The sequence below is a fragment of the Tenacibaculum soleae genome, from assembly GCF_001693415.1.
In the GTDB taxonomy this organism is placed as follows: Bacteria; Bacteroidota; Bacteroidia; order Flavobacteriales; family Flavobacteriaceae; genus Polaribacter; species Polaribacter soleae.
In genome coordinates, this window is sequence record NZ_MAKX01000001.1 from 1 (window position 1) to 57,671 (window position 57,671).

Annotated in this window: 50 protein-coding genes and 1 rRNA gene (1 of these 51 running past the window's edge); 22 read left to right on the forward strand and 29 right to left on the reverse strand. The window is 30.1% G+C overall.

Translation table 11 applies throughout. The annotated features are described in order from the left end of the window. Positions 1 to 171, reverse strand: a 16S ribosomal RNA gene (locus BA195_RS00005); the annotation flags it as partial. 813 nt (positions 172 to 984) lie between these two features. Between BA195_RS00005 and thrS the strand changes: the two genes are divergently transcribed. The 5 genes from thrS to BA195_RS00030 all read left to right on the forward strand — a co-directional run bounded on the left by thrS (position 985) and on the right by BA195_RS00030 (position 4,911). Continuing rightward, a complete protein-coding gene (gene thrS, locus BA195_RS00010; protein WP_068703840.1) occupies positions 985 to 2,931 on the forward strand; it encodes a threonine--tRNA ligase in 1,947 nt (648 codons plus the stop codon). A 72-nt stretch (positions 2,932 to 3,003) separates the two neighbouring features. Beyond that, positions 3,004 to 3,522: a translation initiation factor IF-3 gene (gene infC, locus BA195_RS00015; protein ID WP_084442970.1), complete on the forward strand. Its 519-nt coding sequence runs from the start codon at positions 3,004 to 3,006 to the stop codon at positions 3,520 to 3,522. A 45-nt stretch (positions 3,523 to 3,567) separates the two neighbouring features. Continuing rightward, on the forward strand, positions 3,568 to 3,765 hold the full coding sequence (rpmI, locus tag BA195_RS00020; protein ID WP_028891165.1) for a 50S ribosomal protein L35: 198 nt from the start codon (positions 3,568 to 3,570) through the stop codon (positions 3,763 to 3,765). Positions 3,766 to 3,872: 107 nt separating this feature from the next. After that, a complete protein-coding gene (rplT, locus tag BA195_RS00025) occupies positions 3,873 to 4,217 on the forward strand; it encodes a 50S ribosomal protein L20 (RefSeq protein ID WP_068701169.1) in 345 nt (114 codons plus the stop codon). A gap of 94 nt (positions 4,218 to 4,311) precedes the next feature. Further along, a complete protein-coding gene (locus tag BA195_RS00030) occupies positions 4,312 to 4,911 on the forward strand; it encodes a hypothetical protein (RefSeq protein WP_068701171.1) in 600 nt (199 codons plus the stop codon). A 74-nt stretch (positions 4,912 to 4,985) separates the two neighbouring features. Here the strand turns inward: BA195_RS00030 and BA195_RS00035 are convergent, their stop codons facing one another. Next, positions 4,986 to 6,662, reverse strand: coding sequence for a formate--tetrahydrofolate ligase (locus BA195_RS00035; RefSeq protein WP_068701173.1), 1,677 nt, complete (start codon positions 6,660 to 6,662; stop codon positions 4,986 to 4,988). 206 nt (positions 6,663 to 6,868) lie between these two features. On the opposite strand from BA195_RS00035, the gene secDF reads away from it, so the two are divergent. The 4 genes from secDF to BA195_RS00055 all read left to right on the forward strand — a co-directional run bounded on the left by secDF (position 6,869) and on the right by BA195_RS00055 (position 12,863). Next, a complete protein-coding gene (gene secDF, locus BA195_RS00040) occupies positions 6,869 to 9,847 on the forward strand; it encodes a protein translocase subunit SecDF (RefSeq protein ID WP_068701175.1) in 2,979 nt (992 codons plus the stop codon). 87 nt (positions 9,848 to 9,934) lie between these two features. After that, positions 9,935 to 11,053, forward strand: a complete 1,119-nt coding sequence (locus tag BA195_RS14125) for an adenylate kinase (protein ID WP_084442972.1) — start codon at positions 9,935 to 9,937, stop codon at positions 11,051 to 11,053. 44 nt (positions 11,054 to 11,097) lie between these two features. After that, positions 11,098 to 12,087: a GTPase ObgE gene (obgE, locus tag BA195_RS00050; RefSeq protein WP_068701177.1), complete on the forward strand. Its 990-nt coding sequence runs from the start codon at positions 11,098 to 11,100 to the stop codon at positions 12,085 to 12,087. A gap of 146 nt (positions 12,088 to 12,233) precedes the next feature. Continuing rightward, positions 12,234 to 12,863, forward strand: coding sequence for a hypothetical protein (locus tag BA195_RS00055; RefSeq protein ID WP_068701179.1), 630 nt, complete (start codon positions 12,234 to 12,236; stop codon positions 12,861 to 12,863). A 45-nt stretch (positions 12,864 to 12,908) separates the two neighbouring features. Here the strand turns inward: BA195_RS00055 and BA195_RS00060 are convergent, their stop codons facing one another. From BA195_RS00060 to surE, 12 genes are all read right to left on the reverse strand, one after another. Next, complete coding sequence (locus tag BA195_RS00060) at positions 12,909 to 13,538, reverse strand: M48 family metalloprotease (protein ID WP_068701182.1); 630 nt, start codon at positions 13,536 to 13,538, stop codon at positions 12,909 to 12,911. Between the two features lie 71 nt (positions 13,539 to 13,609). Then, positions 13,610 to 14,623, reverse strand: coding sequence for a hypothetical protein (locus BA195_RS00065; protein ID WP_068701184.1), 1,014 nt, complete (start codon positions 14,621 to 14,623; stop codon positions 13,610 to 13,612). Positions 14,624 to 14,697: 74 nt separating this feature from the next. Then, a complete protein-coding gene (locus BA195_RS00070) occupies positions 14,698 to 16,014 on the reverse strand; it encodes a RagB/SusD family nutrient uptake outer membrane protein (protein WP_068701186.1) in 1,317 nt (438 codons plus the stop codon). Positions 16,015 to 16,029: 15 nt separating this feature from the next. Continuing rightward, positions 16,030 to 19,326 (reverse strand): SusC/RagA family TonB-linked outer membrane protein, encoded by a 3,297-nt coding sequence (locus tag BA195_RS00075; RefSeq protein ID WP_068701188.1) that lies wholly within the window; start codon positions 19,324 to 19,326, stop codon positions 16,030 to 16,032. 5 nt (positions 19,327 to 19,331) lie between these two features. After that, entirely contained in the window at positions 19,332 to 21,839 is a 2,508-nt protein-coding gene (locus BA195_RS00080) for a zinc-dependent metalloprotease (protein WP_245662300.1), read from the reverse strand. Between the two features lie 114 nt (positions 21,840 to 21,953). Then, entirely contained in the window at positions 21,954 to 23,564 is a 1,611-nt protein-coding gene (locus BA195_RS00085) for a sensor histidine kinase (protein ID WP_068701192.1), read from the reverse strand. A 5-nt stretch (positions 23,565 to 23,569) separates the two neighbouring features. Beyond that, positions 23,570 to 24,346, reverse strand: coding sequence for a LytR/AlgR family response regulator transcription factor (locus BA195_RS00090; protein ID WP_245662301.1), 777 nt, complete (start codon positions 24,344 to 24,346; stop codon positions 23,570 to 23,572). A gap of 84 nt (positions 24,347 to 24,430) precedes the next feature. Then, entirely contained in the window at positions 24,431 to 24,928 is a 498-nt protein-coding gene (locus BA195_RS00095; RefSeq protein WP_068701194.1) for a C40 family peptidase, read from the reverse strand. Between the two features lie 3 nt (positions 24,929 to 24,931). Then, positions 24,932 to 25,444 carry a C40 family peptidase gene (locus BA195_RS00100; protein ID WP_068701196.1) on the reverse strand — a complete coding sequence of 171 codons (513 nt, stop codon included), beginning with the start codon at positions 25,442 to 25,444 and terminating at the stop codon, positions 24,932 to 24,934. Positions 25,445 to 25,527: 83 nt separating this feature from the next. Beyond that, the gene (gene lpxB, locus BA195_RS00105; RefSeq protein ID WP_068701198.1) at positions 25,528 to 26,637 is read right to left on the reverse strand and encodes a lipid-A-disaccharide synthase; all 1,110 of its coding nucleotides are present in this window, start codon (positions 26,635 to 26,637) and stop codon (positions 25,528 to 25,530) included. Between the two features lie 5 nt (positions 26,638 to 26,642). Further along, positions 26,643 to 26,930 (reverse strand): hypothetical protein, encoded by a 288-nt coding sequence (locus tag BA195_RS00110; RefSeq protein WP_068701200.1) that lies wholly within the window; start codon positions 26,928 to 26,930, stop codon positions 26,643 to 26,645. After that, positions 26,918 to 27,688, reverse strand: coding sequence for a 5'/3'-nucleotidase SurE (gene surE, locus BA195_RS00115; RefSeq protein ID WP_068701202.1), 771 nt, complete (start codon positions 27,686 to 27,688; stop codon positions 26,918 to 26,920). Before surE ends, BA195_RS00110 begins: the two co-directional genes overlap by 13 nt. Before the next feature lie 364 nt (positions 27,689 to 28,052). Here surE and BA195_RS00120 point away from each other — a divergent pair, with 364 nt between their 5' ends. Further along, a complete protein-coding gene (locus tag BA195_RS00120) occupies positions 28,053 to 30,173 on the forward strand; it encodes a carboxy terminal-processing peptidase (protein WP_068701204.1) in 2,121 nt (706 codons plus the stop codon). A 102-nt stretch (positions 30,174 to 30,275) separates the two neighbouring features. Here BA195_RS00120 and BA195_RS00125 read toward each other — a convergent pair whose 3' ends face one another. Next, positions 30,276 to 31,070 carry a DUF2797 domain-containing protein gene (locus BA195_RS00125; protein ID WP_068701206.1) on the reverse strand — a complete coding sequence of 265 codons (795 nt, stop codon included), beginning with the start codon at positions 31,068 to 31,070 and terminating at the stop codon, positions 30,276 to 30,278. A 66-nt stretch (positions 31,071 to 31,136) separates the two neighbouring features. Between BA195_RS00125 and BA195_RS00130 the strand changes: the two genes are divergently transcribed. The 3 genes from BA195_RS00130 to BA195_RS00140 all read left to right on the forward strand — a co-directional run bounded on the left by BA195_RS00130 (position 31,137) and on the right by BA195_RS00140 (position 33,815). Next, complete coding sequence (locus tag BA195_RS00130; RefSeq protein WP_068701208.1) at positions 31,137 to 32,645, forward strand: GH3 auxin-responsive promoter family protein; 1,509 nt, start codon at positions 31,137 to 31,139, stop codon at positions 32,643 to 32,645. Between the two features lie 3 nt (positions 32,646 to 32,648). Then, positions 32,649 to 33,209: a Crp/Fnr family transcriptional regulator gene (locus BA195_RS00135; RefSeq protein WP_084442974.1), complete on the forward strand. Its 561-nt coding sequence runs from the start codon at positions 32,649 to 32,651 to the stop codon at positions 33,207 to 33,209. Positions 33,210 to 33,275: 66 nt separating this feature from the next. Then, on the forward strand, positions 33,276 to 33,815 hold the full coding sequence (locus tag BA195_RS00140) for a hypothetical protein (protein ID WP_068701210.1): 540 nt from the start codon (positions 33,276 to 33,278) through the stop codon (positions 33,813 to 33,815). Here the strand turns inward: BA195_RS00140 and BA195_RS00145 are convergent. The 4 genes from BA195_RS00145 to BA195_RS00160 form a co-directional block, all read right to left on the reverse strand. Then, entirely contained in the window at positions 33,784 to 34,260 is a 477-nt protein-coding gene (locus BA195_RS00145; protein ID WP_068701212.1) for a hypothetical protein, read from the reverse strand. The genes BA195_RS00140 and BA195_RS00145 overlap by 32 nt on opposite strands. 35 nt (positions 34,261 to 34,295) lie before the next feature. Further along, the gene (locus BA195_RS14130; RefSeq protein ID WP_084442976.1) at positions 34,296 to 35,549 is read right to left on the reverse strand and encodes a tetratricopeptide repeat protein; all 1,254 of its coding nucleotides are present in this window, start codon (positions 35,547 to 35,549) and stop codon (positions 34,296 to 34,298) included. Positions 35,550 to 35,555: 6 nt separating this feature from the next. After that, positions 35,556 to 37,070 carry a M56 family metallopeptidase gene (locus BA195_RS00155; protein WP_068701214.1) on the reverse strand — a complete coding sequence of 505 codons (1,515 nt, stop codon included), beginning with the start codon at positions 37,068 to 37,070 and terminating at the stop codon, positions 35,556 to 35,558. Positions 37,071 to 37,176: 106 nt separating this feature from the next. Further along, the gene (locus tag BA195_RS00160; protein ID WP_068701216.1) at positions 37,177 to 37,542 is read right to left on the reverse strand and encodes a BlaI/MecI/CopY family transcriptional regulator; all 366 of its coding nucleotides are present in this window, start codon (positions 37,540 to 37,542) and stop codon (positions 37,177 to 37,179) included. Positions 37,543 to 37,669: 127 nt separating this feature from the next. Between BA195_RS00160 and BA195_RS00165 the strand changes: the two genes are divergently transcribed. Further along, positions 37,670 to 38,170 carry a DUF456 domain-containing protein gene (locus BA195_RS00165; protein ID WP_068701218.1) on the forward strand — a complete coding sequence of 167 codons (501 nt, stop codon included), beginning with the start codon at positions 37,670 to 37,672 and terminating at the stop codon, positions 38,168 to 38,170. 367 nt (positions 38,171 to 38,537) lie between these two features. Beyond that, positions 38,538 to 40,235 carry a lysine--tRNA ligase gene (gene lysS, locus BA195_RS00170; protein WP_068701220.1) on the forward strand — a complete coding sequence of 566 codons (1,698 nt, stop codon included), beginning with the start codon at positions 38,538 to 38,540 and terminating at the stop codon, positions 40,233 to 40,235. A gap of 81 nt (positions 40,236 to 40,316) precedes the next feature. Here lysS and BA195_RS00175 read toward each other — a convergent pair whose 3' ends face one another. After that, entirely contained in the window at positions 40,317 to 41,114 is a 798-nt protein-coding gene (locus BA195_RS00175) for an energy transducer TonB (protein ID WP_068701222.1), read from the reverse strand. A 153-nt stretch (positions 41,115 to 41,267) separates the two neighbouring features. Here BA195_RS00175 and BA195_RS00180 point away from each other — a divergent pair, with 153 nt between their 5' ends. Beyond that, positions 41,268 to 43,295, forward strand: coding sequence for a ComEC/Rec2 family competence protein (locus tag BA195_RS00180; protein ID WP_068701224.1), 2,028 nt, complete (start codon positions 41,268 to 41,270; stop codon positions 43,293 to 43,295). Here BA195_RS00180 and BA195_RS00185 read toward each other — a convergent pair whose 3' ends face one another. The 4 genes from BA195_RS00185 to BA195_RS00200 form a co-directional block, all read right to left on the reverse strand. Beyond that, positions 43,296 to 43,814 carry a thioredoxin family protein gene (locus tag BA195_RS00185; RefSeq protein ID WP_068701226.1) on the reverse strand — a complete coding sequence of 173 codons (519 nt, stop codon included), beginning with the start codon at positions 43,812 to 43,814 and terminating at the stop codon, positions 43,296 to 43,298. Positions 43,815 to 43,912: 98 nt separating this feature from the next. Further along, positions 43,913 to 45,493, reverse strand: coding sequence for a peptide MFS transporter (locus BA195_RS00190; protein WP_068701228.1), 1,581 nt, complete (start codon positions 45,491 to 45,493; stop codon positions 43,913 to 43,915). A 72-nt stretch (positions 45,494 to 45,565) separates the two neighbouring features. Beyond that, positions 45,566 to 46,975: a peptide MFS transporter gene (locus BA195_RS00195; protein ID WP_068701230.1), complete on the reverse strand. Its 1,410-nt coding sequence runs from the start codon at positions 46,973 to 46,975 to the stop codon at positions 45,566 to 45,568. A gap of 3 nt (positions 46,976 to 46,978) precedes the next feature. Beyond that, the gene (locus BA195_RS00200; RefSeq protein ID WP_068701232.1) at positions 46,979 to 49,123 is read right to left on the reverse strand and encodes a S9 family peptidase; all 2,145 of its coding nucleotides are present in this window, start codon (positions 49,121 to 49,123) and stop codon (positions 46,979 to 46,981) included. A gap of 142 nt (positions 49,124 to 49,265) precedes the next feature. Here BA195_RS00200 and BA195_RS00205 point away from each other — a divergent pair, with 142 nt between their 5' ends. The 3 genes from BA195_RS00205 to BA195_RS00215 are packed head-to-tail and all read left to right on the forward strand — an operon-like array spanning position 49,266 to position 52,758. Beyond that, positions 49,266 to 50,537, forward strand: a complete 1,272-nt coding sequence (locus BA195_RS00205) for a hydroxymethylglutaryl-CoA reductase, degradative (protein WP_068701234.1) — start codon at positions 49,266 to 49,268, stop codon at positions 50,535 to 50,537. 2 nt (positions 50,538 to 50,539) lie between these two features. After that, positions 50,540 to 51,490 (forward strand): GYDIA family GHMP kinase, encoded by a 951-nt coding sequence (locus BA195_RS00210; RefSeq protein WP_068701236.1) that lies wholly within the window; start codon positions 50,540 to 50,542, stop codon positions 51,488 to 51,490. A gap of 59 nt (positions 51,491 to 51,549) precedes the next feature. Further along, the gene (locus BA195_RS00215; protein ID WP_068701239.1) at positions 51,550 to 52,758 is read left to right on the forward strand and encodes a BaiN/RdsA family NAD(P)/FAD-dependent oxidoreductase; all 1,209 of its coding nucleotides are present in this window, start codon (positions 51,550 to 51,552) and stop codon (positions 52,756 to 52,758) included. 70 nt (positions 52,759 to 52,828) lie between these two features. Here the strand turns inward: BA195_RS00215 and BA195_RS00220 are convergent, their stop codons facing one another. The 5 genes from BA195_RS00220 to BA195_RS00240 form a co-directional block, all read right to left on the reverse strand. After that, a complete protein-coding gene (locus BA195_RS00220) occupies positions 52,829 to 53,275 on the reverse strand; it encodes a KTSC domain-containing protein (RefSeq protein WP_068701241.1) in 447 nt (148 codons plus the stop codon). Positions 53,276 to 53,359: 84 nt separating this feature from the next. Then, the gene (locus tag BA195_RS00225) at positions 53,360 to 53,980 is read right to left on the reverse strand and encodes a hypothetical protein (protein ID WP_141677630.1); all 621 of its coding nucleotides are present in this window, start codon (positions 53,978 to 53,980) and stop codon (positions 53,360 to 53,362) included. Positions 53,981 to 54,028: 48 nt separating this feature from the next. Then, on the reverse strand, positions 54,029 to 54,313 hold the full coding sequence (locus tag BA195_RS00230; protein ID WP_068701245.1) for a hypothetical protein: 285 nt from the start codon (positions 54,311 to 54,313) through the stop codon (positions 54,029 to 54,031). A gap of 22 nt (positions 54,314 to 54,335) precedes the next feature. Continuing rightward, a complete protein-coding gene (locus tag BA195_RS00235) occupies positions 54,336 to 54,569 on the reverse strand; it encodes a hypothetical protein (protein ID WP_068701247.1) in 234 nt (77 codons plus the stop codon). A 90-nt stretch (positions 54,570 to 54,659) separates the two neighbouring features. After that, positions 54,660 to 54,995: a hypothetical protein gene (locus tag BA195_RS00240; RefSeq protein ID WP_068701250.1), complete on the reverse strand. Its 336-nt coding sequence runs from the start codon at positions 54,993 to 54,995 to the stop codon at positions 54,660 to 54,662. Positions 54,996 to 55,517: 522 nt separating this feature from the next. Between BA195_RS00240 and BA195_RS00245 the strand changes: the two genes are divergently transcribed. The 3 genes in view from BA195_RS00245 to BA195_RS00255 are tightly spaced (at most 34 nt apart) and all read left to right on the forward strand, a layout consistent with a single transcriptional unit that may run on beyond the window. After that, positions 55,518 to 56,246, forward strand: coding sequence for a sensor histidine kinase (locus BA195_RS00245; protein WP_245662302.1), 729 nt, complete (start codon positions 55,518 to 55,520; stop codon positions 56,244 to 56,246). Further along, positions 56,239 to 56,946: a LytR/AlgR family response regulator transcription factor gene (locus tag BA195_RS00250; protein ID WP_068701255.1), complete on the forward strand. Its 708-nt coding sequence runs from the start codon at positions 56,239 to 56,241 to the stop codon at positions 56,944 to 56,946. The genes BA195_RS00245 and BA195_RS00250 overlap by 8 nt, the downstream gene beginning before the upstream one ends. Before the next feature lie 34 nt (positions 56,947 to 56,980). Next, on the forward strand, positions 56,981 to 57,671 hold the 5' portion of the coding sequence (locus tag BA195_RS00255) for a diphosphomevalonate decarboxylase (protein ID WP_068701257.1). 389 nt of this gene lie beyond the right edge of the window; only the first 691 of its 1,080 coding nucleotides appear in the window; its start codon is at positions 56,981 to 56,983; its stop codon lies beyond the right edge, outside the window.

Consider the following 57,671-nt stretch of genomic DNA (forward strand, 5'->3'; position numbering starts at 1 on the left):
TATTAATCTTCATTTCTAAAGGCTATCCTCATGTACAAGGCAGATTCTATACGCGTTACGCACCCGTTCGCCGGTCGTCATCTGTAGCAAGCTACAATGTTACCCCTCGACTTGCATGTGTTAAGCCTGCCGCTAGCGTTCATCCTGAGCCAGGATCAAACTCTTCATTGTATATTTTAAATAATATTAATGAATAAGTTTCAAAAGAATTTGTTTAACGAAGTTAAACATGGTTATTCTACTCTTTGTTTACGCTGTCAATTTCAATATTTTCAATGAACGTGTCGAGTCGACACTCRCAAGTATTTTCAACTTGATTATCTTCTCAGACTTCTTGTAGAAATGTTAGATTCGAACTAACTGATTTTGTTACCAAATCATTCCAAAATTTCTCTGATCGTTTTCGCTTTCTTAAAGCGGTTGCAAATCTATAAACTTTTTAAAAACTGACAAAACTTTTTTTGAAGTTTTTTTTAGTTTATTTTCGCGATGTTTTTAATGAACTTCCGAGTTTTAAACGGACTGCAAAGATACTTTCTTTCTTTTGATTTAAACAAGTTATTTGCAACTTATTTTTAATCTTTTCTTGATGATATCTTAACAATGTTTTTAATGAACTTTTACTAATCTTAAACTTGCGTTTTTCCCTTAGCGGGTGCAAATATAGATCCCTTTTTTAACATGACAATGCTTTATTTTATGTTTTTTTTGACGCTTTTTACTTCGTGTTGTTTTTTAGATAGTTAGCTGTTTTTTATTTTATATAATCATCTTTAAATAGTTTTGCGCGAGGGATTGAACGACCTGTTTGAGCTCTTTTTGCTTGGTAAAACTAAAAAGCGAGAAGTGAAAGCCCGACAATTTTTGCGAAAAATTGTCGCGCCATAAAAATAACAAACTTATATTGTATTAAAAACGCTTTTGCAATACCTTTGCTTTTTGAAAATTTCCACTTGTAAGGAAATTAAACGTAACATATATACAATGATTAAAATTACATTACCAGACGGAAGCGTCAGAGAGTTTGAAGTAAACAGCACACCAATGGATGTTGCTAAAGGTATAAGTGAAGGTTTTGCTAGAAATGTTATTTCAGCAAACTTTAATGGTACAACTATCGAAACTACCACCCCGCTTACCAGCGATGGCTCTTTAATACTATATACTTTTAACGATGAAGGCGGGAAAAAAGCTTTCTGGCATTCATCGGCACACGTATTAGCGCAAGCTATCTTAACATTTCATCCGAATGCTAAATTAACTATTGGTCCTGCTATTGATAATGGGTTTTATTATGACATTGATTTAGGAGAAAAGACAATTTCTGAAAAAGACTTTTCAGAAATTGAAAAGAAATTTTTAGAATTAGCCCGCGGTAAACATGAATTTAAACTTCGATCAATTTCTAAAGCTGATGCTTTAGCTTATTATAAAGAAGAAGGAAATGAATATAAAGTTGAATTAATTGAAAATTTGACTGACGGAGAAATTACTTTTTGTGATCATAGCGATTTCACTGATTTATGTAGAGGTGGTCATGTACCACATACTGGCATTATAAAAGCTATAAAAGTGATGAATGTTGCTGGGGCTTACTGGAGAGGTGATGAAAAAAACAATCAGTTAACTCGTATATATGGTATTTCTTTTCCTAAGCAAAAAATGCTTACTGAGTATTTAGAGTTATTGGAAGAGGCTAAAAAACGCGATCACAGAAAACTTGGTAAAGAGCTAGAACTTTTTACTTTTTCTCAAAGAGTTGGACAAGGGCTACCATTATGGTTGCCGAAAGGAGCTGCTTTACGTAGCCGTTTAGAAGACTTTTTAAAAGCTGCTCAAAAAAAAGCAGGATATGAAATGGTGATGACGCCACATATTGGACAGAAAGAACTATATGTTACCTCTGGACATTATGCTAAATATGGTGAAGATAGTTTTCAACCGATAAGAACTCCGAAAATGGATGAAGAGTTTTTATTAAAACCTATGAACTGTCCGCACCACTGTGAAGTTTACAACTTTAAACCACACTCTTATAAAGATTTACCAAAGCGTTTTGCTGAATTTGGTACTGTTTACAGATATGAACAAAGTGGAGAACTACATGGACTAACTCGTGTAAGAGGTTTTACACAAGATGATGCACATATTTTTTGTACTCCTGAACAATTAGATGAAGAGTTCAAAAACGTTATTGATTTAGTACTATATGTTTTTGGATCTTTAGGATTTAAGGATTTTACTGCACAAGTATCTGTAAGGGATCCTGAAAATCCTGACAAATATATTGGAGCTGTTGAAAACTGGGAAAAAGCTGAGCAAGCAATTATAAATGCATCAAAAGACAAAGGTTTAGATTTTGTTATTGAAGAAGGTGAAGCTGCTTTTTACGGACCAAAGTTAGACTTTATGGTAAAAGATGCCTTAGGAAGAAGTTGGCAACTTGGAACCATTCAAGTAGATTACAATTTACCAGAGCGTTTTGACTTAAATTATAAAGGAAGTGACAACGAATTACACCGACCAGTAATGATTCACCGCGCACCTTTTGGATCAATGGAACGATTTATCGCTGTTTTATTAGAGCATACAGGAGGTAATTTTCCGCTTTGGTTAACTCCGGAGCAGGTTATTATACTGCCAATCAGTGAGAAATATCAAAAATATACTAAAAAAGTTTTAACTTTGTTAGAAAATTCCGAAATTCGCGCCCTCGTGGACAACCGAAGTGAAAAAACAGGAAGGAAGATTCGTGATGCCGAAGTTAACAAAATACCATTCATGGTTATTGTTGGTGAAAAGGAAGAACAAGACGGCACGGTATCTGTAAGAAAACACGGAGAAGGAGACATAGGAACTTTTTCAATTGAAGAATTTGTATCTTTGATTCAAAAAGAAGTAAGTAAAGTACTGGTTCCTTTTGGAAACTAAAAATAGATAATAATTTTAAATTCATAAGTTATAGCAATTAGAAGAAGAGGCGGACGTAGACCGCTCAGAGTAATCAAAGAAGATCAACATAGAATTAATGAAAAAATTAGATATGTTGATGAAGTTCGTCTTGTAGGCGAAAACATTGAGATAGGTGTTTATCCTTTGGAAAAAGCCAAAGAAATAGCACGCGAACAAGAACTAGATTTAGTTGAAATTTCACCTAAAGCTGTTCCTCCTGTTTGTAAAGTTATTGATTATAAAAAGTTTTTATACGAACAAAAGAAACGTGATAAAGCTTTAAAATCAAAAGCTACTAAAGTTACCGTAAAAGAAATTCGTTTTGGACCACAAACTGATGAGCATGATTATGAATTTAAAAAGAAACATGCTATTAAGTTTTTACAGGACGGTGCTAAATTAAAAGCATTTGTTTTCTTTAAAGGACGTTCGATTGTCTTTAAAGAGCAAGGGCAGATTTTACTATTAAAATTAGCACAAGAATTAGAAGACTATGGTAAAGTAGAACAAATGCCTAAGTTAGAAGGAAAACGTATGATTATGTTTATTGCTCCTAAAAAGAGTAAATAATAAAATCATTCACAATATATAAGCAAGATAAACTAAAGAACAAAGATGCCTAAAATCAAAACAAAGTCTAGTGCCAAAAAACGTTTCAAGTTAACAGGTTCTGGAAAGATCAAAAGAAAGCATGCGTTTAAGAGTCACATCTTAACAAAGAAGTCTAAAAAACGTAAGCTAGCTTTAACACACGCAACATTAGTACACAAGTCTGATGAAGCAAACATTAAGCAACAACTAGTTTTAAAATAATCGTTAAAACTAATTTGTTAGCCAGGGAATTTAATTATTAACCATGGAGTTAGGCTCAATAAAGTATTGATTAATTTCAATCGCCTACTACAAAAAACATTTGAATTATGCCAAGATCAGTAAATTCAGTAGCCTCAAGAAGAAGAAGAAAAAAAATCTTGAAGGCAGCAAAAGGTTACTTTGGAAGACGTAAAAACGTTTACACAGTAGCAAAAAATGCGGTAGAAAAAGCGATGACATATGCGTATCGTGACCGTAAAAACAATAAGAGAAACTTCCGTTCATTATGGATTCAGCGTATTAACGCAGGAGCTCGTCAGTTTGGAATGTCTTACTCTCAGTTTATGGGGAAAGTAAAAGCTAATAATATCGAATTAAACCGTAAGGTTTTAGCCGATTTAGCTATGAACAACCCAGAAGCTTTTAAGGCCATTGTAGAAAAAGTAAAATAAGTTTCATAACCTTGCTTATACTAAAAACCCAAACTTAAACGTTTGGGTTTTTTTAAACCAATTAGTTATCAATACATATATAATATTCTTACCTATGAAAATTTTAAGAATCCTATTACTAGCATTTTTAGTGCAAAATATCTCTGCTCAAAACCGTTTATCGAAAACAGAAGTAGAAGCGTTACCAAATACAATAGAAAACCAGTTTACTAAAATTTATAGATTATCTAATAACTGGCAAGAATACAAAATGATTAAGCGTACGCATTTTACGAGTTTTCAAAAAAATATACTTGATAGCATTTCTACTATAAAAAAAGATATTGTAACAAAGCAGCTTAAAATAGACGAACAGTTAAAAAACGCAACTCTTTTAAAAAATGAAATTATTACTTTAAAAGACAGCCTTGCTACTTCAATAAAAAAAGAAGATGCGTTTTCTTTTTTAGGAACATTCTTAGATAAAAACACCTATAACACAATTCTTTGGAGTATTATTTGCGCGTTATTAGCTGGACTTGCTTTTTTTATTTTTAAGTTTAAAAGTAGCTATTTTGTAATTAAGGAAACAAAAAATGCCTTGACAGATGTTGAAGATGAACTTGAACAATACAAAAGAAATGCTATTGATAAAGAACAAAAATTAAGACGACAATTACAAGATGAAATTAATAAACAACGTGGTGTTAATTAATTTTTACAACAAAATAAAAACAACAAATCCTGAGTTTTAGCTCAGGATTTGTTGTTTTTATAGATAAGCTAATTTTATGACAACCCTGAAATTACTCCATGACTATCAATACTCATATTCTCTGAAGCTGGAGTTGCTGGTAAGCCAGGCATGCGCATCATTTTTCCTAAAATAGGAATTACAAATTGTGCTCCCGCTGCAATTTCAATTTCACGAACATTAATTGTAAATCCTTCTGGTCTCCCTATCAATTTATCATCATCAGAAAAAGATTTTTGAGTTTTTGCCATACAAACTGCAAAATCATTAAACCCTAATCTATCAATTCTACGTAAATTTAATGCTGCTTTTTTATCATAAGTAACAGCATCGGCTCCATAAATTTCTTTTGCAATCTTTTCTATTTTATCTTTCACTGGGCTTTTCCAATCGTACAAAGGTTTAAATTGTGTTGCTTTATTTTCAACCACATTAACTACAGCTTTTGCAAGATTTTTAGTTCCTTCGCCACCTTTTGCCCATCCTTCAGAAACGACAGCTTCGACACCTAGCTTTTTACACGCATCAATTACAAAACTTACTTCTTCGTCTGAATCAGAAATAAATGAGTTAATTGCAACTACTGGCTCAATATTAAACTTACGAATATTCTCAATATGTTTTTCTATATTTTTGAATCCGTCTTGAACTTTCACCAAACTAGGTGTATTGTACTCCTCTTTCTTTGCTCCACCATGGTGACGTAATGCTCTTATTGTTGCCACTAATACAACACACTTTGGATTTAATCCTGCGTATGCAGATTTAATATTTAAAAACTTTTCAGCACCTAAATCTGCACCGAAACCTGCTTCAGTAACCACATAATTAGATAATGATAATCCCATTTTGGTTGCAATAATCGTATTTGTTCCTTGTGCTATATTAGCAAATGGACCTCCATGAATAATAGCAGGGTTTCCCTCTAGGGTTTGTACTAAATTTGGTTTAATTGCATCTTTTAATAAAATAGCCATGGCATCTTGAGCCTTTAAATCGGCAGCAAAAACTGGTTTTTTATCAAAAGTAAATCCTATAAAAATATTTCCTAATCGTTTTTTTAAATCATCAAAATTTATCGCCATACAAAGTATTGCCATTACTTCGGATGCTGGTGTGATGTTAAATCCATCCTCACGAGGAATACCATTTGCTGTTCCTCCTAGCCCAATAGTTATTTGGCGTAACGCACGATCATTCATATCAATAACGCGTTTCCATAAAATAGTACGTGGGTCAATATTTAAATTACCTACCTTACTTTGTAAATTATTATCTATTAATGCAGATAAAAGATTGTTTGCTTTTTCGATGGCGTTAAAATCTCCTGTAAAATGCAAGTTAATATCTTCCATTGGTACTACTTGAGAATAACCTCCACCAGCTGCTCCTCCTTTAATACCAAACACTGGTCCTAAAGATGGTTCACGCAAAACAACTGTAGCTTGCTTATTAATTTTATTTAATCCTTCGGTTAAACCAATAGAAACTGTTGTTTTTCCTTCGCCAGCTGGGGTTGGTGTTAAGGCAGTTACTAAAACTAAATTATTATTATTAATTTTTTTATCATCAATTAAATTTAGTGGCAATTTAGCTTTGTATTTACCATACATTTCTAAATCATCTTCTTGTACTTGCAACTTATTTGCTATGTACTTAATATGTTGTAAATCTTTTGCTTGAGCTATCTCAATATCGGTTAAATGCGCCATAGCGAATTGTATAATTTTATGTGATTATTTATGCTTTAAAAAACAAGTAAATATACATAATACAATCCTTATAAAAACTGATAATTGTTAGCATTTTTTAACTAAACATAGCGTAAACAGATAAATATGATAAAAGAATTGGCAAATCTTTTTTGAAATACTATATTTGCACGTTTTAAAAAAGAACTCGAATTAAATTATTATAGATGCAAAACAAAGGTCTTATTAAATTATTTGCTGTCCTTTTCGGATTAGTAAGTTTATACCAATTGTCGTTTACATTTTTTGCTAACAAAGTAGAAGACAACGCAAAAGTATATGCGAAAGAAAACGTTAAAGATAACAACGGTAGAGCGTTAGCTAAATTCGAGAGAAAATATCTTGATAGTGTAGCTAATAATGAAGTAGTAAATTTAGGTGTTTCTAAGTACACTTATAACGACATTAAGGAGCGTGAAATGAACCTTGGTTTAGACTTAAAAGGTGGTATCAACGCAATTTTACAAGTGTCTGTTAAGGATATTTTAGTTGCTTTAGCAAACGATTCAAACAACACAGTTTTTAGAAAAGCTTTAGCAAATGCGAATGAAGCTCAAAAGGCTAGTCAAGATAATTACTTAGATTTATTTTTTAATGAATTTGAAACGTTAAGTAACGGAAGCGTTAAATTAAGTGACCCTGCAATATTCGGAACAAAATCTTTACGTGAAAAAATCGATTTTAATAAAACGAATGCTGAAGTAAAAGAAGTTCTTCAAGAAGAAATTAATACCTCTATCAATACCTCTTTTGAAGTATTACGTAGTCGTATTGATAAATTTGGGGTAACACAACCAAGTATACAACGTATAGGTACTTCTGGTAGAATTCAAATTGAATTAGCAGGAGCCAAAGATATTGAGCGTGTTACTAAATTAATTACAAGTACTGCTGAATTACAATTTTGGGAAGTATATACAAATGCTGAAATTCAAAACTTTTTCTTTGCTGCAAATGCAAAGGTTGCTGAGTTATTAAAAGATGATTCAACTACTAAGGTTGCCAAAGATTCAACGAAAGCTGATGATATTGATGATTTATTAGGAGAAACTGCTGATTCGACAAAAGTTGAAAACCAAAAAAACTTATTTACCTACTTATTTCCAAACGTAGCTCAAAACCAACAGCAAATGAGCTCTTTAGTTGCACAAGCTAAAGTGCAAGATACAGCTAAGGTAAATAGCTTATTAGCTAATAAGAGTGTAAGAGCTTTATTACCTGCAAATTTAAAATATGTTAAGTTTTTATGGGATTATAAAGCACAAACTGGAGCTGATGGATCTGCTGAAATTATTGGTTTATATGCAATAAAATCTAACAGAAATGACAAAGCTGCCATTGATGGTGATGTAATTGCAGATGCAAAACAAGATTTCAATGAAGTAAGCAAGCCTGTTGTTTCTATGTCAATGAATGGTGTAGGATCTAAAAAATGGGCTAAATTAACTGGTGATAACACTGGTCGTTTTGTGGCTGTTGTATTAGATGACTATGTATATACCGCACCATCTGTTCCTGGAGCAATTACAGGAGGTCAAACTCAAATTTCTGGAGGATCAATGACTGTTGAAGAAGCACAAGATATTGCTACAGTATTAAAAGCCGGTAAATTACCTGCTCCTGCAAGAATTATTCAAATGGAAGTTGTTGGACCATCATTAGGTCAAGAATCTATTGACGCAAGTATTTGGTCATTCGGGTTGGCAATTTTCTTAATATTAATTTGGATGGTTTTATACTACGGTAAAGCAGGTTTATTCTCAAACATTGCACTTTTAGTAAACATCTTATTCATATTCGGATGGTTAGTATCGTTTAATGCAGTATTAACATTACCTGGTATTGCTGGTATTATCTTAACAATAGGTATGTCGGTAGATGCGAACGTAATTATTTTTGAAAGAATTAAAGAAGCCTTAAGAGGTGGTAAAGATTTAAATACCGCTGTTAGTGAAGGATTTAGTTTTAAAGGAGCTTTATCAGCAATTATCGATGCAAACATTACTACTTTCTTAACAGGACTTATCTTATTTGTTTTTGGTACAGGACCAATTAAAGGTTTTGCTTATACCTTAATGCTAGGTATTGCAACTTCTTTATTTACAGCTATTTTTATTACTCGTTTATTTATAGATAGTACAGTTAACAAAGGAACAAACTTAACATTTAATACAAAAATTTCTAAAAACTGGTTTAACAACATTAATATCGAGTTTTTAAAGAAGCGTAAATTAGCTTACATTATTTCAGGATTCTTTATCCTAGTTGGATTAATATCTATCTTTACTTTAGGATTAAAACAAGGAGTTGATTTTAAAGGAGGACGTTCATACGTTGTTCGTTTTGATCAGGCAATGAATGCAACTGAAGTTGCCTCTTCTTTACAAGGTGCTTTTGAAGCTGCTCCTGAAGTTAAAACCTATGGTTCTGATCATCAATTAAAAATTACTACTACTTTTAAAATTGATGAAGAAGGTACTGAGGTTGACGAACAAGTTCAGAATGCTTTATATACTGGATTAAAATCATATTTAGGTACTACTTCTTACGAAGATTTTAAACCAGGGTTTGAAAAAGTTGGTAGCGGAATTATGAGCTACATGAAAGTAGAACCTACTATTGCTGATGATATTAAAAAATCTGCATTATGGGCAGTAATCGGATCATTACTTGTAGTATTCTTATACATTTTATTGCGTTTTAGAAAAATGTCATACTCTATTGGTGCAGTATCAGCAGTATTTCACGATGTATTGGTAGTATTAGGAGTGTTTTCTATCTGTTACAAATTCATGCCTTTTGATATGGAAATCGGGCAATCATTTATCGCAGCCATCTTAACAGTTGTTGGATACTCACTAAATGATACCGTGGTAATTTTTGATAGAATTAGAGAATATGCTGATAACAGCAACTCTTTAACTGCTGGTTTAGTAGACAAAGCTTTAAGTAGTACTTTAGGAAGAACAATTAATACCTCTTTAACTACTTTATTAGTAATGTTAGCAATCTTCTTCTTTGGAGGAGACAGTATTAAAGGATTTATGTTCGCGCTAATCGTAGGGGTAGTTGTAGGTACCTACTCTTCATTATTCGTAGCAACACCAATTATGTTTGATTCTTCTAAAAAAGAAGAGAAAAAATAAAACTATAATATATTTTACAAAAACCGTTTTGAATAATATTCAAAACGGTTTTTTCATTTACAATCAAGCAACTATCTTTGCAGTCTGATGAAAATTACAAAACTACACGATTTATATTTTAAGGAATTCATTTCAACAAATGAACTTTCTGATATTATTAAAAGATTAGCGCAACAAGTAAAAAAAGATTTACCGAAAGATGAAGTTCCATTATTTGTAGGAATTTTAAACGGATGCTTTGTTTTTACTGCCGATTTTTTACGAGAATATAAAGGTGATTGCGAAATTAGTTTTGTAAAATTAGCATCTTACGAAGGAACAACATCAACCGAAAAAGTAAAAAAACTCATCGGTATTAATGAAGATTTAACAAACCGAACAGTTGTTATTTTAGAAGACATTATTGACACAGGTGCTACTTTACAAGATATTTACGAAATATTCAAAACAAAAAATATAAAAGAACTAAAAATAGTTACTCTTTTTTACAAACCAGATGTATATCGTAAAGAACTACACATAAATTATATCGGAAAAAGTATTGAAGATAAATTTATCGTCGGTTACGGATTGGATTACAACGGTTATGGTAGAAATTTACCCGCTATTTACCAACTAACAACACAACCCAAAATGACAAATATTGTATTATTTGGCCCTCCTGGTGCCGGAAAAGGAACACAAGCCGATTTATTAAAAGAAAAATATAATTTAGTACACATTTCTACAGGAGATGTTTTCCGTTTTAATATTAAAAACGAAACTGAATTAGGTTTATTAGCAAAAACATATATGGATGACGGTAATTTAGTACCTGATGAAGTAACTATTAATATGTTAAAGGCTGAAGTAGAACGAAATGCAGGTGCAAACGGATTTATTTTTGATGGTTTTCCAAGAACTGAATCACAAGCCAAAGCTTTAGATGCTTTTTTAGCTGAAAAAAATGAACGTATTAACGGAATGGTTGCTTTAGAAGTTTCTGAAGACTTATTAGTTGAACGCTTACTGGAAAGAGGAAAAACAAGTGGAAGAACTGATGATACTGATGAAGGTAAAATTAGAAACCGTTTTAACGAGTACAATACTAAAACAGCTGTTTTAAAAGATTTTTACCAAGAACAAGGTAATTATTACGGAGTAAACGGAGTAGGCTCTATAGAGGAGATTACACAACGTTTATCAGCCGTGTTTGATACATTATAATTTACATAAAGAGAAAACACTAGCTCTTTAAATATTTAAAAAAAATGACTGAAGGAAATTTTGTTGACTATATAAAAATCTACGCATCATCTGGTAAAGGTGGTCGAGGATCTGTACACTTACATCGTGAAAAATTTATTACCAAAGGTGGTCCTGATGGAGGTGATGGTGGTCGTGGAGGTCACATTATTTTACGAGGTGATAAAAGTATGTGGACACTTTTTCACTTAAAATTTAAACGTCATTTTAGAGCAGAATCTGGTGGCGATGGAAGTGCAAGCCGTAGTACTGGGCACGATGCGAAAGATATTATCGTACCAGTACCGTTAGGAACTATTATTCGTGATGCTGACACTGATGAAATTTTATATGAAGTTACACATCATGACCAAGACATTATTTTGTTAGAAGGAGGTAAAGGTGGTCGTGGTAACTGGCATTTTAAATCATCAACAAACCAAGCACCTCGATATGCACAACCTGGTGTTGATGGTGTAGATGGATGGTTTCGTATTGAACTAAAAATTTTAGCAGATGTTGGTTTAGTTGGCTTTCCAAATGCAGGAAAATCTACTTTATTATCTGTAATTACCGCAGCTAAACCTAAAATTGCAGATTATGCTTTTACAACACTTAAACCAAACTTAGGTATTGTGGAACACCGTAATCATCAAAGTTTTGTGGTTGCTGATATTCCTGGAATTATAGAAGGTGCTGCCGAAGGTAAAGGTTTAGGTCATTACTTTTTACGACATATTGAGCGTAACTCTACCTTATTATTTTTAATTCCTGCTGATAGTGATGATATTCAAAAAGAATATGAAATTCTGTTAAATGAACTTCGCAAACACAATCCTGAATTGTTAGACAAAGATCGTTTGTTAGCCATCTCTAAAGCTGATATGCTAGATGATGAGTTAAAAGAAGAAATTAAAAAAGAATTACCTGAAGGTATCGAAACTTTATTTATATCATCTGTAGCTCAATTAGGATTACAAGAATTAAAAGATAAATTATGGAGCATGTTAAACTAACATATTACATGAAATAAACAAAAAAGCAACCTCAAATGAGGTTGCTTTTTTGTTTATTTTTATTTTTTTGTTATTAAATAATAAACGTATATGTTTAAGTACTTTAAACTAAAAAAGTTGTTTTCATTAATTAGACACGCTACTAAATGATCAAAAAGGTTAGAAAAAATTTGGATTATATTTTTCTTTATCTATCTCTAATAATTATTACATCAGTAATATTTTATTTATTTTTTAATTGTAAAATTATTGACGGAACAGATAAAATACTTGCTGCTCTAATTCCATTACTTGCCTTAATAGTAGGTGTTTTTCAAATCTTATTAAATCAAATTAATCAAAAAAAGAATAAGCTTTTTGAGCTTAGATACCAAGAGCTTCAAAACCAAATAACATTATTACAAAAAATCACTAATTTGATTAGTGAGAATATGACAAATTATTCAATTACCAATATTCATGGGTTAGTAAGTCAACTAATCAATCTTCTTAATGAGTTTATAAATTTCAATCGATTTCAAAAGGAATTCTTATTCAAAGGTATTACTCATAAAGAATCTGCAAAAAAATTAAAAGACATTTTACGGAAAATTCTAGAAAGAACTGATGAATTCAGAAAACAAATTGACGATAATAACAAAAATGAGTCTCCAAATATTAAATTACATAAAATTAAATGGCACAATGATATTAAAAGCTATTTAAAAGAACTAGATGAAAAGAACATCACTTATGACTACCTCAATGAATTAAAAAGTTTTCTAGAAGTACCATAATAATCTCTTATAAAAAACAAAAGCGCCCTCTGGGACGCTTTTGTTTTAATCCATATTCCATATCTTTTCAAAAATTTCTTCAAAAGCTATGTTTGGATCTTCATTAAAGCTTTTTTCAATATACAAATTCATTAGCTCTACTCTATCTACAGCACTTGGATGTGTAAATATTTCTGGCCCTAATAAAGATTGAACTACTTCTAAATTTTGTTTTAATTCTTCTCCTAAAGTTTTCTCTTTGGTTAGCATTAAATGTATGGCAATTAAATCTGCCAAATACTCAGCTTTCTTATAATCATTTGTTTTAATTCCAGAAGGTATTTGCGAACCTAATTCAAACTTTTGTGCTTGATTAAGTGTTACAATATGACCTATTTCATGAGATAACACATAAACTTTTATATACTCTTTATCATAATCTACTAATCCTTGACTTACTTCTATATAACCGTCTGCTGCTCCAGCATTAATAGAACTATCTTCTTTATCTATTCTAAAATCATTAGGTATCCCTATATCTTTATATGCACTAAATAGAGGTTTTATTCTTTCTTGATACAATTTATTTAGTTGCTCTTCATTTGTCAACTCTATAGTTATATCTTCGTTTTTTGTAGCACTTGTTTTACAGCCAATTAGTAAAATAGTTATTAATAATATGGTTAATCTTTTCATAATAATAAATTTGCATAAAAAAAACACCCCTAAAATAAATTTTAAGAGTGCTTAACTAGGGGAAACATCAATTAATTCAAATATGTATATGTTACATTAGTATTAATGAACCCAAATACTACATATGAAGCAGTTAAAGGATACCCGTCTGTATTATATGTATAAACTACAGGTGTATCAGTTGAAAAACTACCTTGTACAGGGTTATTTACATTAACCTCTGATAGGCCAACTCCTACATTAATTTTAGCATAAGATGAAGGATATAAACCTTTAAATGGGTTATTTTTGTTGTCGTAGTTATTCTCTAATGTTTCTGCCCCAATTGTTGTTGTTTTAACATTTCCTGAAGCATCATAAGTATAACTTGTATTTGTTACTCTATCATTCTCTTTGTTTATTCTTTCTTTTTTTTCTAATCTTTTATCATCATTATAAGTGTAAGAAAATGTGTAAGACTCAGTACCTTCATCGGTCTGTTTAGCACTTATTATTAAACCTTCATCATTATATGTATATATAACACTTTGTGTATCTGATTCTCTTTTTATTATTTGATTTTTATCATTGTAAACATAGGTATATGTTGTGGTAGATCCTCCTGCTTCTTCTGAATAAGATTTCATAAAATTAGAAACATCATCATAAGTATAAGTCGTTTTACTTTCGCTAAAATCGTCTTTAAAATGATAAGTTGCTATCTGTGAACCACTACCCACTTCTCCACGAATATTTATGGTTACGTTATATACTTTATCTGTACCATTTTCGGCAGTAACAACAAAAGGCATTTCTTGTCCATCTACAAAACTTACAGCTTGCCCTGACGCAGGAACAATTGTAGCATTTTCAGATATCGTTATATTCGTAACCAAATCTGAAATGTTCGTTTTATAAGGAACACTAATAGTAATATTATTTCCTAAGTTATAAATAACATCATCTTCATTTAAGCCTTCAAAATTAATTTTGAAACTTGTAATACTATTTAACGATGATTGAGATACGTTATCTTTATCATCACTAGAACAACCTATTATTATAAGTGCTATAATTAAAGATAAAAAAGGGAAAACTTTTTTCATAATGTATATATTTAATTTGTTAATTTTTGAGTGTCAATTATTTTAATCCGTTTGACACTTACCGGAGTTATATTTTAAAAATTGGGATTATTTATTTTAGCATCATTAGGAAATTGTATTACGTACCGATCATCATTTTGTTGTAATGTATAATTTGTACCTTCATACCATTTAATTATTTTTGGCTGCAAGGTTCTTTTTAAATCATTCCAACGATGTCCTTCAATTGCCAACTCACGCGCTCTTTCTTCTAATAATTCTTTGTAAAAATCTTCTTTATTTAAAGAGTTTATGAATGTTATATATGTAGCCATCTTAGACGGGGTATATCTATTTTCAGCTACTTTTAACAACTCTAATTTTGCTAAAGCTAATTCATTGTTTTGTAGATAAGCTTCTGATAAATTAAAATATAATTCAGCAACTCTAAAAGTTGACTTATACTTTAAATTTGCTGTTTTGGCTGGTCTATAAACGCTTCCGTCTTTCTTAAAGTACAAATTAAACCTTAAGTCATTTGTTCGATCATATTTATTTAATAGTTGATCTGAAACTGCAGCATTACTTGCTATATCAAACGATGATACTTGATCTAATGCTAAAATAGATTCTACAGAACTAAACTCTGATGGCATAATTGAATCATCTATATTTAAATCTTGTATTGTATTTTTTATAGCAAGTGCCTCTTTACTTGCGATGATAGCTTTTTGCCATTCTTTTTTATATAAATACACTTTCGATTCTAAGCTTTTTAATGCAATCTTTGAAAATCTATAGTTTAAACCAGTAGCTTGTTGTTCAATATTTAAACGTGCTTCAGCATTAGAAAGATCATTTAAAATCTGTACATAAACTTCCTCAATTGATTGAATATCATATTTTTGATCTAAGTTATATTCAGTCACTATAGGAATACCATTATCACTGTTAGCAGAAGTAGTACTATATGCTTTTGCATATAAATTAACTAACTGAAAATATTGTAGTGCTCGTAATGCATAAGCCTCTCCTACCAACTGGTTAACAGCTGTTACGTCACCAGTAATTTCAGTTTCTTTTTCAATTACATGATTTGCATGAAAAATTATTTTATAGAAACTAGCGTATGAAAAAGGAGTTGTTAATGGTGAGGTGTTTGTATCATTCCATAAGTAAATATCTTCATATTGCGATGATCCTGGAGAGCTTTTACTCAACTGTAATTCATCAGCTCTATATGTTGTTAAAATATGATTATTTTTTTTGGTTCCGTAAGCTGTAGTTAAAAAACTTCTATAATCTTCTACTGATTTAGGTATTACTTGACCAACTGGCTCAATATCTAAATAATCATCGCATGAAACTAGCGTAATTATTGTTACAAATAATATGTATATGTATTTTTTCATCTTTATATGTATTTTTTAAAAAGAAAGATTAAATCCGAAAGAAATAATTTTTGGTATTGGTTGTGAATATGAACTACCAAAAGTTTCTGGGTCAAAATATCCGTCATAATCTGTTCCGAAAACAAATAGATTTCTCCCTTCAAGGTTAAAACTTAACCTTGAAACATTCATACTTTCTAGATATTTACTTGGCACACTATATCCAAACTTTATACTATTAACTCTTATGTATGATATTTTATCTATCCATATATCTAAGTCTCTGAATGTATTACCTGTATCATATGTGTGATACCAATTATACACTAAGTCTGTTTCAAACCCAGGAGTTGTACTACCAATCAATGCAGGGTAATTTCCTGTACCTGCTTTTAAAATTTCTTTATTATAATTATAAGTAGGACTTACTTGTGTAGGATGGTATGTTGGTGTTCTTTTTACAGTTTGATTTATATTAAAATTAGTTGCTATGCTTAGACTAAAATCTTTGTATTGAAACTTATTAATAAAACCTCCACTAAATTCAGGATCTGCATTACCTACATAAGTATATAAATTTCTATGCTCTTCTCTTGTTAATTGATTTCCATCAACCCCTTCTGATAAGTTATAAAAATCTACCGCTGTTACTTTATTACCATCTTTCCAAAATAATGGCAACCCATTGCTATCTAAACCTGCTGTTTTTATAGCGAAAACTCCGTTAACTCCATATCCTAATAAAGAAGGTTTAAAATCGTTCTCTTTTATTTGAATTTTCTCTACTCTATTCTTATTGTGTGATATATTAAAACTTGTACTCCACTTAAAATCATCATTTACTATATTTTTAGTATTAATAGCCAACTCAACACCTTTATTACTTAATGTTGCCCAATTTGTGTTAATAAAATTGAAACCAGATTCTAGAGGTATTGCTTGTAATCCAATTAAATCAGAACTTTTACGATAATAATAATCTGCTGATACATATACTCTATTATTAAACAAACCTAAGTCAAACCCTACATTTGATGAGATTGTTTTTTCCCAACGTAAATCTTTATTAGGAGCAGATATTACATTAATTCCTTGTTCAGAATTTCCTGGTAAAATAGTAACATCTTTATACTCTCCAACCACAAAAGGAGATGTTGATTTATCTATGTTTCCTTGTACACCATATGAACCTCTTATTTTAAAGTCTTTTATTGCCTCTATATCAAAAAAGCTTTCTTTAGCGACATTCCAAGAACCTGCAACTGACCATAAAGGTAAGTATCTAAACTCTGGGTTTACTCCAAATAAGTTTGAACCATCATATCGTAAGCTTCCAAATATTGTATATTTTCTATCGTAAGTATACGAAGCTGTTCCAAAGAAAGATGCATATGCATTTTCGTTAATTGTTTTTTTGTAAGGATTAAACAATTCATTTTCTAAAGCTCTTTCATCTGTTATTGGTATGGTTCTTAAAGTATTGCTGTTAAAACCAAACCCTTTTGTATGAATTTCTGTACGCTTGTCTTCTCTAAACTCGGTACCTAGCATCACATCAACTTCATGAATATTATTTATAGAAGTGTTGTAATTTAAAGTAGTTTTCCAATTGTATTGAAAAGCATCACTATTCCAATTTTGATTTATACCTCCTTGTGGCATAAAAAAAGCGTCGTTCCCATCTTCATCTTGATATCTAGACCCAAATCTGTATTTTCTAGTATAGTAACTGTTTTTACCTCCAAACTTTTCAGTTTGATCAAAATCGAACTGCATACCTAACTGCGTGTACAATCTTAAAGTCTTATCAAATTTATATGTAAGGTCAATTATTGGTTTAATAGAATACGCTGTAAGCTCTTGATTTGTATTCTGTCTTTCTTCTAAAGGATTATAATTTAAATTTAAATCTGACCTTTCAATTAAATCTGGATCATAATTATAACTACCATCAGTATTATATGGTGTAAAATAAGGGTTTACTCTTCTTGAATAATTTGCTGGGTTTGTGTATGCATCAATCCCTGTAATATATGATGTGCTTTTATTTCTACTTGCAAAAACTGATACTCCAATATTTAGCTTATCATTTACATCATAGTCATTTTTAAAAGTAAGGTTATACCTATTTAATCCAGTTCCTTTTGTTGTTCCTTCTTCATCAAAATACCCTAAAGAAAAATAATACCTTGATTTTTCACTTCCTCCTGAAAGTGTTAACCCATATTGTTGATTTATTGCTGCTTGATACAATTCATTACCCCAATTAGTATTTTTATTTCTTAAATTATTAATAGCATTTTGGGCTAATGGGTTTATACTTGAAAAACCATTGTTTTGAAAGTTATCATATTCTCCGAAAGCTTGTAAAATACGAGACACTCCACCTCTTTCGCTTTGATATACTAAATCTGACCTACTTGCTAAACCTAATTCAAAGTCTACTTTTTCAGAAGCATTCATTAGGTTTAATTTATCAAAATTAGGTCTTAAAGTTAAAAAAGAACTTGCGTTAAAATTAATTCTCATTTCGCCTTTTTTACCTTTTTTTGTAGTAATTACAATTACTCCATTAGCTGCTCTAGCTCCATAAATAGATGTTGCTGAAGCATCTTTTAAAACTGTAATTTCTTCTATATCATCAGGATTTATACCTGCTATAGGGTACGATCTTAAGTTATCAATATTATCTTTATCTGTAAAATCTTTAGGTATATCATTTCCTTGTAAAGGAATTCCATCTAAAACCCACAAAGGATCTGAAGAACCATTTAAGGTTGAAGTACCTCTAATTTGAATTTTTGCTGGAGCTCCAGGTGCGCCACTAGTTGGTTGAACAAGTACTCCTGAAATTTCTCCAGAAAGCATTTGATCAATATTAGCCGTACCAGCACGTTTAACATCATCTGTTTTTATTTTAACATAAGAGGAAGTCACTTTTCTTTCTTCAATCTTTTGATATCCTGTTACAATTACTTCTCCTAAAATTTCTTCCTTTTCTTCTAAAGAAATTATGAGGTTTTTACTCTTATTCTCAACATTAATTTTTTGAGTTTCAAAACCCATATATGATATTATAATGTATTTTATATCTTTTGATCCCTTAAAAGAAAAGTTTCCATCAAAATCAGTTGTCGAACCTATCATTGAAGCTCGAATAATACCATCTATATTGGTTTTACTACCAATCATTTTTGTTGATGCATAAACCGAAACACCCGGTAAAGGATCCATTCTTGACGCATCTATAATTGTACCACTAATTGTTTTCGTTTTTTGTGCAAAAACAGAAAGTGAGATAAAAAATAGTATGTAAAATATTTTTTTGTTCATAATTATTAGTTATTCAGGTTATATTCAATTCTAGCTATCATATCATTATAATGGTTTTTTGTAGCTACATTTCCTTTCTTTCTTTTCTTTTTCAATAATTTTAAGATTCTTTCTAACTCTGCTCTTTTATTTGAACCCGCATCTGACACTCTGGGTATGTAAGTAAAGTGTACATTTTTAAAGTTCTTATGTTCGTTTGTTAATGTTGTTTGTTTTGTTTTCTTTAATAATATGTTTCTATCAACAGTTAATACGTCTACATAATTTTTTTGAGTCATACGATCAAACATGTCTAGAATTTCATTCTTAATTGTTTTTTTAAAAACAGCTTTAAAAAGTTTATTAAATAAATATTCTTCTGTAAAAACTTTTTTATTGTCAGGCGTTAACACTTTGTTTTCAGCAATTCTCATTAATCTATCTGTTTCAATAAGACGATAAATCATGTTTGTTTGATAGGCTCGATGCATTGAGACCGGAGAGTAAAATCGTTCACCATCTGGTGCATCTCTAACAGGGTATACTTTATGAATTAAATCTGGGGTAAACAGCCATTTTTGTGGTAAAATCGCTTTATTTATTATATACTCTAATGATTTTTTTTGAACCTGTACAGGAACTGGCACAAAGGTGTTTTTATTATCACCATAAATAGTATTGTTGATATAAATTCCTCCGATATTTGCCATAACGTGATTATTGTATAATACCCACTGATCTATTACTGCTTTATATAACTTAGATGCTCTATAATAATCTTCTCCTTCCTCCTTTGTCCATGTTAAAATATTAGGAACAATTCTTTGTAAGTTTTTTAATCCGTACTCACTTGCTTTTACTGCATCATCACCTAAATCTTCACTTTGCGACCTTGGGTCTATAACCTTTCTTTGTTGTGGGCCATAAAAATATAATGGATCATTTTCATGTTTTCTTATCCACTGGTTTAGTATTGGTAATTCTTCATGAGCTGTTTTTCCTTCTAACCAACGGTACCCCCAATTAATAGCATACTTATCATACACTCCAATTTTCGGACTAATTTCGGTTACATTATCACCTGGTTGAGCTACATAATTATAACGAGCATAATCCATTATAGATGGTGCAGTCCCTCCCATTTTCTTAGTAAAATTAGCTGATCTTAATGAATCTACGGGGTAGCTAAATGATGCTCCCATGTTATGTTTTAATCCAAAAGTGTGCCCTACTTCATGAGACGATACAAATTTAATAGACTCCCCCATTATTTCATCTGAAAAAACATTAGCTCTTGCTTTAGGGTTTATAGGCCCTGTTTGAACACGAATCCATTGGTGTAGACCTTTCATTAAATTATGCCACCAAATGATATCTGACTCTAAAATTTCTCCACTTCTAGGATCTACTATTGAAGGTCCCATTGCATTTTGTCTTTCTGATGCCACGTAAGTAATTACAGAATAACGAACATCGTCAATGTCAAAATCTTTATCCTGTTTCGTAACTTGTTTAACAACTACTGCGTTTTTAAAACCAGCCTGTTCGAAAGCTTTATTCCAATCATAAACTCCATTTTCAATATATGATATCCATTTTTTTGGCGTTGCAGGATCTATATAATATACTATTTGTTTTTTAGGAATTACTAATTCTCCTTTTTTATATCTTTCGATATCTTCTTTTTTGGGTTCAAGCCTCCAGCGTGTAATTAATTCACGATGCTCTACTTCGTGTTGACTATCAGAATAATAGTCCATCGGTTTACTAAAGTAACCTATTCGTTTATCACCAAAACGCGGCTTCATTATATTAGTTGGCAACAAAACTATATTGGTAGTCACACCTACTGATAAAGATAACGCTGCACTTTTCCCTTCAGATACAGAAGTTGTTAAAAGAGATTTTACTACTATATTTTTAGAAAAAGTTTTTACGCTCTCAATCTTTGATAGTTTTGTTTTAACACTACCACCTAAACCTATATTTGACAATAAATCATTAAAACTTTTGTCGTTCCCGTCAAAAACTCTATTTACTTTAATTAAAGCCGATGTTTTCTTTTCGTTTTCTGACTCAATTTTAAATCCCTCTATAATAGATTCTCCAAAATTATCATGTACTGAAAGTGTAATTGTATTATTTTTTGGAGAAGTTACTCTTGGGTTAATTGTTTTTACCCAAACCTTATTTAATACTGTATCTTTATAAAACCTAATTAATTTAGTTTCATAAGCCATACCTTTATTTAATCCGTGTCCGTTTAGTGCATAAGGAACTTGAGAAACTTTATTGACAATTAAAAAGTCTTTTGATAATAACGAATCTGGAATCTCAAAATAGATATCTTCTTTTAATCTATAAACGTTAAACAATCCTTCTTTCTTACTTCCTTCTTTTTGTAATTTCTTGTACGAAACCTTGCTAGTACTTTTAATAGTATCTTTTTTCTCTTCTTTATTTTGTGCTATTACTACTGTAGTAGTAAAAAACACCAAGAATAAACCAAGTACTTTTAAATTAATGTTCTTCATTTGAGAATACCTCTTCATAAATTATTTTGATTAACAAGAAACCAAATGTAGAACTGAAGATGCTTTTTAAAAACTAAATGAGAGTGAAATAACTTTTTAAAGGAGTGAGTTTTATTATTTTGACAATAAAGGAAGATAACATTTAAATTTACCCCAAACAATCTCTGTTTTAAATGAATTTACATTATAAAATGCATAAAAATTATTCAAATAACTTAAACCGACACTGTAGCTTGCTTCTTTCTCGCCTTTTCTTGGATTATAATTGTTACTCACTATAATTATATCGTTTTCTATTAAAACCTCAACAAAAAGAGGGTTCTTTTTTGTTATCTCATTATGTTTAATAGCATTTTCTACTAATGTTTCTAATGCTAGAAATGGAATTCTCTTCAATAATGCTTTACCCTCTTCACTATTATCTACAATACTTAAGTTTATACTATTATTAAATCTGATTTTTTGCAAAAAGAAATATTGCTTTAAAAAATCTAGCTCTTCTTTAACAGTAGTAAAATTAGCCTCTCTTTCTTTTAATAAGTACCTATAAACTTCAGATAATTTTAGTACAAACTGCTGAGAGGTTGTTTTATCTAAACCTATTAGAGCATGTAAAGAATTTAACGTGTTGAATAAAAAATGGGGGTTTAACTTTTTTCGTAACTGACTTAACTGTAATCGAGCATTTTTTTGTTGATACTGTTCATTACTTATAGCCAATCGTTTTCTTTCTTGCTCGTACTGAAGCGTTTTTAAATACTGACTTCTTAGTTGACTTCGGGAAAAAGCGAGTATTAACAAAAAGGTTAGTAATGCTAATAAACTCATCCATAGTAAATATTGCTTTATATTGTTCACAGACTCTTTGATAAAAATATTTAAAGGAAAACTTGTTATTAAAATCAATTCCGAGTTACCTACCTGTATAACATCATAATAACGCATTACTTCTAAATTCAAATATTCAGAAGTTACAGCTACTTTAACTTGATTTTTCTTTTCATAATCTTGCTGTTCAAAGTTCTTGACAATCTGGCTCAACGAAACTTTATCAAAAAAAGAAGTCTCATATTTTCCTATATATCCTATTTCAGGATGTAGCATACAAACACCCTCTTTATTCGTTAAAGTAACATACCCTCCTTTACCACTATATTTTTGTGAAAAATAATCCCAATACTTCAATAGGTTAATATCATAACCAAAAACAACGAAAGTGCCATCTTGCAATTTATGTTTGATAACCTTTCGGTAGTATATTTTACCTCTTAAATTTAAAATTGTATCAAAAACTTGGTTTTTATCTTCAAGAGATTTCGCCTTTTCTAATACACTTTTATTAGCATCCATACTACCAAAAAAGTAAGAATCTAAAACTTTATTATCGTCTAGAAAGTAAACAAAACTAATATCTATATTTTCTTCAGAGAAAGCTAATTCACTATTAAAAAGTAATCTATTTTTTAGCTCACTTCTACCTAAGTCATCACTACTTTCTATAATTTTTTGAGTATCGATAATGAATTTATTAAATTCATTAAAATCAAATTGCAAAATACTTTCCTTTTCTTTTGCATATTGTTTTATAACAACCTCTATCAAGCTCTCAGCTTCTAAAGCTATTTTATTAGTTATTAATCTATATCCAATAAAAAACAATACGATTAACGATACACTTACTAAGAGATAATATTGATGCTTTCTTTTTTTTAACGGAAACTTCATAAAAACTAGTTATCCAACCACTTTTTAAATTCTTTTATTCTTTGAGCGCTCACTAAAAGCATTTCCTCTACATTTAAGTTTGGTTGTAATTCTATTTTTATACGATTGTTACTGTATTTTGATATGTTATTAATCGCTGAATGCTGTAAAATATATTTCCTATTAATTTTAAAAAAGTATTTTTCAGATAGTTCTTCTTCTAAGCTAGAAATTGTCCCGTCATAAAGGTAACTTTCGTTATCAAAAGTAAATAAGAACAAATACTTTCCTTGCGCCATAAAATAAGCTACATCTTCTCTTTTTATAGAAATAGACAAACTTCCTTTTGATACCAAAAAACGTTCTTTTTCTTTTTGATGCTGTATTTTGCTATTCATTTGTAATAATAATTGCTCTAGCTTATCAGTATACCCTTTATTTTCATTAAGGTTTATGTATTTTTCTATCGCTTTGTTAAGTAATTCTTCACTATATGGTTTTAATAAATAATCTATAGCAAAAAACTGAAAAGACTTGATTGCATACTCGTCAAAAGCTGTTGTAAAAATAATAGGTGTTGAGATTTTTAAATTCTCAAAAATTTCAAAACTATAACCATCACCAAGGTGAATGTCGCTTAAAATTAAATCACAAGTGTTTTCTTTAAGCCAAAGAATTGAATCTTCAACACTTTCCAATCGCTTTTTTACAGAAATTGAATGTGAACTTTTAAGCAATAAACTTTCTAAAGAAGAGGCAGCTAAATCTTCATCTTCAATAATAACTACATTCAATGTGTTCATTTTTAAATAAGGTTTTAAGGGATATGTTCAAAAGTATTAAATTATTTTAATACTATTAACGTCACTAATTATTTTATGAATAGATTAAAATATTCGCTTCGCTAGTACAAACTCCTTTTCCCAATACGATTCATTCATTGAAGATATAATAACCCCTTTTAAAGTTGTTGAATGGATAAAAAATATTTCACCACTCTCTATTGAAGTTATTAATCCAACATGATTTATTCGGCCTTTTAAACGAGCAATATCAAAAAAAAGCAAATCTCCTAATCTCACATCAACTAGCGGAATTTCTTTTCCTTTAGTACTTATTGCTTTTGATGAACGCGGTAATTTAATACCTATTTGTCTAAACGATGTGTTTACAAGCCCAGAACAATCCATTCCGTTTTTTGTTGTTCCTCCAGCCTTATAAGAAACATCTTTATATGAATTTGCTATCGCTAACAACTTCTTAATCTTTGTTTTTTCTGTAGCTACCTGCCCCTCTTTTTCACCTAATTCTTGATCATCTTGACTGATAAATTGAAAAGCGATAAACCCAATAATAATTAACAGTAAAATTTTGTTTTTATACATCTATCACAAAACTCTTTTCGCTTTTATAAACGCCCTACTCCAATAATTTTCATGTAGTGACGTAACAATAACTCCACGAGAACTTGTAGAGTGAATAAAACGAATATCTCCATTTTTAATAGAAGTAACCAAACCTACATGATTAACGCCTCGGCCTTTTCTAGATGTTTTAAAAAATAATAAATCACCACGTTGTACCTGTCGTAAAGAAATTACATAGCCTTTAGTGTACATATCACTTGATGTTCTAGGCAATTGAACTTTACGCTGCTTAAAAGAAGTATGAATTAAGCCAGAACAATCCATTCCTCTGTTTGTTATCCCTCCATATTTATAAGGCACACCTTTATATGTTACCGCCGTCCAAACAATTTTATCTGCTATGGTTGGTTTTCCTTTTGAAGGGGTTCTTTTTACTATAACTTTTTTTGGTTTTTTATATACTGTTACATTTTTTGATGCTCCACACGAAACCATCAAAAAAGAAAGCATTAAAATAAATAGTATCTTTTTCATCTTACTTTTATCAAATCGAGCGCAGTCGAAATTTAATTCTACGTATTCTATATATATCTCAACTGCGCTCGAGAAAATATACACTAACTTAGTCCACTCACAATTAACTTGGCTGTTTTTTCTGAAGCACCTTTACCTCCTAACTTTTGCTCTAAATCAAAATACTCCAAAAACAAATGTTCTCTTTGTTTTTCATCAAGAATCTTAGTTAATTCAGTTTTTAAATTTTCTTTTGTAAAGTCATCTTGGATCAATTCGGTTACAACTTCCTTATCCATAATTAAATTTACCAACGAAATATACTTAAGTGTAATAATTCGTTTTGCTATTTGATATGAAATATTGCTTCCTTTGTAACAAACAACTTGAGGCACTTTAAACAAGGCTGTTTCTAAAGTTGCGGTTCCTGATGCTACCAAAGCTGAATGTGAAATGCTTAATAAATCGTATGTTTTATTATTGATAAATTTCACATTTTTATCGCCGATAAATCCTTTATAAAATTCGTTAGTTTGACTTGGTGCTCCTGCTACTACAAACTGATAATTAGAAAAATCATTTACTAAAGATAACATTACCGACAACATTTTAGTAATTTCTTGTTTTCTGCTACCCGGTAATAAAGCTATAATTTCTTTATTTCCTAAACCATGTTTTTCTCTAAAAGTAGTTTCGTCTATTTGTTTTCTACCAGCTACTCCGTCAATTAACGGATGTCCAACAAAATTTACGTCGTAATCATATTTTTTATAAAACGCTTTTTCAAAAGGAAGAATTACAAACATTTGATCTACGTCGCGTTTAATATCCTTTACCCTACCGGCTCTACTAGCCCAAACTTGGGGCGAAATATAATAATTGGTTTTAAAATTATGTTTTTTTGCCCATTTAGCTATCCGAAGATTAAACCCAGAGTTATCAATAAAAACAAGTACATCAGGATTAAATTGAGCAATATCTTTTTTACAAAAAGATAGCATTCCTAGTACTTTGGGTAAATTCATTAATACCTCAACAAATCCCATAAAAGCCCTTTCCTTGTAGTGCTTTACAAGTGTTCCGCCAACTTGTTGCATTAAATCGCCTCCCCAAAAACGAATTTCTGCTTTTGAATCTTCTCTTAACAAAGCTTTCATCAAGTTAGCACCATGCAAATCACCAGAAGCTTCTCCTACAAGAATATAATATTTCATGAAAACTATCTAAATTTTAAAATCAACGTTATCAATGCTATCACAACAGTAGTAATTAATACACCTCTTGCTCTATAATCTTGATTCTTTTTTAAAAACACCCAAAAAACAAATAAATTAGGAATGGCTGCCAAAGCTAAAACAGGCCCTAATACTCCTCCTTCTATCACTTTTTTAAAAGTTTCGGCAAAGGAATGAATAGATATAAATTCTAAATAAATAAACAACCCGCATGCAGTAGCGAATATTGATGTTAAAGCGCCAATTATTACTTCTTTACTTATATGTCCCATGAATTAAGTTTTTGGATTGCGTGATGTGCAGTCATATCAAATTGAACAGGAACAATAGAAATAAATCCGTTTTCTAAAGCCCAAATATCAGTATCCTGCCCTTTATCTTTATTTACAAATTCACCCGATAGCCAATAATACTCTTTACCATAGGGACTTTTGCGCTTGTCGAAATTTTCTTTCCAATATCCATTTGCTTGACGACAAACACGTACTCCTTTTATCTCTTCTTCTTTTAACTTTGGAATGTTTACATTTAAAACTACTCCGTCTGGCAATCCATTTAATAAAACGTTTAATACTATTTTTTCGATAAATTTTTTAGCGGCTCTAAAATCTGCATGCCAATCAAAATCTAATAATGAAAAACCAATGGCAGGAATCCCTTCAATACCCGCTTCAACAGCCGCACTCATAGTACCAGAATAAAGTACATTTATTGATGAATTTGCACCATGATTAATACCTGAAACACATAAATCTGGTGTTTTATTTAAAATTTCATTTTTTGCCATTTTAACACAATCTGCTGGGGTACCAGAACAACTATATTCAATTTGCGGTCCTTCATCAATGGTAATAGGATTACAGCGTAATACATTATCAACTGTAATAGCATGCCCCATTCCACTTTGTGGACTATCAGGAGCTACAACAACAACATCACCAATTTTATTCATTATTTCAATAAGCATACGAATACCAGGTGCTGTAATTCCATCATCGTTTGTTACTAAAATTAAGGGTCTTTCTTGCATAGTATGTAAGTTTTACAACAAATGTAACATAAAAAAAGCATTCTTATTTTAACATTTTATAAAGAAACAATCCTACATATTATTCGTAAAATTGTAGTAATCAAACACTAATAACATGGTTCGAATTATTATCTATTTATCTGTTTTTATTATTTCTACTTTTTCTGCAATAATAAAAGCTTCATAAAAAGATCTTGCTTTTCATTTTTAATTTATAAAACTACAAACTAAAAAGCACGACCAATATAACATATAGATTATAAAAACAACTCAATATTTAGTTATATACAAGCATCACTATTAAATATGGCATTATTTTAGTAGCTTAGCAACATTAGTACTTAATTATAAAGACAGTAGATATATGAAGACGAAATTTATCATTCCTTTTTTAGCGATAACGCTATTATTTTCAAACATTATTTTTTCAAATACCGTTTCAAAATCAGACCCAGAAAAGGATAGAGTAATTATTTATGTCTTAAAAAACATTTTAAGCAGATATCATTATGTTCAAAAAGATTTAAACGATGATTTTTCAGCACATGTTTACACTAATTTTATTGATGGATTAGACCCTAACAAAAGATACTTTACACAAGAGGATTTAAAAGAGTTTTCGCAATTTAAATACCAAATAGACGATCAATTAAAAAGTAGTAACATTGACTTTTATAAATTGGTATACAATCGATTTTTATCTAAGTTAAAAACTGCAAAAAAAAATTACCGTGCTTTGCTAACCGAATCTTTTAATTACAAAAAGAAGGAAGTTATTGATATGGATTTTGAAAAAATTCCTTTTGCTAAAAATGAAAGTGAATTGGTAGATTATTGGAGAAAACAATTGAAACTTTCTATTTTAAGTAGAATTGAAGATGCAGAAGACTTACAAAACGATAAAGCAAAAAAGGATAAAACGTTTAAAAAGAAAACATTTTCTGTATTAGAAAAAGAAGCTCGGAAAGAAGTTTTAAAAAATATGAACGAATTGTACCAACGTATTGATGAACTTGAAAATTCTGATTGGTATTCAACTTTTTTAAACAGTGTAGTCAGTGGGTTTGATCCACATACAACCTACATGTCTCCTCGTTTAAAATCTCGTTTCGATCAAGAAATGTCAGGTAAATTAGAAGGTATTGGTGCTCGTTTACAAAAAAAAGGAATTTATACCCATATTGTTGAGTTAATTTCTGGAGGACCTGCTTGGAAACAAGGTGACTTAGAACCAGATGACATTATCTTAAAAGTAGCTCAAGGAGATGCAGAACCTTTAGACATTGTTGGAATGCGTTTAGATGATGCAATTAAATTTATAAAAGGAAAAAAAGGCACTGAAGTTCGTTTAACCGTTAAGAAAAAATTTGATGGTTCTACAAAAGTAATCTCAATTATTAGAGATGTTGTGGAACTAGACGAAACGTTTGTAAAATCGAGTATTGTTGAAAAAAATGGTCAAAAATACGGAGTTATCGACCTACCAAGGTTTTATATTGATTTTAATGACTTAAGCCGTAGAGATGCTGCTAAGGATATGGAAAAAGAAATTGAGCGTTTAAAAAAAGAAAACGTAAAAGGATTGATTGTTGATTTACGTGATAATGGTGGTGGCTCTTTAAAAACAGCTATTGAGATTGGTGGATTATTTATTGAAAAAGGCCCTATTGTACAAGTAAAATACAGAGATGAAGACCCGTTGGTTAAAAACGATACTGACGCTAAAGTTCAATGGAATGGTCCTTTAGTTGTAATGGTTAACGAGTTTTCTGCTTCTGCTTCTGAAATCTTTGCAGCTGCAATGCAAGATTATAAACGTGGAGTAATTATTGGTGGTAAACAAACCTACGGAAAAGGAACCGTGCAAAATGTATTACCTATTAATCGTTTTTACGAAAAATACCCGAGTGATTTAGGTGCGTTGAAAATGACGATTCAAAAATTTTACAGAATAAATGGAGGTTCTACACAAATAGAAGGAGTTTATTCTGATATTTCATTACCTAGCAGATACAGTTATATGAAATTCGGTGAACGTGATTTAGAAGGTGCATTACCTTGGGACAAGGTACAACAAGCCAAATACCAAACAACAAACTCATACAGTAATTTTGGTGATGCTGTTTATAACAGCCAACAGCGTGTTTTAAATGATAAAAAGTTTAAAAAAATTAACGAATACGCAAAATGGCTTAAGAAAAACCAGGAAGAAAGAGTGTATTCTTTAAACTACAATACTTTTAAAAAAGAAAGTCATGATAAGATAGAGGAAACTAAACAATTTAAAGATATTTTTAAATTCAACTCTAATTTAACTTTTAACTCCCCTAAATACGAATTGAACCTATTTGCTAAAGACACCGTTTTAAAAGAAAAACGCGTGGTATGGCACAAAAATTTGAAAAAAGATATTTATTTAAATGAAGCTCTTAATGTACTGAGTGAGTTAAAAATGAATAAAAATTACACAATAGTAAAACAATAAAAAAGCAGCCTTTGGGCTGCTTTTTTATTATATCTCTTTCTAATTATGATCTAAAGTCATTCTGAACTTGATTCAGAATCTCATCCTAATAGTAATTGCCTACTAAACCAACTCTAATTTTACTACCAAGCCTTCGTTAGCTCGAACATTAAAAACAGTTTCGTCTTCAAAAATTAAATACTGCCCTTTTACACCAACTAAAACCCCCGTATAAGTTTGTTCTTTTACAATATTTAAACTTTTAGGCTTTAAAGGATATTTTTCAACAGGAAAATTAATCGTAGTCTCTTCATTATTTTCAATAATATACTGTTGAGCTTCTACAGGAATAAAGCCTTTTAATTTTTCTTTCCAAGATATTAAACTTTCATCTTCAACATCATTCTTAAGCATTTTACGCCAATTAGTTTTATCAGCTACATATTCTTTTAAAGCAACTTCTGTAATTCCTGCTAAATAACGATTAGGCACCTCAACAATTTCAATTGCCTCATGCGCCCCTTGGTCTATCCAACGTGTTGGTACTTGTTGCTTTCTAGTAACTCCAACTTTTACATTACTAGAATTGGCTAAATACACAATATGTGGTTTTAATTGCACGCTTTTTTCGTATTCTAAATCACGATCTTCAATACCTAAATGTGCTTTACTTAATTCTGGTCGCATAATCCAATCACCAGCATTGGGTGTTTCAAAAAAACATTTTTTACAAAACCCTTGACGGTATATCGTTTTTTCTAAATGACAGTTTAAACATTCGTACGTAACAAAACTTAGTGTTATTTCTTTATTTAACAACTGATTTACATTTATAAAATCAGATTTCATATCTAAATAATACGCAACCGTCTCTAAATTTTCGGTTCTCATTTTTTTTAAAACTCCTTGGTATTGCATGTCTTAAATTTTATTACTTTTAGCTTCACAAACTTACAGTAAAAAAATTAAATTAAGAGCTAATCTATGTCGTTTCCATTTATAAATTCTATCATTTCTTGGTTTTTAAAAAAGCGCAAACATCAAGTAGAATTGTTTTTAAAATATCCAATTGATGTACAAAACGAGTTATTACAAAAATTATTAAATACTGCAAAAAAAACTGAATTTGGTAAACTGTATAGCTTTTCGTCAATAAAAAACTATACTGATTTTGCCGCCAATGTTCCTATTCAAAAATATGAAAGCATAGAGCCTCTAATTGAACGCTGCAGAAAAGGTGAACAAAATTTATTTTGGCCCACCCCTATTCATTGGTTTGCAAAAAGTAGCGGAACAACAAATGCTAAAAGTAAGTTTATACCTGTTAGTGATGAAGCGCTAGAAGACTGCCACTTAAAAGCAGGAAAAGACATGCTGTGTTTATACATCAACAACAACGAAGAAACACAAATGTTTACAGGTAAAGGATTAAAACTAGGCGGTAGTACGGCTATTTACGAAGATAATAATTCTTATTTCGGGGATTTATCGGCAATTATTACCGAAAACTTACCTTTTTGGGCAGATTTTAGCTCTGCTCCTAGCTCTGAAGTTTCTTTAATGGCTGAATGGGAAACTAAAATGGAAGCTATCATTGATGAGACTATTAACGAAAACATTACGAGTTTAGTTGGTGTTCCTAGCTGGATGTTAGTTTTATTAAATCGTGTTTTAGAAAAAACAGGGAAAAATAATATTTTAGAAGTATGGCCTAATTTAGAAGTCTATTTTCATGGTGGCGTAAATTTTAATCCATATCGAGAGCAATATAAAAAGCTGATCCCTAAAGAAAGTTTCAAATATTATGAAACCTACAACGCATCAGAAGGTTTTTTTGGTATTCAAGACAGAAATAATTCTAACGAAATGTTACTCATGTTAGATTATGGTATCTTTTATGAATTTATCCCAATGAGTGATTATAATGGTGAAAACTCAGTTGCTATACAGCTTTCTGAAGTAAAAAAAGGAATTAATTACGCTGTAATAATTACAACTAACGGTGGTTTATGGCGTTATTTAATAGGTGATACTGTTAAATTTACATCAACAAATCCATATCGTATAAAAATTACTGGACGCACCAAACATCATATTAATGTTTTTGGCGAAGAATTAATTATCGAGAATGCTGAAAAAGCATTGAAAATTGCTAGCCAAAAAACCAACGCTAATATTAAAGATTATACTGTTGGCCCTGTTTTTATGAATGACAAAAAAAGTGGTGCGCATGAGTGGATTATTGAATTTAGTAATCCACCAAAAAATATTACTTATTTTACTCAATTATTAGACGATGCTTTAAAAACTATTAATTCTGATTATGAAGCTAAACGGTATAACAATATGACTTTAGCGATGCCTATAATACACGAAGCTCGTAAAAATTTATTTTATGATTGGTTAAGAGAAAAAGGTAAATTAGGTGGGCAACATAAAGTTCCTCGTTTATCTAACAAACGTGATTTTGTTGAAGAACTACTAAAATTGTAATTTATGAATTCTTTCTTAGAACAAAATGCTTCTTTGCTATTAGAAGACCCTGAATTAGCTGCTGCTTTTAAAAATACTGTGAAGTTTGAGAAATACCCAAAACATCACATTTTACATGAAGCAGGCAAAATTTGCAATTACATGTATATAATTACATCTGGTATTGCTCGTGTATTTTATTACAAAGAAGATAAAGATGTTACCGTTCATATTTCAGCAGAGCAAGAAACTATTACAGCTATAGATAGTTTTATTCAACGTAAAAAAAGTAAATATACTATTGAAGCCCTAGAAGATTTAGAGGTTTTAAAAATTGAGCATGCCGATTTAGAAAACCTATTTGAAATAAACCCAAAATTTGAACGTTTCGGCAGATTATTTTTACAACAAATTTATGTTGAATTAGTAGAACGAATTGATGACTTACAGCTACACACTACACAAGAACGTTATCAAATTTTATTAGATAAAAAACCGCATCTTTTTAAGAGAATTTCAGCAAAGCACATTGCTTCTTTTTTAGGTATGACTCCGGAAACTTTTAGTAGAATTAGAGCAAAGTAGTTTTCTTGATAATTGTCAAGAATTTATAGCAAACTATAAAATACCTTTGTCTTATAATCTACAATAATGATAATAGCAAACGCTTTACAACAGTTTTATAAAGAAAATAATTTTGCAAAAGATGGTGGTGAAAGTGAAGACACTTTTAACTTAAAATTTAAACTATTCACTTTAAAACTCCCTAATTCTCAATTCAGAAAAAAAGTCGTTCACATTCATGATATTCAACATATTTTATATAATTGTGATACGACATGGAAAGGAGAAGCCTTTATTGCGGGTTGGGAAATATCAACAGGTATATGGAAACATTTCCCCATAGGTTTTATGAGTTTATGGGCAATGGGATTTTCTTTATTAAACTACCCTAAAGATGTTTTTAAAGGCTATAAAGCGGGTATAAACACAATTGGTATAGTAGATTTAAAACTTAGTAAACAAGAATTATTAGTATTATCAATTGATCATTTAAAAAAGAAAATTCAAAAGAAAAAAAATATTAAAATGGATATTTTACAATATCTTATTTTTACTTTTTGGATACTAGTTAGTCTTATTGTTTTTTTATTTCCTTTTAGTACATTACCTTTTTTTCTATTATTCTAACAGGCAATTTATATTGCGTAGCTACTGGAATGCCTCTTTTGTAAGCAGGTGTTATTTGGGGTAATTTCATAATCGACGCTCTTAAAACACTATCTAATTTCGGAAACTGCTGAATAACCTTTTTTGAATATTTTATTTCTTCTAATTTAAATATGCCTCTTTTGTCAACTAACAAATCAATTAAAATAGTTTCATTAATTGTTTCTTTTGTTATAAACTTATAAGTAGCAATCGAGTTTTGTATTCTTTTAGTCACTTCTTCATAAAAACAAGCTTTTTTTTCACTAATCGGTAATTGATTACAAATTTTAAACGTAGGTGATATATCTACTTTTGTAAAGTCAATTATCGAATTAAAGTTATTTTTTGTAGTTTTCTTTGAAAAAGAATCGCACGATAAAAACAAGAAAAGCATTATTACAAAAACTACATCATAAAATCGCATCTAACTGATTTTTAGATGAAAATACAAAAAATAATTTACTCTAACACCTCGCCTTTTAAGAAATAAAACTTTTTAATTTCCTTTAATCTTGTTTTTACTTGACTCGTTAATAAAGAATCACTTGTTCTAAACTTGTTCATATAGTTTTTATAATATTTATAGGCTATCCTTTTATCCTTATAAAAATGTTCTGAAGTATTTGCCAACTGAAACAATGCTCTGTAGTTTTTATAATTTTCATCATAAGCATCTTTATACGCATTCATTTCTTTTTTAGGCTCACCTAACTCTTTATAAACTCTAGCTATCTGATAATATTCTGTATCACGCGCTTCTTTACCCACAAATGTTGCAAACCAATAGTTAAAACGAGCACTTTTATAGTCTTTTTCAGCAAAATCAATATCGCCTAAATACGTGTATGATTTAAAATCTGCTCTATCTATTTTTAATGCTTTTTTAAAATTATTTCTTGCATTTTCATAGTCTTTTAATTTAAAAAAACTGCGTCCTAACATTTTTTTTGTGTAGTGCTCGTTTGGCTCTAATGAATCAATTTTTTCCAATAAGTCAATAGCTTTTAAGTATTGTTTACTCCTATATAGCTTATTAATTTTTAATCTATTTAAAGCAACATGGTTTGTATTTACTTTTAACCCTTTATCAATAAATAAATTTGACGAATCTTTATCCCTTAAAAGTGTATACGCGACTGCCAACTGATGAATTGCTTTTATATGTTCATTATCATTCTTATAGGTATCTAAAAAACTATTAATTTTTAAATCTCTCTTTTTTAGCATTGCGTACGCAATCCCTATTTGATAATGATAACTTGCATTAGTTTTATCTTTTTGTAGTAAAAAAGCAAAAACCTTTTTAGCTTTTTTAGGTTGCTTTGTTTGTAAATACAGTTTTCCTAACCTATACTTTATTAATAAATTATCTGAATCATCAGCAGTAATTTCTTCAAAAATTTTAATTGCTTTTTGCAGCTTTTTTTCTTTTTGATAACTTTTACCTAAGGCTATTTTAGTAGAATATTCGTCTTTTAATAAAAGCGCTTTTTCGTAATATTTAGATGCTTGTTTATAATTATCTATCGAACTATAAATACTTGCAATTTTTTTGTTTGATTTATAATTCTCAGGCAATTTTTTAAGTTGTATTAATGCTTTTTGATAACGACCAATATGTACCAAGTTATCAATAGATTTAAAAGCCGAGGTTTGCGCCCCGACTTTTAAAAATGAAATAATAAGAACAATACTTAAAATTTTATTTTTCATATAATTTTACTCAACTATAAATGATATTGGTAACACATATCCGACCTTTACTTTTTTACCTTCATGCTCACCTGGTTTCATTTGGGGTAACTTTTTAATCATTTCCATTGCCGCTTCTTTTAGTTTCGGGTGTGGTGCTCTTGCTTTTACATCTGTAATGCTACCATCTTTATCTATTTTGAACTGTACATAAATTTTCTTTTTTCCTGATTTCAACCCTAAAGCATTTGCTAATTTGACATCAAAATTTTCTTTTACAAAATCCTGTAAACTTCTATTTAAACAACTTTTATTTCCTTCTTCACAACCTGGAAACGTTGGTGCATTTTCTATGATTGAAAATGGAATATCCTCGCCTTTTATGTGTTTTTTTCTTTCACTTTTTGAGAAATCAAATAAATGAGCAATAATTTTTCGTCCATTAAATCCTGAGAAAATTTTCACATTCATCGTTGAACCAATTTTACTCGAATTAACTTTATCCCTTATATTAAAAAACTCTTGTTTTTCTTCTTCAGATAATTCCTTTATAGATAATTCTTTTCCTAAATCTACCTTACTATCTCCATAATAAGAATCTAGTAAGCTAGTTTTCTCTCCTTTTATTGATGTTAATTTACCTTCTTTACTATTATAAATTGTCATCAGTTCTTCTTCGGATTCTTTTTTTTCATTATCACTACACGCTGTGTAGAGCACCATACTAGCCAGCAACGGAATTAATAATAAATACTTTAATTGCTTCACTTGTTTTGATTTTCCTTTTGTCATCATAATAATTCTTTTTTTAATTAATGAATGTTTATAAAATTGATTTACGAATGAGATGTTTTCTACCTGAAAAATATCAGCTAATAAATTATTAATGTAATTTTCTTTTTCGGTTGCTTTACTTACCACATCATCTGAAATATATTCGTGTACTAACGATATGCGGTTTTGATACACATACACCATCGGATTAAACCACATGAATATTCTTAAAAACTCAAAAAACAATAAATCTAAGGTGTGTTTTTGTGTACTGTGAACTAATTCGTGTTCAATTATCTTTTCTTGCTTTTCAGTAGGAATCCCTTTTCCTAAGAAGATATAATTGAAAAACGAAAAAGCTTTTGCATTTTTAGGCAACAACACTAATTTGTATGCCTGTCTGTTTTCGCTTCCGTATTTAAAAATCAAACGAACTATTCGCTGTAGTTTTATAATAAAAATGGTTAAAAAAAGTAAACTCCCCGCTACAAACAAAACATCTAAATAGTTTATAGATTGATACCAAGCTGCTTTTTCTAATACACTTTGTGGCGACAAAACTACTTCGGGTAATAAAATGGTGTATTCTAACGGAACTACTTTTTGTATGGTTGGTATTTTAAAAAGTGGTAATAAAAATGAAATAACCGATGTACTTAATAAATACCACCTGTTTTTAGTGAAAAAAGTTTCTTTACTAAAAAAGAAATCATATACTGCCACAAATAACACCTGAAATAAGATGACTTGAATTATATAATTTATCATGAGTCTTTATTTTATGTTATCACTTTGAGTTTTATTGATAGAGATAAACTTGTAAAATGCTCTCGATACAAATTTTTCATATTTCAAAATTTACTCGAACTAACGATTACTTTTTGTTTTTATTAACTTCTTTTAAAATACTTTCAAGCTCGTTAATATTCATTTCGTTTTCTTTCATAAAAAACGACACCATGCTTTTAAACGAACCTCCAAAATAACCATCCATTAACTTATGTAAGCTTTGGTTACTATAAGAAGATTTTTCAATTAAAGGATAATACACATAACCTCTTCCTTTTGTTCTGTGCCCAACAAATTCTTTAGTTTCTAAAATTCTGATAATTGTTGAAACTGTATTGTATGCTGGTTTCGGAATGGGTAATTCTTCAATTACATTTTTTACAGATGCCTCTTTTAACTCCCATAAAACTTGCATTATTTGCTCTTCGGCTTTTGTTAATTGTTTATTCATACTGTATGTTTTAATAACTTCGATTCAAATATAACTAAAAAATTAGTTAAAACTAATTTTTTAGTTACAAATATGTAACAAACAATTCTTATTTTCGTCTTATAGTTAGATAATTAATAGTTTTTATATGGATGTGTTTTTAATTTTAGTAGGCTTTTGTTTTGTTTGTTTAGGAATCATTGGTGCTTTTTTACCAGTTTTACCTGGCCCAATTACAAGTTGGATTGGCTTATTATTACTGCACTTAACAAAAGTAATTCCGCAAGATTGGTGGTTTTTAGGAATCACCTTAGCTATTGCTGTTATTATATTTATTCTAGATTATTTTATTCCTGCCATGGGAGCCAAACGTTTTGGGGGCACTAAATACGGAGTATACGGTACAACGATCGGACTAATTATTGGTTTATTATCTCCTATTCCTTTCGGAATTATAATCGGTGCTTTTTTAGGAGCATTAATTGGCGAATTAATTTATGACAGCAAAGATACCAGCAGAGCTTTAAAAGCATCGTTTGGAGCTTTGCTTGGTTTTATTACTTCAGCAACCATTAAATTTTCGATTGCTGTTGTTTATTTTGTTTTGTTTTTTACTACTCTTTGGGAATACAGAAATGCTTTTATTTAAGTTAAACACTTAGTAAATAAGCTTAGCCCCGATTGTAGTATTTGTTTGAGCTCCTCGCAGAGAGCGAGTGCGAAAAGCGGGAAATAGCTTCAAAAAAAATAGATTATTTTAAATTTAGAACAAAAAAAAAGCAACCCATCTCAGGGAAGCTTTCCATTGGTTAACAAAACCATGACACTATTTAAAGTGCCTAACAACACAACTAAATGCTACTTTTAAAAAAAAGCAGCCTGCAAATATACAACCATTTTTAAGACTACCAAATTTTTTTATTTTTTTCTGTAAAAACTTGCATTTGTTTAGCGTTGTTTAATTCTGCAATTGATTGTATCTTTGCAGCTTCATTAAAAATTATAAAAAACAACCCATGCAATTATCAGAACAAGAAGTTGTACGTAGAGAAAAGTTAGGGAAACTACGCGAATTAGGTATTAATCCGTACCCTGCTGATTTATTTCCATTAGATTCAAATTCAACAAGTATTAAAAACGAATTTGAAGAAGGTAAAAAGGTGGTAATTGCTGGTAGATTAATGAGTCGTCGTATTCAAGGAAAAGCTTCTTTTGCTGAATTACAAGATAGCGATGGAAGAATTCAAGTATATTTTAATCGTGATGAAATTTGTGCTGGCGAAGATAAAACCTTGTACAATGAAGTATATAAAAAACTACTAGATATTGGTGATTTTATTGGTATTGAAGGTGAGTTATTTACTACCAAAGTAGGCGAAAAAACCGTAATGGTTAAAGGCTTTAAATTGTTAAGTAAATCATTAAAACCTTTACCACTACCTAAAGTCGATGCTGAAGGAAATACGTTTGATGGGTTTACAGACCCTGAAATGCGTTACCGTCAGCGTTATGCCGATTTAGTGGTAAACCCCCATGTAAAAGATGTGTTTGTTAAGCGTACAAAGTTGTTTACTGCAATGCGTAACTTTTTTAATAACGCTGGTTATTTTGAAGTTGAAACTCCTGTTTTACAACCTATTGCTGGTGGTGCTTCTGCAAGACCTTTTGTAACGCATCATAATGCTTTAGATGTGCCTTTATACATGCGTATTGCTAACGAATTATATCTTAAAAGATTAATTGTTGGTGGTTTTGATGGTGTGTATGAGTTTTCTAAAAACTTTAGAAACGAAGGAATGGATAGAACTCATAATCCTGAATTTACAGCGATGGAAATTTATGTAGCTTACAAAGACTACAACTGGATGATGGATTTTACAGAGCGCTTATTAGAGCACTGTGCTATTGCTGTAAACGGAACAACAAAAACTACTTTTGGTGAACACGAGGTAGATTTTAAAGCACCGTACGCAAGAGTTACCATGGCCGATTCTATAAAACATTTTACAGGGTTTGATATTACCGGAAAATCTGAAAGTGAGCTTTTTGAAGCTGCTAAAGAAATGGGTATTGAGGTTGATGCAACCATGGGTAAAGGAAAATTAATTGATGAAATGTTTGGTGAAAAATGTGAAGGAAATTACATTCAGCCTACTTTTATTACTGATTATCCGAAGGAAATGTCGCCTTTATGTAAAGAACACAGAGACAACCCTGAATTAACAGAACGTTTTGAATTAATGGTTTGTGGTAAAGAAATTGCCAATGCTTATTCTGAGTTAAACGACCCTATCGATCAGCGCGAGCGTTTTGAAGCGCAGCTTAAATTAGCTGAACGTGGTGATGATGAAGCGAGTGAATTTATAGATCATGATTTTTTACGTGCTTTAGAATACGGTATGCCTCCAACATCTGGTTTAGGAATTGGTATGGACCGTTTAATTATGTACTTAACAAACAATCCATCAATACAAGAAGTATTGTTTTTCCCTCAAATGAGACCTGAAAAAAAAGCTCCTGCTGTTGAATTAAATGATGATGAAAAAGCAGTGTTAGCATTGATTGAAAAGGCTGAAAATATTGCTTTAAATGATTTAAAAACGCAAAGTGGCTTATCAAACAAAAAATGGGACAAAACCATTAAGGGTTTAACCAAAAACAAATTAGCGAAAGTTGAAAAAACAGACGATGGTTTATTTGTTGAAATAGTATAAATATTCTTTTAAAGAAATAAAAAAGCAACCAAATTTGGTTGCTTTTTTTATTTCTTTTTCTAAATACCATTCTTATTAAAATTAACAACCTGCGTCTCCAATCGTTAATTCAAATTGTTGTTTTACCAACTTTCCTTTGTTGTTTTTTGCAGGCATCCACTTAGGCATTTGTTCTAGTAATTGTATTATAGATTTATCTACAGAAATCACTCTTGAAGATTCTGTTACTTTTATACTGGTCGTCTCACCTTTCTCATCAACCGTAAATGTAATTTTAGTACTTTGTCCTGATTCAAATTCCCAATTTCTAATCTCAGTACTACTATTATTTCTTAAATATACTGTTAAGTCATTTTCTCCTCCTTTAAAACGAGCTGGAACATCAGGAACAATCGTTACTCTTTTTTTTATTTCGCTAGTATCTACTCCCTTTTTCACAGAGTTTTTCGTTTTATAAACGATTCTAACTAACATATCATCACCAACCTTTGCACTCTTTAAGAGTGCCTGTTGTTTACTTGTTAAAGCTACATTTTTACTTAATTCTTTTTTTTCTTTATTATTACTAATTCTTGTAATTTCAACTAAAACATATTCTTCAATCCAACTAGAAGGATAATACTCAAATATTTCTTTTACTGTTTTAGCTTTACTTAAAATACCTTTTGTAGTTGTTTTATTGTTTGCACTCCTTACGGAATACGTAAGTTTTCTTATAGGAGTTGGTTTTAAAATCGTATTACTAAAACCTGTAGACATAACGTCCGCACAGTTTTTTAGGGCAACCTTTTTTTGATAATCTTTCTTATCTATAAAACTAAATATGATAAAACTTGTAATAATTAATAAACTTGTTGAAATAAAAATTTTTGTTCTCATAAATGTCTTCTTTTACATAGTAAATATACTTATTAGTACATAAGTATCTGAAAATTAAATGTAAAAAAAGTGTAAAACCTTAATTTTTACACTTTTTTTACATTTAATTCAACTTATAAATAGCTAATTATTTTTCACTAACTTTAGTGAGCTATGAAAAAACTAATTGAATATTTACCTTTTCAATTTCTGATTTGTTTGATAATTGGGATTATTTTACAGTATTACAATCGTATATGGTATTATGATTTTAATTATCTAATTGCATGTACACTCTTATTTCTACTTTTTTTATACGTATTAAAAAGAAAGAAATTTCGAAAGTTGTTTTCTATTAATGCGTTGTTCTTTTTTATAATTATCGGAATTTCATCTGTATTTATACACAACCCTAAAAATTACAACGATTATTACCAATATCATATCTCTAACAATTCAACAGCAATAGTAAGTATTCATAAAGTTTTAAAATCAGACAATTACAATCATAAATTTATTGCCGATGTAACTCAAGTTGATTCTAAAAAAACTAGTGGATCGATTTTAATAAATCTAAAAAAAGACAGCGTTTCTACAACTTTAACTATTGATGATCGTATCTTTTTAAAACCTGATTTTAAAAACTTAACAGCTCCATTAAATCTGCATCAATTTAATTACAAAAAATACTTAGATAAACAGTATATCTATCAACAGATTTTCATCCATAAAAAAGAATATAAAGTATTACAAAAAGAAACTGTTTCTTTGTATGGATTATCCGCACAATTCAGAAATAAAATACAAACTTCCTTAAAAAGATACTCTTTTACTAAAGATCAACTTTCAGTAATTAATGCTTTGTTATTAGGGCAGCGTCAAGATATTTCTAAAAACCTTCTTGAAAGTTATATCAATGCTGGAGCTGTACATATTTTAGCCATTTCTGGTTTACATATCGGTATTATCTTACTACTGTTATCATCTTTATTTAAACCTTTAGAGCGTTTAAAATATGGAGCAACAATAAAAGCAATACTCGTCGTTATTTTACTATGGATGTTTGCTTTTATCGCTGGTTTATCAGCTTCAGTTGTTAGAGCAGTTACTATGTTTACATTTATTGCCTTTGGTGCTTCTTTTAAGAAAAAAAGAATCGTAGAACATTCATTAATAAGCTCGATGTTTCTTTTATTATTAGTAAAACCTATGTTTTTATTTGATGTAGGTTTTCAATTAAGTTATCTGGCTGTTTTCGGAATTATTTGGATACAACCACTACTATACAAACTATACAAACCTAAACTTTGGTTGCTCGATAAAGTTTGGAGTTTACTTACAGTTTCTGTTGCTGCACAAGTAGGAATATTACCTGTTAGCTTGTATTATTTTCATCAATTTCCTGGGCTTTTTATTATATCAAATCTACTAATCATTCCTTTTTTAGGCGGTATCTTAATCGGCGGAATTTTAGTTATATTATTTGCGTTGTTAAATTTACTCCCGCAATTTCTTGTTGATGTTTACGGATTTGTTATTTCTTTAATGAATAAAATAGTTGATGGGATTGCAAATCAAGAAACTTTTTTATGGCAAGAAATATCGATGTCTTTTTACGAAATGATTTGCTGGTATTTTATAATCATATTTACGTATCAATTTATACTTGTTAGAAAAGCAAAACAACTGTTGTTTTTATTTACATCCATCGTTATTATACAAACCGTGTTTATTTTCGAAAAAAGGGATCGACAACAAAAACAGGAATTTATAGTTTTTAATAGAAGTAGAAAAAATATTTTAGCAAAAAGAAATGGGAATCAACTATGTGTTTTTCACAACTTGGATAGTCTTAAAATAACTGCTAACAAAGCAATTATAGATTATCAGATAAATGAAAATGTAAGAAGTAAGTTTACTAATAAAATACCTAATTACTTTAAGTTTAATTCTGATGAAATTATAATCATTGATAGTTTAGGTGTTTATAATATTGGTACTAAAAACCCTATTGTGATATTACAACATTCTCCTAAAATTAATTTAACTCGCTTGATAAACATCTTAAAACCTAAACAAATAGTTGCTGACGGAAGTAATTACAAGAGTTATATAAACCAATGGAAGGTAACTTGTAGAAAACAAAAAATTCCGTTTCATCATACTGGACAAAACGGAGCATATATTCTTTTTAAAAACTAATTAGATAGTCCCTTTAAAGTTTTTTGAAAATTTTTGCCACTTAGTTTTTTTATAATTGTCTTTTGCAAAATATGCTAAAATTTTTTCAAACTTTTTTTCATCTAAATAACCAGGAACTGCTTGAATTAATTGCTCTTTTGGAGTAAAAAAAGCAGTAGAAGGATAACTCATTTTTCCTTTTAAAATAGCAGCAGCTAATTCATGATATTTACTTCTACCCTGTTGTACAAACTTATAAGTTTTACCTTTAAAAGTAATATCTTCTTTTCCTTCACCATCCATTTTTACTGCATAATAATTATCATTAATATACTTAACGATAACCTCATTTTTATAGGTAGTTTTATCCATCTTTTTGCACCATCCACACCAATCTGTATATAAATCTACTAAAATAGGCTTTGGGTTTTCTTTGTTTTTTTCTATCGCTTCTTCAAAAGTTAACCAATTAACTTCTTCTTGTGCTTTTACTACGACTGAAATAAATGCAAATACAGCTACTAAAATTATTTTTCTCATATCTCTTTGGTCTCAATAAGTGTTCCAAATTTACAAAAAAACCTATCAAGTTTTTATTCTTGATAGGCTTTATATATATTTTAACGTTTGTGATTTAACTATTTCACTCCGTGCATTAGTTTTTTAATTACTGGAGTTAACCCCATTAAAATAACTCCTGCCAGTATTGGTACAATAGTAAAAATTAAAAAGAATGTACTCATATCATAAGCAGCTGTAATTTTATCAATCATACCTCCCATTGAACCTGCTGCCTTATTACCCATACCTACAGCAATATACCAAAGACCAAACATAACACCAATAGTAGATGCTGGTACAAGTTTAGATACATAAGATAAACCTACTGGTGATAAACATAACTCGCCTAAAGTATGCAATAAATAAGCCAATATTAACCAAATCATACTTACAGATGCTGTTTGTGCTCCTTGTGGTATTTCAGCCGAACCGTATGCTAGCACACCAAAACCTAATCCTAAAAGAACTAATCCCATTCCGAATTTTACAGTTGCTGGTGGATTAAATTTACTTTCCCATATTTTTGAAATTAATGGTGCAAAAGCAATAATATAAAATGAGTTTAAAATAGAAAACCATGATGCCGGAACCTCAGTTTTAACATCACTAAATTGGTTTTTTAACATCCAAATAACAATACACCAAATAATAGCAAAACTAGCCCCTAAAAAAAGATTAGACAATGCATACTTTTTAAAAGTTATTTTAAACAATTGAAATAAAACATAAGTTATTATTAATAATGGAATTACTGTTAATAATGTATTAGCAATTCTAAATACATTGGCAGACCCTCCTTCTAAAACTCTGTTTGTATAATCTCCAGCAAAAATAGTCATAGACCCTCCTGCTTGCTCGAAAGCAGCCCAAAAGAATACCGTAAAAAATGCTAAAATACCTACAACAATATATCTATCTCTTTGAACCTTTGCCGGAACTTTTTCTTCCTCAACTAATTTTTCCTCATTGTTATCAATAGCATCATTGTATTCAATTGTTTTAGATGGAGACAAACCAATACTTCCAAAAATTCCTTGAGCAAACCAAAATTGTAACATTCCTAAAAACATGAATATTCCTGCTAGTCCAAAACCATAGTGCCATCCAGATGTCTCACCCACATATCCACAAAGTAATATCCCAACAAATGCACCAGCGTTTACACCCATATAAAATATGGTAAAGGCTCCATCTTTTTTATCTTGTGCATTTTTGTAAACTCCGTTAATAATAGATGTAATATTTGGTTTAAATAAACCATTCCCTGCAACTAAAAACCCTATTCCTAAATACAAACTCCAGGGAGTATCTAAAGCCATTGCAGCGTGTCCGACTGTCATAATTAATGCTCCTATAGCTACCGCATATCTATATCCTAAAAATTTATCAGCTAAATAACCTCCTATAATAGGTGAAAAATACACAAGCATTGTGTAAGTACCATATAACCCTAAAGCATCTTCTCTAGACCAACCCCAACCTGGATTATCTCCTGTAATTGCTGATGTTAAAAATAATACTAAAATTGCACGCATTCCATAATACGAAAAGCGCTCCCACATTTCTGTAAAAAAAAGGACAAATAATCCTGATGGGTGTCCCATTAATAACTTACGGTTCATCTCAGAACCTTCAAATCTAACAGTGTTTGTACTCATATTTTTGTTATATAATTTATAAATGAAAAAGTCTTGTAATGCTCAAATACATTACAAGACTTTATTTTATTTTTAGTTATTGTCTGCTAATTCAAAACCTTCAGTTTCTTCTTTTGAAGTTACCTCAATATCTTCAGCTCCGTGTGTTAATCTTTTTAAAGGTTTTAATATTAATAAAATTAGTATTCCAAACAATGTACAAAACACTGCTATACCTGTAAATACTTGAAACTCTCCAGCCCCTTCTGACATTTCTCCTACTAATCCAGCAACTTTGTTTCCTAATCCTGTAGCAGCAAAATAAGCTCCCATCATAAAAGACGCATACTTTACTGGTGCCAATTTTGTAATAAATGATAATGCTACTGGTGATGCGCATAACTCACCTATCGTGTGAAATAAATACGCTAATACCAACCATGTCATAGCTGATTTTTCAACCACATTATCTCCATTCATTACCACCTCAGTGCTTGCTTTACTCATAAAGAAAAAACCAAAAGCCATAATAATTACACCAATTGCCATTTTAAATAAAGAAGAAGATTCTTTCCCTTTTCTTCCCCATTTATGCCAAAATCCTCCTACTAATGTACCTAGAACGATGATAAAAAAAGCATTGACTGATTGAAAAACAGCAGCTGGAACTTCATATTGATAATCTAAAAACGATATTAATCTATCAGTTTTCTGTTCTGTATATAAACTCATTAAGCCTCCTGCTTGCTCGAAAGCTCCCCAAAAAACAATAATGATTAAAAATGATAAAAACATTACTAACATTCTATCTTTTTCAACTTTGGTTAATGGTTTTTTCATTAACTCTTTATCAGGTGAATCTTTTTTACCTAAAAACTCCCCAACGCCTTCTAAATATTTAAGCCCGAACATGTATACAATTTGCCCTAAAGCCATACCAATACCTGCTAAACCAAAACCATAATGCCAGCCATACTCAGCGGCTACAATTCCAACAGCTAAAGCACCAAAAAAAGCACCTAAATTAATCCCTATGTAAAAAACATAAAAGCCTTTATCCCTTCTATCATCTCCTTTTGGATACAACCCACCAACCATTGTTGAAATATTCGGTTTTAAAAAACCAACTCCAATTACAATAAATAATAGTCCTGTAAAAAATGCCCATTGTGCATCAACTGCTAAAATACCATGACCAATACATAATAAAAGACCTCCTAACATTACCGCTTTTTTCTGTCCTATAAATTTATCAGCAATCCAACCACCAGGTATAGAAGTTAAATAAACAAGCATTGTATATGTCCCGTAAAAAGAAATTGTTTCAGCATTTGTCCAACCAAAACCAGATTGTGGGTCACCTAATAATATAGGAGCTGCTAAATACAATGTTAAAATTGCTCTCATTCCGTAATATGAAAAACGCTCCCACATTTCTACGAAAAATAATACATACAAGCCTTTAGGATGTCCCAAAAACTCTTCTTGTTTAACTGTGTCCATATTTTATAAATTATTTTTAATAAAGTTTGTCATTTTAGTATACAGGTGCAAACGTGTATTACCTCCATAAATACCGTGATTCTTATCAGGATACATTCCCCATTCAAATTGCTTATTTGCTTGAATTAAAGCTTCTGCCATTCTGTAAGCGTTTTGCACATGTACATTATCATCACCTGTACCATGAATTAATAAATACTTACCTTTTAATAATTCTGGGTAGTTTAATGGTGAGTTATCATCATATCCTGCAGGGTTTTCTTCTGGAGTTCTCATATAACGCTCAGTATAAATACTATCATAAAAACGCCAAGTTGTAACAGGTGCCACTGCTATTGCTGCTGCAAAAACATCATTTCCTTTTAATAAACAGTTAGTACTCATGTGTCCTCCAAACGACCATCCCCAAATACCGATTCTTTTTGCATCTACATATGGTAACTCAGTTAATTTTTTAGCTACTGAAATTTGATCTTCTGTTTCGTGTTTTACCAAATTCATATAAGTAACTTTTTTAAAGTCTCTTCCTTTAAAACCTGTTCCTCTTCCATCAACACAAACAACAATATAACCGTTTTGTGCTAACATTTGATGCCAGTAATCATTAGCTCCATTCCAGCTATTTTTTACATTTTGTGAACCAGGCCCAGAGTATTGATACATTAATACTGGGTATTTTTTATTTGCATCAAAATTAGCAGGTTTAATGGTATACATATTTAAGTCGTTTCCGTTTACATTAATTGTAGAAAACTCTTTTTTACTTAAATTATACCCAGCAATAACTTCTTTTAAGGCAGCATTATCTTTTACTGTTTTTAATACTTTACCATCGGCATTTCTTAAAGAATATACTGTTGGTGTATTTGCATCAGAAAAAGTATTGATAAAATAATGATTGTTTTTACTAAAAGAGGCGCTGTTTGTTCCTGAAGGATTACTAATTATTTTTTTATTCTCTCCAGTTAAAGAAATACTATAAACACCACGATTTATTGAACCATTTTCTACTGACTGGTAGTAAACAGTGTTTTTATCAGCATTAAAACCATAGTAAGAAGTTACTTCCCAGTTACCTTTAGTTACTTGATTGATTAATTCTCCTTTATTGTTGTAATGGTAAATATGGTTGAATCCGTCTTTTTCACTTGTCCATATAAAACTATTATCATTTAAAAATGTTAAATCATCTGTTACATCAACATAAGCAGCATCTGTTTCATTTAAAATTAAAGTAGTATCGTATGTTTTTGCATTTATAAAATACATTTTTAAATCATTTTGATGACGATTTAAAGTACGTACTGCTAAAATATTACCATCTTTTGTCCAATTAATTCTTGGAATGTATTCATATTCTCCAAAAATAATTTTTGCGGTTCCGTTTGTTTTTAACGAGTATACGTGTAAGGTAACTTTTGCATTGTCTTCACCAGCTTTTGGGTATTTAAAAACATCTTGTGTTGGATATTTTCCTTTTCCATATACATCCATAGAAAATGTTTTCACAGCACTTTCATCAAAACGTAAAAAAGCAAGATTACTACCATCCGCACTCCATTCAAATGCTTTTACAAAACCAAATTCTTCTTCATAAACCCAATCGGTGATACCGTTAATAATTTTATTTTTTTCTCCGTCTTTTGTAATCTGAACAAGTGTGTTGCTAGAAAAATCTCTAATAAATAAATTATTATCTTTTGCATACGCTACCCTTTTGCTATCTGGCGAAAAAGTAGGACGTTGAATATCTTCTCCAATCAATTTTAATGATTTTGAAGCAATATCATACACATAGAAAGTTCCTAAAAAAGAACGACGAAAAATAGGTTTAAAATTAGTTCCTAAAATTAATTTTGTTTCATCACTATTAAAACTATAAGAACTAAATGATTTTAATCCGTTTAAATCTTTACTATCTACAATTGTTGCAACTTTTTCTAAAGTCTTATAATCGTATTTATCTACTGATGAACTTCCGTTACTATAGTTTAATAATGAGTAAAAATCTCCATTCATTGAGTTCAATGAATTCATATAATCGCCTCTAAATGTGCCTTTTCTCCATATATCTTCTAAAGAAATATCTTTTTTCTGAGCTTGTAAAAGCGAAGAAAATCCAATGAAAAGTATTAATATTTTTTTCATGTTATGTTGTTGTTTATCTAAAAAGTTTGCCAAGTTTACGGAAAAATCGCCAAAAAATGCCTCAAAAAAAGTAGAAATCGTAAATAAGAACGCTATTTTAACAGGATTAATTTATCTTTGAACCACCTAAATTAATCAATGAATGTCTAAAATTGTTGCTGGATTTTCTAAACTTACCAAAGAAGAAAAAATAGATTGGTTGGCTAAAACTTATTTTAATAACCAACCTGAAATTATACAAACACTTAAAAAATACTGGAATGTAGATGAAAAATTACAACAGCTACACGACGATTTTATAGAAAACACCATATCTAACTTTTACATGCCGTATGGTATTGCACCTAACTTTGTTATTAACGGTAGCGACTACGTTATACCAATGGTTGTTGAAGAAAGCTCTGTCGTAGCTGCTGCTTCTTTGGTTGCTAAATACTGGAGTACTCGTGGCGGATTTAAAACCGAAGTTATATCAACTACCAAAATTGGTCAGGTGCATTTTATGTATCAAGGAAACAAAGCTGATTTAACAACTTATTTTAAACAACAAAAAGAAAAACTATACGCAGCAACCGCTTCTATTACCAAAAACATGGAAAAACGTGGTGGCGGTATTTTAGATATTCAATTAGTTGACAAAACAAATAAACTTGATAATTACTATCAGTTACATGTTACTTTTGAAACCAAAGATAGCATGGGTGCCAATTTTATCAACTCATGCTTAGAAGCTATCGCAAAAACTTTTAGAAAAGATGATATTGAAGTTGTAATGAGTATTCTATCTAATTACGTACCTCAATGTATCGTAAAAGCCGAGGTAAGCTGTAAAGTAGAAGAACTTGGTGGTGAAAACCCTCAAAAATTTGCACAAAAATTTCATCAAGCTGTTAAAATAGCAGAAATAGAACCATACCGAGCCGTAACTCATAACAAAGGAATTATGAACGGTATTGATGCCGTTGTTTTAGCTACTGGTAACGATTTTAGAGCTATTGAAGCTGGTGCACATGCTTATGCTAGTAAAGACGGACAGTACAAAAGCTTAACGCATTGTGAAGTTAAAAATGATATATTTCGTTTTTGGATTGAAATCCCTTTAGCTCTTGGTACTGTTGGTGGACTAACTGCTTTACACCCCATGGCAAAATTATCGTTAAACATGATGCAAAAACCATCTGCAAGAAAACTAATGGAAATTATTGCTACCGCAGGATTGGCTCAAAATTTTGCTGCTTTACGAGCTTTAACAACTAAAGGAATTCAACATGGACACATGAAAATGCACTTGCAAAATATTTTAAATCAGTTAGAAGCTACACGTTCAGAAAAAGAAATTATTACCGCTTATTTTGAAAACAAAACAGTTTCGCATAGTGCTGTGGTTGCAAAATTTAACGAATTAAGAAAATAATTTTGGATAGATTTTACAGTAACGGAAAATTATTATTGACAGGCGAATATGTAGTTCTTGATGGAGCAACTTCTTTGGCGGTTCCTACAAAATTTGGGCAAGATTTAACTATTCAACCAATTAAAGAACCTCAAATTATTTGGGGTAGTTTTACCAATACTGGCGAATGCTGGTTTGAAGCCACTTTTGATTTACCTAATTTACGATTAACCTCAGCCACTTTTAATTCTGATAAAGAAGGTAGTGCCGAATTTATAGCAGAAACATTATCCGATATTTTACAAGAAGCAAAAAAGTTAAATTCTAATTTTTTAAATTCTGAAAACGGATTTATCGTAAAAACCAATTTAACATTCCCTCAAAATTGGGGACTCGGAAGTTCATCAACTTTAATTAACAACATTGCTACTTGGGCTAATATAAATCCGTTTAAGTTGTTATGGAATGCTTTTTCTGGTAGTGGCTACGACATTGCTTGCGCTAGTAACAACTCGCCTATTTTATATCAACTAAAAAAGAACCTCTCGACTACGCTCGAGTTGACACCTATTGTTAGCGAGGTAAAATTCAACCCGAATTTTAAAGACGAATTGTTTTTTGTATACTTAAATCAGAAACAAAATAGCAGAGAGGGAATTGCGCATTATAAACAACATCGAGAGGTTGCTGAAAATTTAATTCCTGAAATAAATAAGCTTACGCAAGAGTTTTTAAAAGCCAACGCTTCTTTAAATTTAAACAAAATAATATTTGAGCACGAACAATTAATTAGTTCAATTATTAAACAAACACCTGTAAAAAAACGGTTATTTCCTGATTATTTTGGTGAAATAAAAAGTTTAGGCGCATGGGGTGGCGATTTCGTTCTGGCTACAGGAAATGACAACACCTTATCTTATTTTAAACAGAAAGGGTACGATACAATTGTACCTTATAAAGAAATGGTTTTATAAAAAGTTCTTGATACAATTTTGACTAAAAATCAAAATTACTCGAACTAACAAAATACAAAATGAAGAAAGTAATTATAATTGGTGGTGGTGCAGCAGGATATTTTACAGCAATAAATGCAAAAGAAAATAATCCTGATTTAGATATTACGATTCTTGAAAAAGGAAAAGAAGTTTTACAGAAAGTTAAAATTTCAGGTGGTGGACGTTGCAATGTTACACACGCTTGTTTTGAACCTAAAGAACTCGTAAAATTTTATCCTAGAGGAGAAAAAGAACTTTTAGGGCCTTTTCATCAGTTTATGACTGGTGATACTTTTGAGTGGTTTGACGACAGAGGAATTCCTTTAAAAATTGAAAGTGACAATCGTGTATTTCCTGAAGCAAATACATCGCAAGCAATTATTGATTGTTTTCAAAAAAATGTTGATAGTTTAGGTATTACAGTTTTAAAAAATCATGGTGTAAATTCTATCGAACAACAAGAAGAAAAATGGCTTGTAAAAACAAAAAACCAGGAATTTACGGCTGATTTTGTAGTCGTTGCTGCTGGAAGTTCTAAAAAAGTATGGGATTTATGTAAAACACTAAATCATACAATTATTGAACCCGTACCTTCTTTATTTACATTTAATATAAAAGATAAACGAATTATAGATCTAGGCGGTATTGCTGTACCAAATGCCGAAGTAAAATTAGCAGGAACAAATTTTGAAAATTCTGGCCCGTTATTAATTACACATTGGGGATTAAGTGGCCCAGCTATTTTAAAACTATCTGCCTTTGGCGCAAGAATATTAGCTGACAAAAATTACCAATACAATGTTATAGTAAATTGGCTAGGGCAAGATTTTGATTTGGTTTTAGAAGAATTATTGCAGTTAAAAAAATCACAACCAAAAAAACAAGTTCATTTAAAATCGCCTTTTACTGATATTCCTCGTCGTTTATGGGAACGTTTTGTTGCCGCTGCAGAAATTAAAACTAATCAAAATTGGGGAGATTTAAGTAATAAACATTTAAATAATTTAGCAACTCAATTGACCAAAGGTTTATTTAATGCTAACGGACGAACCACTTTTAAAGATGAATTTGTTACCGCTGGTGGTGTAGATTTAAAAGAAATAAACTTTAAACGTTTTGAAAGCAAAAAACATAAAAACCTCTTTTTTGTAGGTGAAGTTTTAAATATTGATGCCGTAACTGGCGGGTTTAACTTTCAAAATGCTTGGACAGGCGGATTTATTTGTGCAAAAAGTATTGCTGAATAAATTTATTAATAAAAAAAGACCTTTTACTGTATTTAGTAAAAGGTCTTTTTTTATGTTATCCGATTTTAGCTTAAACCGTAGCAGATGCTTTCATCGACTTTCTATAAGTATAAGAATTAAAAATATTTCTTTTACCATAGTTATTAATAGATTTAGCATTAATAAACTTAAGAAATATTTTTTTTGTTACTCCAAAATACTCATAAGTATTACCATCAGTAAAAGTTACCTCCAACAACATACTTTTATGCTGATAATCGGCAACTTTAAACTCGGTAATTGTGGTATTATAAGCCTCTAAATTGTCTTCTTTTGTTTTTGGCGCTATACTTACTAAAAAATGATAACCATCAATAATTTTAGTACTTACCTCTTCGGCTTCTAACTTTTTATCTTCCTCTAAAAACTTATCTGGATGCCATTCTTTTACCAATCCGCGATATGTTTTTTTAAGCTCTTTTAAATCGATAGCTCCTTCTACATTAAAAAGCTTCTTATATTCTTTAATACGTTTCATTTGTATGAAATAATTTAGCCCGCGAAATTAGTTAAATTATCTGAATATGAGCCACAAAGCTATTTTATTTTAGCAAGTAATTATTTAGTAACTCATTACGGTTCCATAGTATAATAATTGAAATGTCTTTACATCTAAAATCAAGCAGTTCATGGCCATCATAATTCCGTAATTAGACTTATCATAAAATAGGTGTTGAAAATAATTTAATTCATTTTCATCGAAATCATAAAAAACATTGCTTGTTTTAAAATGTGAATCTGCAAAATTACTTATTTGAGATAGTTTATGTACATTCATTTTTATTGAGTAATTATACAAGCTATCTATTTTAATTTTTAATTGATCACCTTTAAAAGTTAACTCATTATTACTTTGAAAAAGAATGTTTTTATAAAAACCATTGGTTAGCATATCATACAAAACCTGTTCGGTATTTACCTTACTCTGAATTTCTTCAATATATTTTGATACATTATTTGACAAACGATTAAACTCAGCCACTATAATTTTAGTTTTTTGAAACATTAATGGTTTTTGAGCAGCTTGTTTTTCAAAAAAAGAAGTACGTCCTGCAATTACTTCGGTATTTATCCGAATCGCTTCGGTAATCGATTTATGCGCGGTATAAGTAGAAAGTTTATACTGTGCTTGTATTGAAACACACATTAAAAACACCGTAAAAAAAAGAAGCCTATTTTTCATAAAATAATTTTACTGAAAGATAGGCTATTTTATTAACTTTTTTAGCTGTTATTCTTCTTCATAACAGTTAAAAACAATGGTATATCCATATTCAATGGCTTCATTGTATAACTCTTTTTGATCTTCGTCAACATCATCAACAGAATCAAGTGTAAAATACTCTTCTTCTATTTCAGTTACTTTCCATCCTTCAGATTTTATGTAATATTTGGCAAGTCTAAGTGCGCCTTCAATATCTTTATAATCGATATATAAACTTACATAAGCTCCTAAAACCTCGTCGTAATGTTCAGATGATTTTTTTGGTTTTGCTAAAGCATTTATTAAAAACATAATTTTATTTTTTTTAGTTTAATTAAGCGAGTTCTCCTCTATGTGGTTTTAAAGCGTCTCTAAAAGTTTTCATATTACTTTCATCAACAATAATAAAAGCAATGGTATGCATTGGGTTTAATTCTTTATGATTTACTTCGTGATATGTTAACTGATCAATTTGTGCAAATTCCTTTAAATGAATACAATGATGCTTTGCGGTTGCTAATCCGTCAGGGCCTTTAAAATCCCATATTAGTTTTATTTTTCTATCCACAATTTATGTGTTTTATAAAAACAAAAATACTCATTTCTATGATTGAAATGAGCATTTAAATAAACTAACTGATTTTAAGAATTTTGCTATTTACTTTTTCTTAATTGCTAAACCTATAAGTCCTAATCTTCCTATTAAAAAAATTACCATACCAAAAGTTGGCTCTAATAAACTATACTTCATACCTCCAGCCAAAACTTGTGGAGCTATTTCATTTGCTCTTTCCATAACCCCAAGTGCTTCTATCCAACCAATAACAAAACATAAAACTCCAAAAAACAAAGCAAACAAACTAATCTCTTTTATTAAGTTTGAGTTTTTATCTGTGTTGTTTTTAATTCCTTTAAAAATAAAAAACACTACCAGTATTAGTAAAATTAACAATGGTATTCTAAATTCTAAAGCGCCATCTGTAATAAATCTCATAATATTATATTTTAAGTTATTTTATGGTAAAAGTATATTCAACTTATAATTCTTTTTATTTAAATAGATAGATCGACAATTTAAGTACATAGATAACAAGAATAGCGCTTAAACACTAAATTATGTAAAACAACTCACTAAAGATGCAATTAATCGCATATTATTTTTTTATTAGTAAAAAAAATGTTCATTTGTAAAATGAAAAAAAAAATTCAGTGTCTTTTAAAAAAAACGATATTGCACCTATTTTTTTGGCTTATTGTATGTTTTTTCTTTTATTCTTTTTTTAGTATTGGCTCCGCAAATATTAATTTTTTACTTTACTTTTCAATAACACTCTCTGCAATCGCAATAAGTGGCTCATATGTTATAGGTTATAAATTAATTCCAGAGTTTTTAATATTAGAAAAATATTGGAAATTCTCTCTTTACGTAAGCTATCTAATAATTTTTATACTTTTTAGTGTTTTAGTAACTGTGCTTTTTGGATTTATGTTCTTTTTCAATCTAGAATATAAACAAATGCCCGATTTAACAAAAAACACCTATGTAATATTTGTTTGTGTTATTTTAACAATAGTATTGTTTACGAGCTTCAAAATATTAAAACACAATCACAAATCTACAGAAGATAAAAAAGATATTGAAAACAAATTCTTGGCAACGCAACTACAATTAAAAGAACAAGAATTGAAGTTCTTAAAAATGCAAATTCATCCGCATTTTTTATTCAATACTTTAAACACCTTGTATGGTTTTGCTTTAAAAAAAGCAGATGATGCTCCTGAAATGATTTTAAAACTATCAAACTTATTAGATTATATTTTGTATCAGGTAGACAAACCTTTGGTTTTTTTAGAAGATGAAATTAATCATATTGAAAACTACATTTCGCTAGAAAAAATGCGCTTTCAAGAAAGTTTAAGTATCAACTTCATCATAGAAACCGATTTAAAAAACATCCAAATTGCACCGATGTTATTATTACCTTTTGTAGAAAACGCCTTTAAGCATGGTTCACAAATTAACGATGTTTTAAAAATCAACATCTATCTAAAAACCACGAATGATTTCTTGTTTTTTGAGATTAATAATTCAACAAAAAATAACTCAACCTTAAAAAAGGGGATTGGATTAGATAATATTAGAAAAAGATTAAATATGTTGTACAATAATAAACACCAACTAAACATTGCCCGAAATGAAAATTTATTTAATGTTCAATTAAAAATTTCCTTAAAAAATGGCTAATATACTCCGTTGTGTTATTGTTGATGATGAACCTATGGCTAGAGAAATTATAGCAACTTATATAAAAAAAACACCAAACTTACACCTAATAAAAACCTGTAAAAATGCCTCTGAAGCAATTATTTTTACACAAACTAACGAAGTTGATTTGTTTTTTTTAGACATTAATATGCCCGAAATAAATGGCTTGAGTTTGGCTAAAATCATCAATAAAAAATCAAAAATTATTTTTACCACCGCTTATAGAGATTATGCTGTTGACGGTTTTAATTTAAACGTGGTAGATTATTTATTAAAACCAATTGCTTTTGATCGTTTTTTACAGGCTACGCAAAAAGTGCTTCAACAAAATATTACTGTAAACGCTTCGCTAAACAAAGAGTTAGAAAAAGATTTTATTTTTGTTAGAGCTGACAGAAAAATGATAAAAATAAACCTAAACAATATCTTATACGCAGAAAGTTTAGGCGATTATTTAAAAATTTTTACTGATAACACAACTATTGTTACTCGAGAAACTATGAGTAATTTATTATCTAAACTACCAATTAATCAATTTTTACGAATTCATCGATCTTATATTATTTCTATTCAAAAAATAAGTTCTTATACAAACGAATTTATTGAAATTGAGAGAAAAGCAATACCAATAAGCAGAAGCTATAAAGAATCCGTTTTGCAAAAATTAGCACAAGTGTAGGGTAAATTTTATCTTTACAGCAAAATTTTACACGTTGAATACATCAGAATTTATATTTTCTTCAGAAGAAAAAACAGTAAAAAACTTATCAACTTCTTGGCAAACACCAAGTAATATTGCTTTGGTAAAATATTGGGGAAAAAGTGATCCCCAAATACCAAAAAATGCCTCTATAAGTTTTACGCTTAATAATTGTCATACTAACACAGCAATTGATTTCGAAAAAAAAGAAAACAATACTGTTGTTGATTTTGAATTATTTTTTGAAGGAAAAAAGAAGGATGATTTTAAACCAAAAATTGCAAAATTCTTTGAGCGAATAGCAGTCTATTGCCCATATATTTTAGATTATAGAATGGTGATTTCGTCTGAAAATTCTTTCCCACACAGTAGTGGAATTGCTTCTTCAGCAAGTGGTATGAGTGCGATAGCAATGTGTCTATTAAGTTTAGAAAAAGAACTAAACCCTAATTTAACTGATACTTATATTAATAAAAAAGCTTCTTTTTTAGCACGTTTAGGCTCTGGTAGTGCTAGTAGAAGTATTGAAGGCCCTTTAGTTGTTTGGGGAACACATCCTGAAATAGAAGGAAGTTCAGATTTATTTGGTGTAAAATATCCATACAAAGTACATCCAGTTTTTGAAAACTATTGCGACACTATTTTATTGGTTGATAAAGGAGAAAAGCAAGTTTCATCAACCGTAGGGCATAACTTAATGCACA

Excerpts from the sequence above, each read along its gene's own strand:
- thrS (WP_068703840.1), top strand. The coding sequence starts at position 985 with ATGATTAAAATTACATTACCAGACGGAAGCGTCAGAGAGTTTGAAGTA.
- rpmI (WP_028891165.1), top strand. The coding sequence starts at position 3,568 with ATGCCTAAAATCAAAACAAAGTCTAGTGCCAAAAAACGTTTCAAGTTA.
- rplT (WP_068701169.1), top strand. The coding sequence starts at position 3,873 with ATGCCAAGATCAGTAAATTCAGTAGCCTCAAGAAGAAGAAGAAAAAAA.
- BA195_RS00030 (WP_068701171.1), top strand. The coding sequence starts at position 4,312 with ATGAAAATTTTAAGAATCCTATTACTAGCATTTTTAGTGCAAAATATC.
- BA195_RS00035 (WP_068701173.1), bottom strand. The coding sequence starts at position 6,662 with ATGGCGCATTTAACCGATATTGAGATAGCTCAAGCAAAAGATTTACAA.
- secDF (WP_068701175.1), top strand. The coding sequence starts at position 6,869 with ATGCAAAACAAAGGTCTTATTAAATTATTTGCTGTCCTTTTCGGATTA.
- BA195_RS14125 (WP_084442972.1), top strand. The coding sequence starts at position 9,935 with ATGAAAATTACAAAACTACACGATTTATATTTTAAGGAATTCATTTCA.
- obgE (WP_068701177.1), top strand. The coding sequence starts at position 11,098 with ATGACTGAAGGAAATTTTGTTGACTATATAAAAATCTACGCATCATCT.
- BA195_RS00055 (WP_068701179.1), top strand. The coding sequence starts at position 12,234 with ATGATCAAAAAGGTTAGAAAAAATTTGGATTATATTTTTCTTTATCTA.
- BA195_RS00060 (WP_068701182.1), bottom strand. The coding sequence starts at position 13,538 with ATGAAAAGATTAACCATATTATTAATAACTATTTTACTAATTGGCTGT.
- BA195_RS00065 (WP_068701184.1), bottom strand. The coding sequence starts at position 14,623 with ATGAAAAAAGTTTTCCCTTTTTTATCTTTAATTATAGCACTTATAATA.
- BA195_RS00070 (WP_068701186.1), bottom strand. The coding sequence starts at position 16,014 with ATGAAAAAATACATATACATATTATTTGTAACAATAATTACGCTAGTT.
- BA195_RS00075 (WP_068701188.1), bottom strand. The coding sequence starts at position 19,326 with ATGAACAAAAAAATATTTTACATACTATTTTTTATCTCACTTTCTGTT.
- BA195_RS00080 (WP_245662300.1), bottom strand. The coding sequence starts at position 21,839 with ATGAAGAACATTAATTTAAAAGTACTTGGTTTATTCTTGGTGTTTTTT.
- BA195_RS00085 (WP_068701192.1), bottom strand. The coding sequence starts at position 23,564 with ATGAAGTTTCCGTTAAAAAAAAGAAAGCATCAATATTATCTCTTAGTA.
- BA195_RS00090 (WP_245662301.1), bottom strand. The coding sequence starts at position 24,346 with ATGAACACATTGAATGTAGTTATTATTGAAGATGAAGATTTAGCTGCC.
- BA195_RS00095 (WP_068701194.1), bottom strand. The coding sequence starts at position 24,928 with ATGTATAAAAACAAAATTTTACTGTTAATTATTATTGGGTTTATCGCT.
- BA195_RS00100 (WP_068701196.1), bottom strand. The coding sequence starts at position 25,444 with ATGAAAAAGATACTATTTATTTTAATGCTTTCTTTTTTGATGGTTTCG.
- lpxB (WP_068701198.1), bottom strand. The coding sequence starts at position 26,637 with ATGAAATATTATATTCTTGTAGGAGAAGCTTCTGGTGATTTGCATGGT.
- BA195_RS00110 (WP_068701200.1), bottom strand. The coding sequence starts at position 26,930 with ATGGGACATATAAGTAAAGAAGTAATAATTGGCGCTTTAACATCAATA.
- surE (WP_068701202.1), bottom strand. The coding sequence starts at position 27,688 with ATGCAAGAAAGACCCTTAATTTTAGTAACAAACGATGATGGAATTACA.
- BA195_RS00120 (WP_068701204.1), top strand. The coding sequence starts at position 28,053 with ATGAAGACGAAATTTATCATTCCTTTTTTAGCGATAACGCTATTATTT.
- BA195_RS00125 (WP_068701206.1), bottom strand. The coding sequence starts at position 31,070 with ATGCAATACCAAGGAGTTTTAAAAAAAATGAGAACCGAAAATTTAGAG.
- BA195_RS00130 (WP_068701208.1), top strand. The coding sequence starts at position 31,137 with ATGTCGTTTCCATTTATAAATTCTATCATTTCTTGGTTTTTAAAAAAG.
- BA195_RS00135 (WP_084442974.1), top strand. The coding sequence starts at position 32,649 with ATGAATTCTTTCTTAGAACAAAATGCTTCTTTGCTATTAGAAGACCCT.
- BA195_RS00140 (WP_068701210.1), top strand. The coding sequence starts at position 33,276 with ATGATAATAGCAAACGCTTTACAACAGTTTTATAAAGAAAATAATTTT.
- BA195_RS00145 (WP_068701212.1), bottom strand. The coding sequence starts at position 34,260 with ATGCGATTTTATGATGTAGTTTTTGTAATAATGCTTTTCTTGTTTTTA.
- BA195_RS14130 (WP_084442976.1), bottom strand. The coding sequence starts at position 35,549 with ATGAAAAATAAAATTTTAAGTATTGTTCTTATTATTTCATTTTTAAAA.
- BA195_RS00155 (WP_068701214.1), bottom strand. The coding sequence starts at position 37,070 with ATGATAAATTATATAATTCAAGTCATCTTATTTCAGGTGTTATTTGTG.
- BA195_RS00160 (WP_068701216.1), bottom strand. The coding sequence starts at position 37,542 with ATGAATAAACAATTAACAAAAGCCGAAGAGCAAATAATGCAAGTTTTA.
- BA195_RS00165 (WP_068701218.1), top strand. The coding sequence starts at position 37,670 with ATGGATGTGTTTTTAATTTTAGTAGGCTTTTGTTTTGTTTGTTTAGGA.
- lysS (WP_068701220.1), top strand. The coding sequence starts at position 38,538 with ATGCAATTATCAGAACAAGAAGTTGTACGTAGAGAAAAGTTAGGGAAA.
- BA195_RS00175 (WP_068701222.1), bottom strand. The coding sequence starts at position 41,114 with ATGAGAACAAAAATTTTTATTTCAACAAGTTTATTAATTATTACAAGT.
- BA195_RS00180 (WP_068701224.1), top strand. The coding sequence starts at position 41,268 with ATGAAAAAACTAATTGAATATTTACCTTTTCAATTTCTGATTTGTTTG.
- BA195_RS00185 (WP_068701226.1), bottom strand. The coding sequence starts at position 43,814 with ATGAGAAAAATAATTTTAGTAGCTGTATTTGCATTTATTTCAGTCGTA.
- BA195_RS00190 (WP_068701228.1), bottom strand. The coding sequence starts at position 45,493 with ATGAGTACAAACACTGTTAGATTTGAAGGTTCTGAGATGAACCGTAAG.
- BA195_RS00195 (WP_068701230.1), bottom strand. The coding sequence starts at position 46,975 with ATGGACACAGTTAAACAAGAAGAGTTTTTGGGACATCCTAAAGGCTTG.
- BA195_RS00200 (WP_068701232.1), bottom strand. The coding sequence starts at position 49,123 with ATGAAAAAAATATTAATACTTTTCATTGGATTTTCTTCGCTTTTACAA.
- BA195_RS00205 (WP_068701234.1), top strand. The coding sequence starts at position 49,266 with ATGTCTAAAATTGTTGCTGGATTTTCTAAACTTACCAAAGAAGAAAAA.
- BA195_RS00215 (WP_068701239.1), top strand. The coding sequence starts at position 51,550 with ATGAAGAAAGTAATTATAATTGGTGGTGGTGCAGCAGGATATTTTACA.
- BA195_RS00220 (WP_068701241.1), bottom strand. The coding sequence starts at position 53,275 with ATGAAACGTATTAAAGAATATAAGAAGCTTTTTAATGTAGAAGGAGCT.
- BA195_RS00225 (WP_141677630.1), bottom strand. The coding sequence starts at position 53,980 with ATGAAAAATAGGCTTCTTTTTTTTACGGTGTTTTTAATGTGTGTTTCA.
- BA195_RS00230 (WP_068701245.1), bottom strand. The coding sequence starts at position 54,313 with ATGTTTTTAATAAATGCTTTAGCAAAACCAAAAAAATCATCTGAACAT.
- BA195_RS00240 (WP_068701250.1), bottom strand. The coding sequence starts at position 54,995 with ATGAGATTTATTACAGATGGCGCTTTAGAATTTAGAATACCATTGTTA.
- BA195_RS00245 (WP_245662302.1), top strand. The coding sequence starts at position 55,518 with ATGCCCGATTTAACAAAAAACACCTATGTAATATTTGTTTGTGTTATT.
- BA195_RS00250 (WP_068701255.1), top strand. The coding sequence starts at position 56,239 with ATGGCTAATATACTCCGTTGTGTTATTGTTGATGATGAACCTATGGCT.